The sequence below is a fragment of the Glycomyces sp. NPDC050141 genome, assembly GCF_055586545.1.
Map to the genome: position 1 here is coordinate 1 of NZ_JBVJHZ010000002.1, position 56,052 is coordinate 56,052.

52 protein-coding genes, 3 tRNA genes and 1 pseudogene are annotated in these 56,052 nt (G+C 67.9%); 19 read left to right on the plus strand and 37 right to left on the minus strand.

What is annotated here, in order from left to right:
- Positions 1-168: 168 nt before the first annotated feature.
- The 5 genes from ACZ60M_RS01250 to ACZ60M_RS01270 form a co-directional block, all read right to left on the minus strand.
- Positions 169-981, minus strand: a complete 813-nt coding sequence (locus ACZ60M_RS01250) for a sugar phosphate isomerase/epimerase family protein (protein ID WP_465413496.1) — start codon at positions 979-981, stop codon at positions 169-171.
- Positions 978-2,114 (minus strand): dihydrodipicolinate synthase family protein, encoded by a 1,137-nt coding sequence (locus tag ACZ60M_RS01255; protein ID WP_465413846.1) that lies wholly within the window; start codon positions 2,112-2,114, stop codon positions 978-980. The genes ACZ60M_RS01250 and ACZ60M_RS01255 overlap by 4 nt, the downstream gene beginning before the upstream one ends.
- Positions 2,066-3,220 (minus strand): Gfo/Idh/MocA family protein, encoded by a 1,155-nt coding sequence (locus ACZ60M_RS01260; protein WP_465413498.1) that lies wholly within the window; start codon positions 3,218-3,220, stop codon positions 2,066-2,068. Before ACZ60M_RS01260 ends, ACZ60M_RS01255 begins: the two co-directional genes overlap by 49 nt.
- A gap of 195 nt (positions 3,221-3,415) precedes the next feature.
- Positions 3,416-3,781 carry a hypothetical protein gene (locus tag ACZ60M_RS01265; protein ID WP_465413848.1) on the minus strand — a complete coding sequence of 122 codons (366 nt, stop codon included), beginning with the start codon at positions 3,779-3,781 and terminating at the stop codon, positions 3,416-3,418.
- Positions 3,778-6,162 (minus strand): SseB family protein, encoded by a 2,385-nt coding sequence (locus tag ACZ60M_RS01270; protein ID WP_465413500.1) that lies wholly within the window; start codon positions 6,160-6,162, stop codon positions 3,778-3,780. The genes ACZ60M_RS01265 and ACZ60M_RS01270 overlap by 4 nt, the downstream gene beginning before the upstream one ends.
- Positions 6,163-6,361: 199 nt before the next feature.
- On the opposite strand from ACZ60M_RS01270, the gene ACZ60M_RS01275 reads away from it, so the two are divergent.
- The 8 genes from ACZ60M_RS01275 (at position 6,362) to ACZ60M_RS01310 (ending at position 12,582) form a co-directional block, all read left to right on the plus strand.
- Positions 6,362-7,540, plus strand: coding sequence for a S8 family serine peptidase (locus tag ACZ60M_RS01275; RefSeq protein WP_465413502.1), 1,179 nt, complete (start codon positions 6,362-6,364; stop codon positions 7,538-7,540).
- Positions 7,537-8,301, plus strand: a complete 765-nt coding sequence (gene nth / locus ACZ60M_RS01280) for an endonuclease III (protein WP_465413504.1) — start codon at positions 7,537-7,539, stop codon at positions 8,299-8,301. The genes ACZ60M_RS01275 and nth overlap by 4 nt, the downstream gene beginning before the upstream one ends.
- Positions 8,298-8,858, plus strand: a complete 561-nt coding sequence (locus ACZ60M_RS01285; protein ID WP_465413505.1) for a TlpA family protein disulfide reductase — start codon at positions 8,298-8,300, stop codon at positions 8,856-8,858. The genes nth and ACZ60M_RS01285 overlap by 4 nt, the downstream gene beginning before the upstream one ends.
- The gene (locus tag ACZ60M_RS01290) at positions 8,855-9,508 is read left to right on the plus strand and encodes an NUDIX hydrolase (RefSeq protein WP_465413507.1); all 654 of its coding nucleotides are present in this window, start codon (positions 8,855-8,857) and stop codon (positions 9,506-9,508) included. The genes ACZ60M_RS01285 and ACZ60M_RS01290 overlap by 4 nt, the downstream gene beginning before the upstream one ends.
- An 11-nt stretch (positions 9,509-9,519) precedes the next feature.
- Positions 9,520-10,716 carry a MarP family serine protease gene (locus ACZ60M_RS01295; RefSeq protein ID WP_465413509.1) on the plus strand — a complete coding sequence of 399 codons (1,197 nt, stop codon included), beginning with the start codon at positions 9,520-9,522 and terminating at the stop codon, positions 10,714-10,716.
- Positions 10,717-11,020: 304 nt separating this feature from the next.
- A complete protein-coding gene (locus tag ACZ60M_RS01300; RefSeq protein WP_030144656.1) occupies positions 11,021-11,698 on the plus strand; it encodes a Crp/Fnr family transcriptional regulator in 678 nt (225 codons plus the stop codon).
- Between the two features lie 162 nt (positions 11,699-11,860).
- Positions 11,861-12,142 carry a F0F1 ATP synthase subunit epsilon gene (locus ACZ60M_RS01305; protein WP_465413512.1) on the plus strand — a complete coding sequence of 94 codons (282 nt, stop codon included), beginning with the start codon at positions 11,861-11,863 and terminating at the stop codon, positions 12,140-12,142.
- Between the two features lie 2 nt (positions 12,143-12,144).
- Complete coding sequence (locus tag ACZ60M_RS01310; protein WP_465413514.1) at positions 12,145-12,582, plus strand: DUF2550 domain-containing protein; 438 nt, start codon at positions 12,145-12,147, stop codon at positions 12,580-12,582.
- Between the two features lie 46 nt (positions 12,583-12,628).
- On the opposite strand, the gene ACZ60M_RS01315 is transcribed toward ACZ60M_RS01310, so the two are convergent.
- The 5 genes from ACZ60M_RS01315 to ACZ60M_RS01335 all read right to left on the minus strand — a co-directional run bounded on the left by ACZ60M_RS01315 (position 12,629) and on the right by ACZ60M_RS01335 (position 17,051).
- On the minus strand, positions 12,629-14,137 hold the full coding sequence (locus ACZ60M_RS01315) for an alkaline phosphatase D family protein (protein ID WP_465413516.1): 1,509 nt from the start codon (positions 14,135-14,137) through the stop codon (positions 12,629-12,631).
- 180 nt (positions 14,138-14,317) lie between these two features.
- Complete coding sequence (locus ACZ60M_RS01320) at positions 14,318-14,518, minus strand: helix-turn-helix transcriptional regulator (protein WP_465413850.1); 201 nt, start codon at positions 14,516-14,518, stop codon at positions 14,318-14,320.
- 40 nt (positions 14,519-14,558) lie between these two features.
- Entirely contained in the window at positions 14,559-15,410 is an 852-nt protein-coding gene (locus ACZ60M_RS01325) for an ABC transporter permease (RefSeq protein WP_465413517.1), read from the minus strand.
- A complete protein-coding gene (locus ACZ60M_RS01330; protein ID WP_465413518.1) occupies positions 15,407-16,312 on the minus strand; it encodes an ABC transporter ATP-binding protein in 906 nt (301 codons plus the stop codon). The genes ACZ60M_RS01325 and ACZ60M_RS01330 overlap by 4 nt, the downstream gene beginning before the upstream one ends.
- Before the next feature lie 124 nt (positions 16,313-16,436).
- On the minus strand, positions 16,437-17,051 hold the full coding sequence (locus ACZ60M_RS01335; protein ID WP_465413520.1) for a cob(I)yrinic acid a,c-diamide adenosyltransferase: 615 nt from the start codon (positions 17,049-17,051) through the stop codon (positions 16,437-16,439).
- A 24-nt stretch (positions 17,052-17,075) separates the two neighbouring features.
- Between ACZ60M_RS01335 and ACZ60M_RS01340 the strand changes: the two are divergent.
- Positions 17,076-17,918 (plus strand): annotated as a pseudogene (locus tag ACZ60M_RS01340) (3-hydroxyacyl-CoA dehydrogenase family protein); the annotation flags it as partial.
- Positions 17,919-17,994: 76 nt separating this feature from the next.
- On the opposite strand, the gene ACZ60M_RS01345 reads toward ACZ60M_RS01340, so the two are convergent.
- The 7 genes from ACZ60M_RS01345 to ACZ60M_RS01375 form a co-directional block, all read right to left on the minus strand.
- Positions 17,995-18,414 (minus strand): MaoC/PaaZ C-terminal domain-containing protein, encoded by a 420-nt coding sequence (locus tag ACZ60M_RS01345; protein WP_465413522.1) that lies wholly within the window; start codon positions 18,412-18,414, stop codon positions 17,995-17,997.
- Positions 18,411-18,809: an FAS1-like dehydratase domain-containing protein gene (locus ACZ60M_RS01350; RefSeq protein WP_465413524.1), complete on the minus strand. Its 399-nt coding sequence runs from the start codon at positions 18,807-18,809 to the stop codon at positions 18,411-18,413. Before ACZ60M_RS01350 ends, ACZ60M_RS01345 begins: the two co-directional genes overlap by 4 nt.
- A gap of 17 nt (positions 18,810-18,826) precedes the next feature.
- On the minus strand, positions 18,827-18,994 hold the full coding sequence (rpmG, locus tag ACZ60M_RS01355) for a 50S ribosomal protein L33 (protein WP_270110586.1): 168 nt from the start codon (positions 18,992-18,994) through the stop codon (positions 18,827-18,829).
- 102 nt (positions 18,995-19,096) lie between these two features.
- Positions 19,097-19,168: transfer RNA gene (locus tag ACZ60M_RS01360), tRNA-Met, on the minus strand.
- A 74-nt stretch (positions 19,169-19,242) separates the two neighbouring features.
- A tRNA-Thr gene (locus ACZ60M_RS01365) sits at positions 19,243-19,315 on the minus strand.
- Positions 19,316-19,413: 98 nt separating this feature from the next.
- Positions 19,414-21,945: a putative bifunctional diguanylate cyclase/phosphodiesterase gene (locus tag ACZ60M_RS01370; RefSeq protein WP_465413526.1), complete on the minus strand. Its 2,532-nt coding sequence runs from the start codon at positions 21,943-21,945 to the stop codon at positions 19,414-19,416.
- A 30-nt stretch (positions 21,946-21,975) separates the two neighbouring features.
- Positions 21,976-22,161, minus strand: a complete 186-nt coding sequence (locus ACZ60M_RS01375) for a hypothetical protein (RefSeq protein WP_465413528.1) — start codon at positions 22,159-22,161, stop codon at positions 21,976-21,978.
- A gap of 273 nt (positions 22,162-22,434) precedes the next feature.
- Between ACZ60M_RS01375 and ACZ60M_RS01380 the strand changes: the two genes are divergently transcribed.
- Positions 22,435-23,424 carry a biliverdin-producing heme oxygenase gene (locus tag ACZ60M_RS01380; protein ID WP_465413530.1) on the plus strand — a complete coding sequence of 330 codons (990 nt, stop codon included), beginning with the start codon at positions 22,435-22,437 and terminating at the stop codon, positions 23,422-23,424.
- Between the two features lie 174 nt (positions 23,425-23,598).
- Entirely contained in the window at positions 23,599-24,369 is a 771-nt protein-coding gene (locus ACZ60M_RS01385) for a M23 family metallopeptidase (protein ID WP_465413532.1), read from the plus strand.
- Here the strand turns inward: ACZ60M_RS01385 and pcrA are convergent.
- The 4 genes from pcrA to ACZ60M_RS01405 all read right to left on the minus strand — a co-directional run bounded on the left by pcrA (position 24,366) and on the right by ACZ60M_RS01405 (position 29,851).
- Entirely contained in the window at positions 24,366-26,594 is a 2,229-nt protein-coding gene (pcrA, locus tag ACZ60M_RS01390) for a DNA helicase PcrA (protein WP_465413534.1), read from the minus strand. The two genes, ACZ60M_RS01385 and pcrA, sit on opposite strands and share 4 nt — an antisense overlap.
- A gap of 54 nt (positions 26,595-26,648) precedes the next feature.
- Positions 26,649-26,918: a chorismate mutase gene (locus ACZ60M_RS01395; protein WP_465413536.1), complete on the minus strand. Its 270-nt coding sequence runs from the start codon at positions 26,916-26,918 to the stop codon at positions 26,649-26,651.
- 246 nt (positions 26,919-27,164) lie between these two features.
- Complete coding sequence (locus ACZ60M_RS01400; RefSeq protein WP_465413538.1) at positions 27,165-28,313, minus strand: thioester domain-containing protein; 1,149 nt, start codon at positions 28,311-28,313, stop codon at positions 27,165-27,167.
- Positions 28,314-28,741: 428 nt separating this feature from the next.
- Positions 28,742-29,851 (minus strand): Cys-Gln thioester bond-forming surface protein, encoded by a 1,110-nt coding sequence (locus ACZ60M_RS01405; RefSeq protein WP_465413540.1) that lies wholly within the window; start codon positions 29,849-29,851, stop codon positions 28,742-28,744.
- Between the two features lie 215 nt (positions 29,852-30,066).
- Here ACZ60M_RS01405 and ACZ60M_RS01410 point away from each other — a divergent pair, with 215 nt between their 5' ends.
- Entirely contained in the window at positions 30,067-31,317 is a 1,251-nt protein-coding gene (locus tag ACZ60M_RS01410; RefSeq protein WP_465413542.1) for a phosphatidylserine decarboxylase, read from the plus strand.
- Here ACZ60M_RS01410 and ACZ60M_RS01415 read toward each other — a convergent pair.
- On the minus strand, positions 31,314-32,231 hold the full coding sequence (locus tag ACZ60M_RS01415; RefSeq protein ID WP_465413544.1) for an NUDIX hydrolase: 918 nt from the start codon (positions 32,229-32,231) through the stop codon (positions 31,314-31,316). The two genes, ACZ60M_RS01410 and ACZ60M_RS01415, sit on opposite strands and share 4 nt — an antisense overlap.
- Positions 32,232-32,262: 31 nt before the next feature.
- Positions 32,263-33,807, minus strand: coding sequence for a glutamine-hydrolyzing GMP synthase (gene guaA, locus ACZ60M_RS01420; protein ID WP_465413546.1), 1,545 nt, complete (start codon positions 33,805-33,807; stop codon positions 32,263-32,265).
- Between the two features lie 57 nt (positions 33,808-33,864).
- On the opposite strand from guaA, the gene ACZ60M_RS01425 reads away from it, so the two are divergent.
- On the plus strand, positions 33,865-35,940 hold the full coding sequence (locus ACZ60M_RS01425) for an FUSC family protein (RefSeq protein ID WP_465413548.1): 2,076 nt from the start codon (positions 33,865-33,867) through the stop codon (positions 35,938-35,940).
- Here ACZ60M_RS01425 and ACZ60M_RS01430 read toward each other — a convergent pair.
- The 9 genes from ACZ60M_RS01430 to ACZ60M_RS01470 all read right to left on the minus strand — a co-directional run bounded on the left by ACZ60M_RS01430 (position 35,937) and on the right by ACZ60M_RS01470 (position 42,982).
- The gene (locus tag ACZ60M_RS01430) at positions 35,937-36,233 is read right to left on the minus strand and encodes a hypothetical protein (RefSeq protein WP_465413549.1); all 297 of its coding nucleotides are present in this window, start codon (positions 36,231-36,233) and stop codon (positions 35,937-35,939) included. The genes ACZ60M_RS01425 and ACZ60M_RS01430 overlap by 4 nt on opposite strands.
- 4 nt (positions 36,234-36,237) lie before the next feature.
- Entirely contained in the window at positions 36,238-37,023 is a 786-nt protein-coding gene (locus ACZ60M_RS01435; protein ID WP_465413551.1) for a Bax inhibitor-1/YccA family protein, read from the minus strand.
- Positions 37,024-37,181: 158 nt separating this feature from the next.
- Entirely contained in the window at positions 37,182-38,906 is a 1,725-nt protein-coding gene (locus ACZ60M_RS01440) for a bifunctional metallophosphatase/5'-nucleotidase (protein ID WP_465413553.1), read from the minus strand.
- A gap of 137 nt (positions 38,907-39,043) precedes the next feature.
- Positions 39,044-39,595 carry a GAF domain-containing protein gene (locus ACZ60M_RS01445; protein ID WP_465413555.1) on the minus strand — a complete coding sequence of 184 codons (552 nt, stop codon included), beginning with the start codon at positions 39,593-39,595 and terminating at the stop codon, positions 39,044-39,046.
- A complete protein-coding gene (locus ACZ60M_RS01450) occupies positions 39,592-40,203 on the minus strand; it encodes a GTP-binding protein (RefSeq protein WP_465413557.1) in 612 nt (203 codons plus the stop codon). Before ACZ60M_RS01450 ends, ACZ60M_RS01445 begins: the two co-directional genes overlap by 4 nt.
- Entirely contained in the window at positions 40,181-40,552 is a 372-nt protein-coding gene (locus ACZ60M_RS01455) for a DUF742 domain-containing protein (protein ID WP_465413559.1), read from the minus strand. The genes ACZ60M_RS01450 and ACZ60M_RS01455 overlap by 23 nt, the downstream gene beginning before the upstream one ends.
- Complete coding sequence (locus ACZ60M_RS01460; RefSeq protein WP_465413561.1) at positions 40,552-40,971, minus strand: roadblock/LC7 domain-containing protein; 420 nt, start codon at positions 40,969-40,971, stop codon at positions 40,552-40,554. Before ACZ60M_RS01460 ends, ACZ60M_RS01455 begins: the two co-directional genes overlap by 1 nt.
- Positions 40,971-42,668, minus strand: coding sequence for a sensor histidine kinase (locus tag ACZ60M_RS01465; protein WP_465413563.1), 1,698 nt, complete (start codon positions 42,666-42,668; stop codon positions 40,971-40,973). Before ACZ60M_RS01465 ends, ACZ60M_RS01460 begins: the two co-directional genes overlap by 1 nt.
- Positions 42,669-42,899: 231 nt before the next feature.
- Positions 42,900-42,982 (minus strand) — tRNA-Leu (locus ACZ60M_RS01470).
- A 403-nt stretch (positions 42,983-43,385) separates the two neighbouring features.
- Between ACZ60M_RS01470 and ACZ60M_RS01475 the strand changes: the two genes are divergently transcribed.
- The 3 genes from ACZ60M_RS01475 (at position 43,386) to ACZ60M_RS01485 (ending at position 46,035) form a co-directional block, all read left to right on the plus strand.
- The gene (locus ACZ60M_RS01475) at positions 43,386-44,399 is read left to right on the plus strand and encodes a DUF222 domain-containing protein (protein WP_465413564.1); all 1,014 of its coding nucleotides are present in this window, start codon (positions 43,386-43,388) and stop codon (positions 44,397-44,399) included.
- 452 nt (positions 44,400-44,851) lie between these two features.
- Positions 44,852-45,340, plus strand: coding sequence for a hypothetical protein (locus ACZ60M_RS01480; RefSeq protein ID WP_465413566.1), 489 nt, complete (start codon positions 44,852-44,854; stop codon positions 45,338-45,340).
- 2 nt (positions 45,341-45,342) lie between these two features.
- Positions 45,343-46,035, plus strand: coding sequence for a hypothetical protein (locus tag ACZ60M_RS01485; protein WP_465413568.1), 693 nt, complete (start codon positions 45,343-45,345; stop codon positions 46,033-46,035).
- Between the two features lie 282 nt (positions 46,036-46,317).
- Here the strand turns inward: ACZ60M_RS01485 and ACZ60M_RS01490 are convergent, their stop codons facing one another.
- From ACZ60M_RS01490 to ACZ60M_RS01510, 5 genes are all read right to left on the minus strand, one after another.
- Positions 46,318-48,444: a hypothetical protein gene (locus tag ACZ60M_RS01490; protein WP_465413570.1), complete on the minus strand. Its 2,127-nt coding sequence runs from the start codon at positions 48,442-48,444 to the stop codon at positions 46,318-46,320.
- A gap of 164 nt (positions 48,445-48,608) precedes the next feature.
- On the minus strand, positions 48,609-50,534 hold the full coding sequence (locus ACZ60M_RS01495) for a hypothetical protein (protein ID WP_465413571.1): 1,926 nt from the start codon (positions 50,532-50,534) through the stop codon (positions 48,609-48,611).
- Complete coding sequence (locus ACZ60M_RS01500) at positions 50,531-51,073, minus strand: hypothetical protein (protein WP_465413573.1); 543 nt, start codon at positions 51,071-51,073, stop codon at positions 50,531-50,533. The genes ACZ60M_RS01495 and ACZ60M_RS01500 overlap by 4 nt, the downstream gene beginning before the upstream one ends.
- A gap of 394 nt (positions 51,074-51,467) precedes the next feature.
- On the minus strand, positions 51,468-52,013 hold the full coding sequence (locus ACZ60M_RS01505; RefSeq protein WP_465413575.1) for a flavoprotein: 546 nt from the start codon (positions 52,011-52,013) through the stop codon (positions 51,468-51,470).
- On the minus strand, positions 52,010-53,218 hold the full coding sequence (locus ACZ60M_RS01510) for a helix-turn-helix domain-containing protein (protein WP_465413577.1): 1,209 nt from the start codon (positions 53,216-53,218) through the stop codon (positions 52,010-52,012). Before ACZ60M_RS01510 ends, ACZ60M_RS01505 begins: the two co-directional genes overlap by 4 nt.
- Positions 53,219-53,390: 172 nt before the next feature.
- Between ACZ60M_RS01510 and ACZ60M_RS01515 the strand changes: the two genes are divergently transcribed.
- The 3 genes from ACZ60M_RS01515 to ACZ60M_RS01525 all read left to right on the plus strand — a co-directional run bounded on the left by ACZ60M_RS01515 (position 53,391) and on the right by ACZ60M_RS01525 (position 55,789).
- Complete coding sequence (locus ACZ60M_RS01515; RefSeq protein WP_465413579.1) at positions 53,391-53,918, plus strand: hypothetical protein; 528 nt, start codon at positions 53,391-53,393, stop codon at positions 53,916-53,918.
- Complete coding sequence (locus ACZ60M_RS01520) at positions 53,915-54,145, plus strand: hypothetical protein (RefSeq protein ID WP_465413580.1); 231 nt, start codon at positions 53,915-53,917, stop codon at positions 54,143-54,145. The genes ACZ60M_RS01515 and ACZ60M_RS01520 overlap by 4 nt, the downstream gene beginning before the upstream one ends.
- Before the next feature lie 741 nt (positions 54,146-54,886).
- Positions 54,887-55,789 (plus strand): replication-relaxation family protein, encoded by a 903-nt coding sequence (locus tag ACZ60M_RS01525; RefSeq protein ID WP_465413582.1) that lies wholly within the window; start codon positions 54,887-54,889, stop codon positions 55,787-55,789.
- Positions 55,790-56,052 lie beyond the last annotated feature (263 nt).

A 56,052-nucleotide genomic window follows, 5' to 3' on the forward strand; every position in this document is an offset into this window, starting at 1 on the left:
ATCCGCAAACGGAAAAAGGAGAGGGGGGTGGCGCGGCTGGAGGACGCGACGGCGGGGGGGGGACCGGAGTGCTTGACCCCTGCCGGTCCCGCCCCCGCGGCATTCCAGGGGGCTCGTCCGCGGGCGCTCCGGCATTGCCCAACCGCTGCCGGTGCGCCCGCGGCGCTCCTATGTCAGGACGCGCTCGAAAGCGGCCCTGGTCTCCTCGAAGACCTCCGCGCCCGGGCGGGCCCAGAGCGCGTCGTTGAACAGCTCCACCTCGATCGGGCCATCGAAGCCGGTGGCGTCGACCGCTTCGAGGTAGCGGCGCATGTCGATGCAGCCGTCGCCCAGCTGCCCGCGTCCGGTGAGGACGCCCGCGGGGAGCGGGGTGATCCAGTCGGCGAGCTGGAAGGACGCGATGCGGCCTTCGGCTCCGGCTCGCTTGATGCCTTGCCAGACTTCGGGATCCCACCAGATGTGGTACGTGTCGACCACGACGCCTACGGCCTCAGGGGAAAACGGCGCCGCGAGATTGAGGGCTTCGTTGAGGGTCGTCACGACGCACCTGTCACTTGCGAACATCGGGTGCAGCGGTTCGATCGCGAGCGTGACGCCCTGCTCGAGGGCGTACGGCGCCAGTTCGGCCAGGGCCGTCTTGACGCCCTCCCTCGCGCTGTCGATGGTGCCGCCCGGCTGGATCGGGCCCGAGACGAGGACGAGCGTCGGGGCGCCGACCGCGGCGGCCTCGTCGATGGCCTTCCGGTTCTCGGCCAGTGCTTCCTCGGTCGGGTCGGTGAAGAAGCCCGCCCTGCAGAGGCTGGTGACGCTGACGCCGGCCTCCTTGACCAACTTGGCGGTTGCTTCGACGCCCATCTCCTGCACCGGTTCGCGCCACAGGCCGATCCCGGAGCCGGTGCGCGCGCAGGCCTCCACGGCCTCGCGCTGGTCCCAGAACTTCGCGGTCGCGTGGTTGAACGAGAAGCGGTCGAGGATGCTCATGCGAGGGTCCGCTTCGGTTGGCCCGCTACCTTCAGCAGGGCGTTGAACCGGTCCATGGCGAGCACCTCGTCCGGGAAGAGGTTCACTTCCAGGGCCAGGTCGACGATCTCGCTGAAGTGCTTGATGGAGCGGGCGGATTCGAGGCCGCCGACCATCTTGAAGTGGTCCTGGTGGCCCGAGAGCCACGCGAGGAACACGACGCCGGTCTTGTAGTTGAAGGTCGGGGCTTCGAAGACCTTGCGGGCCAAGGGGACCGTCGGGTCGAGGATGGCGTGGAAACCGGCGACGTCGTTCTCGTCCAGGCGCTGCACGGCTTTCGCGGCGAGCGGCGCGAGCGGGTCGAAGATGCCGAGGAGCGCGTCGGAGTGGCCCTGCTCGTCACCGGCGATGAGGCGCGGGTAGTTGAAGTCGTCGCCGGTGTAGCAGCGGACGCCCGCAGGGAGCCTGCGGCGCACGGCGATCTCGGCTTCGGCGTCGAGCAGGCTCATCTTGATGCCGTCGATCTTGGCCGCGTTCTCCGTGATGATCTCGATGAACGTGTCCGCGGCGGCGTCGAGGTCCGAAGAGCCCCAGTAGCCTTCGAGGCTCGGGTCGAACATCGGGCCGAGCCAGTGGAGGATGGCCTTGCCGCTGACTTCGCCGAGGAGTTCGGCGTACAGGGCCTTGTAGTCGTCGGCGCTCTTCGCGCTGGCGGCCAGGGCCCTGGAGCACATGAGGATCGTGCCCGCTCCGGCGTCTTCGACGACCGCGAGCTGCTCGAGGTAGGTCGCGCGGATCTCGTCCATTGTGGTCGGTACGGCGCCGAGCTGGTCGGTGCCGACCCCGCACGCGAGGAGGTCGTCGGCGCCCGCGGCTTCGGCGGAGCGGCGGATGAGCTGCTTGGTGGCGTCCCAGTCGAGGCCCATGCCGCGCTGGGCGGTGTCCATGGCGTCGGCGATGCCGAGGCCGAGGTCCCACAGGTGCCTGCGGTAGGCGATCGTGGCGTCCCAGTCGACGGCGGCGGGGCGGCCGGGGCCGTTGTCCGCCAGCGGGTCCGCGACGACGTGGGCCGCGGAGTAGATGACGCGTGAGGTGAACTTGCGGGTCACAGGACCAGGTCCTCCAGCTCGATGCGGCGGCCTTCGCGGGCGGATTTGTACCCGGCTTCGGCCAGCTGGACGCCGCGGGCGGCGGCGAGGAAGTCGTGGTGCCACGGCTCGTCGTCGACGACGTGGCGCAGGAACTCCTCCCACTGGATCTTGAAGCCGTTGTCGAAGACCTCGTTGTCCGGGACTTCGTGCCACTGCTGGCGGAAGGGGATCGGCTGGTCGATGTCGGGGTTCCACACGGGCTTGGGGGTGTGGACGCGGTGCTGGGCGCGGGCTTTGCGGAGGCCCGCGATGGCGGAGCCCTCGGTGCCGTCGACGTGGAACTCGACGAGTTCTTCGCGGTCGACGCGGGTGGCCCAGGAGGAGTTCATCTGGACGACGGTGCCGTCTTCGAGTTCGAAGAGGGCGTACGCGGCGTCGTCGGCGGTGGCGGCGTAGGCCTTGCCGTGCTCGTCGAAGCGCTCGGGGATGTGGGTGACGACGTGCGCGGAGACGGACTTGACCTTGGCGAACGTCTCTTCGAACACGTAGGACCAGTGGGGGAACATGTCGAGGACCATGCCGCCGCCGTCTTCGGCGCGGTAGTTCCAGGAGGGGCGCTGGGCTTCCTGCCAGTCGCCTTCGAAGACCCAGTAGCCGAACTCGCCGCGCACGGAGAGGACGCGGCCGAAGAAGCCGGAGTCGACCAGGCGCTTGAGTTTGCGCAGGCCGGGGAGGTACAGCTTGTCGGCGACGGCGCCGTTCTTGACGCCGGCGTCGCGGGCGGCGCGGGCGAGGGCCAGGGCGTCGTCGAGGTTGGTGGCGATGGGCTTCTCGGTGTACACGTGCTTGCCGGCCTTGATGGCCGCGTTGACGGCGGCGAGGCGGTGCTGGGTGGTGAGGGCGTCGAAGTAGACGTCGATCTTGTCGTCGCCGAGGGCCTCGTCCAGGCTGGTCGTGTACTTGTCGAGGCCGTGGCGGCCGGCGATCTCGGCGAGCTTGTCGGCGCTGCGGCCGACGAGGGTGAGCTCGGGCCAGATCACGCTGCCGTCGGCGCGCTCCACGCCGCCCTGCTCGCGGATGGCGAGGAGTGAGCGCACGAGGTGCTGCCGGTAGCCCATGCGCCCGGTCACCCCGTTGAGGGCGATGCCGACGGTGATTCTCTCTGCCATAGGGATGTGCTCCAGACCTTGCCGAACATGGCGTGGGAAGCGTTCGCAGAACAGAATAGGCAAACGCTTTCTTATTTTCTTGAACTATACCCCAAACGACACCCGGGTGAAAGCGGTCTCCTGACAGTTTTCCCAGAACGGCCGCGCAGGTACGGGAAAAGCCCCGGCCGCTCGGCCGGGGCTCTCCTCGAAGTCCTAGAGGTACTGCTCGCTGATGTCGGCGACCTCTTCGGCGGGCGCCCAGATCTGGTACACGCCGTTGTCGTACGGCTCCAGCCCGAGCGAGCGGGCCACGTCGCTGCGGCCGCCGCGGTATTCGAGTCGCAGCCACTCCCCCGAAGCGCCGAGCACGAAGAACGGCTCGCCGCGCCAGGTCGCGATCGTGCGTACGTAGAAGAAGTCCTCGAGCTCGCCGATCGGCACGCCGCGCCGGAAGCGCCCGTCCGCGACCTCGACGAACCCGTCGCCGCCGGTGGGCGAGTACAGCCGCACGTGGGCGCCGTCGGGGCTGGAGTCGTATTCGGCGCCCTTCCAGCGGGCGATGTAGCCGTCGCGCATCAGGCGTCCTTCCATTCGCGGTCGCGGGTGTCGAGCACGTGCGCGGCCCGCTCCTCGGGGTTGGGACGCACCAGGTCGTAGTGCCCGTCGGCGTCGGCCCAGGCCTCGCCGAGTGCACTGTCGTATCCAGGAGCACTGTCGTAGCCGGGAGCGGCGTCGTAGCCGTACGCCTCGCCCATCGGGCCGCTCGGCGCGGGCCCGGCGGGCAGCGCCGGGGTAGCCGAGGCCTCGATGGCCGCGGGGCCGCCAAACGAGCCGTCGATCGGGGTCCACTCGCGGGTGTCGGCGTCGTAGAGCGCGATGTCGTGGACTTCGCCCCGCGAGTCGATCCGGTGGATCTTCGCGCCGTGCGGGAGCCGCACCGAGTCGACCTTGTGCTCGGGGATGCGCTCGTCGCCCTCGGAGGGCGCGAACCCGTCGCCGCGGAACGGGCCGGGCTCGACGACGGTGCCGCCGCGCGATTCGGCGGTCGCGTAGTCGTTGCCGCCCAAGGCCACCGGGTAGAGGTCGGTGCGGTAGCCGACCCAGCGCAGGACGTGCACCGAGTCGTCGGCGGGGCTGAACTCCTCGCTGGAGCGGATGAGCCCCAGCGCGAGGTACAGCTGCGCGGGCGTGCGCAGGTGGTCCACGGCCCCGGCGGGGTGCACGAAGCCGCCGACGCGGTCGTAGCCGCGTTCGAGGTAGAACGGCACCTGCTGGTGCGGGATGGTCTTCTGCCACAGGACGGGCTGGATCTTGTGCGACGGCGAGTTGGCGCGCGCGGCCGCGGCGTGGCGCTTCTCCATCTCGGTCGCGAACCGGAGCAGGTCCTTGGCCTCGGCCCATTTGATGAGCGGCTCGATCTCGGGGCCGCTCATGTTGGCGCCCACGGAGGTCCCGGGGTTGACGTACAGCGCGTAGTCCTGGGCGGGCCAGTGCTGGATGAGCCAGCCGAACGGGACGACCGTGTGCGCGGTTGCTTCACCGGCGCGTTCGGCCATGCGCTCGAGCGTGGTGTAGACGGTGATGCCGATGATGCCGTCGACGATGTCGCTGGACCAGCGGAACGCGGGGTCGCCGACGCGCAGGTGGGCGGCCTCGGGGTCGCCGATCGGGAGGATCACGCTGGCGCACAGGAGGGTCTGGAGGAACGCGGCGGTGTCGCCGGAGGTCGCGGCGGCGGCGAGCAGCGGCTCGGCCTCTTCGCCGCTGAGTTCGACCGGTTCGGCCTGGGCCTGCGCGCTGGGCTGCGGTTCGGACTCGGCGGGGCGGCGGCCGAAGGCGCTCGACATGGACGCGAAGGATTCGGCGGAGCGCTGCGGCTCGGAGCCGAAGGTGTCGTCGGCTCGGTACGCGTCGGGCTGGGGCGGGACGAACGCGGCGGCGTTCCCGAAGGATTCGCCTGCCGGGAACGGTTCGGGTGCGCCCGCGGGCGGCGCGGGGGCGCGGGTGGGCAGGGTCGACGGGTCGGGCTGCTGGTCGCGCAGCCAGTCGGGGGCGTCGGGCCATTCCTGCTGCTGGGGCTGGCTGGGCCACTGCGCGTCGGCGGGGAACGCCTGGGGCGCGGCGGGCGGCTGGGAGCCGAAGCCCTGCGGCTGCGAGCCGAATTCGCGCGGCTGGGAGCCGAACGAGCCGGGCTGGGACTGCTCGGGTTCGGGCGGCGGCTGGGACGCGAAGGAGTGCCCGTTGAACGGGTCGGCTTCGGGCGCTTCGGCGTCGCGCGGGGGCTGGCGCAGCGGGAGCCCGGCGGAGGTGGTGCCGCCGACGGTGGAGGCGGCCTGCTGGGCGGCGCCGTTCAGGTCGGAGGAGCGGCGCGGCGCGGGCGGGACTTCGGGGACCGGCGGGGCCGGGGGCATGAAGCTCTCGCGGCGGGGCTCCGGGGCGGGCGCCATCGGGTTCGCGAACGGGTCCGACTGGGCCTGCGGGAACGCGGGCGCGGACGAGAACGGGGACGATTGCGCGCCAGAGGAATAGGTGTCGCCGTACGGGTCGGCGGGCGCCGGTTCAGGTGCCGGGTCGGCCGGGACGGTGGTCATGCCCTGGGCGACTTGGGAGACGAACCAGGCCGGGAGGTACCCCTCGATAGGCAGGCCGGGGTTGACGGCGAGCCACCACTCCTCGTCGGGCCAGGCTTCGGCCAGCGCGGTGAAGGAGACGCGGCGGGAGGCGCCGGCGTTGTCGCGGAGGCAGGTTTGGAGTGCGGTTTCGGAGGTGAAGGCGAGGATGTGGGTGCGGTCGTCGGTGGTCCAGGTGGCCCAGGTGTCGGCGCCGGTCCCGTTGGAGTCCTCATAGGACAGTGGGAGGACGAGTTCGATCTGCGCCAGGGTGCGGAAGTATCCGTCCTGGTCTTCGGCTCGCAGCGCCTCTCGGAGGCGGTGCTCGATCTCGTTACTGGGTTCCCACATCGATCCCACTCAGCCCTTCCCCCCTACCGGTCTTGGATGGGGCGGTGCTCGTTGACGGTTTGCAGGCGTCGCCGAGGCGTGTCGAGGTAACGCGGCGTCCCCTCGCGATCGTCACCGTAACGCGAGGGGGTTGTCAAGTTTCCGTCAGTAGGGCGAGAATAACGAATTCATAAAGGAGAACGTGTGTCATTCCCACGCTGTGGGCCTGTCGCTGTGTAACGATCCGGTTCTCATGGGGGACCGCTTCGGACGCTTCGTTCTCGCCTGCGTGTGCTCGACGCTGTTGGCGCTCTTGCTCTCCGCGCACACGGGCCGTGCTTCTGCGCCTGCCGCGTGGCATCTGGCCGCGGTGGGGGCGCCGGAGGCGTGGCCGGTCAGTACGGGTGAGGGTGTGGTGGTGGCGGTGGTGGACTCGGGTGTGGACGCGGATCATCCGGCGCTTGCGGGGGCGGTGCTGCCGGGTCGCAGTTATGTGGATGTCGATCCGGGGGCGGAGCCGCGGCTGCTGGCGTTCGGGTCCGATCCGGGGCCGGTGTATGAGCGGGCGTTCGGTCAGGCTGATCCGGTGGGGCACGGGACTGCGGTCGCGGGGTTGATCGCGGGGCGGGAGGCGCATCATCTGGGGATCGCGCCGGGTGCGGAGATCTTGCCGGTGCGGGTGCTGGATGACGAGAACCGGTACCACGATTCGGCGATGGTGGGGGCGGCGGTGGAGTGGGCGGTGGACAACGGTGCGGACATCGTGAACCTGTCGCTGGGGGGTCACTATGATTCGCCGCCGTTCGCGGAGGCGATCGCGTATGCGGAGCGGCATGACGTGCTGATCGTGGCGTGTACGGGGAATCAGCATGCGGATGCGCCGGATGAGGACGTGTGGTTCCCGGCGCGGGTGTCGGATGTCCTCGCTGTCACCGGTTCGGACGAGCACGGCCACCGGTGGAGGACTGCAGTGACGGGTGAGGAGACGGATATTGCGGCGCCGGGTGCGAATCTGAATGCGCCGAAGCCGGGCGGGGGCTACAAGACGGTGACGGGGACGTCGTTCGCGTCGGCGGTGGTGTCGGGTGCGGCGGCGCTGGTGCGTTCGGCGCACCCGGAGTGGACTGCGGATCAGGTGCGGCGGGCGTTGACGGGTACGGCTGCTGCAGGCGATCCGGGTCTGGGTGAGGGGATCGTGGACGCGGCGGCCGCGGTCGACGCTGAGGTGCTGCCGCATGCTCCGGACCCGGCGGGGTCGGGGGTGTCGCCGGTGTGGAGTGCGGCGGCGACGGCTGCCGGTGGCGGCCTGCTGGGTGCGTCGGCGCTGCTCTTGCGCGGCGGGCGCGGTGCTCGCAGGGGCGGTCGGCTGTCGGGCCGTCCGCGTACCATGACGGGGTGACCGCCGCCGACGCCCGGAAGGGTAAAGAAAGCGAGCTGGCTAAGAAGCGCCGGGCCCGCGTCATCGACCGCCTGCTCGCCGCGGCCCATCCGGACGCGCATTGCGAGCTCGACTACGCGAACCCGCTCGAATTGGCGGTGGCGACGATCCTGTCGGCGCAGTGCACCGATGTTCGCGTGAACCTGACGACTCCGGCGCTGTTCGCGAAGTACCGTTCGGCGGCGGACTATGCGGAGGCGAACCCGGAGGAGGTCGAGGCGATCATCCGGCCGACGGGGTTCTACCGCAACAAGGCGAAGTCGATCATGGGCTTGGGGAAGGCGCTGGTCGAGCATCACGACGGGCGGCTCCCGGAGGACATGGAGTCCCTGGTGAAGCTCCCGGGGATCGGCCGGAAGACGGCGAACGTGATCCGCGGCAACGCGTTCGGCGTCCCGGGTATCACCGTCGACACGCACATGATCCGCATCACGAACCGGCTCGGCCTCGTGGACGGGAAAGACCCGGTGAAGCTGGAGTTCCAGCTGCAGAAGCTGATCGAGCACCGCGAGTGGACGATGTTCTCGCATCGGATCATCTTCCACGGCCGCCGCGTCTGCATCGCCCGGAAGCCGGCGTGCGGGGCGTGCACGCTCGCGGTGCACTGCCCGTCGTTCGGGGAGGGCCCGACGGACCCGGCCGAGGCCGCGAAGCTCCTCAAGGGCGACAACGTGGACGAGCTGATCCGGTTGGCCGGTATCGAGCACGCGGTGGGCGCGTGAGGCGACTGCTCACCGCTGCGGCGGCACTGTGCTTCTTGGCGGCCTGCACGAGCGAGTCGCCTTCACCAGGGGTCTCGGCTCCTGAAGCGGCCGAACCGACCTGGTCGGTCGCGTGCGCTTCGGGCACGGCCGAGGTCGAAGGGGTCGGCGACCTCGAACTCGACTGCCTCGGCGATGAGGCCGCTACCACCGTCGGCCCAAATGGGAAGCCGATGCTCGTGGTCCTGTGGGCGTCCTGGTGCGGGCCGTGTCAGGCCGAGGCCCCGGAGGTCGAGGCGTTCTACCAGGCGTACGGCGACCAGGTCGATGTCCTCGGGGTGGACACCGCGGACACGCGCGACATGGGCCGCTCGTTCGCGGAGGAGTTCGGCATGACCTTCCCTTCCGTGTTCGATCCCGATGAGGCCGTTCGTATCGGGCTCGGCGTGCCGGGCCTGCCCGGGGTCGCGTTCGTCAACCCCGACGGCACGGTCGCCGAACTCGTCGCCGAACCCGGCGTCACGACTGAGAGCCTCACCGAGACCGCCGAGTCCGCGTTCGGCCTGGAGCTGGCATGACCGAGACCCGACCCGACTGGTGGCCGCCGCTGCTCAAAGCCGCCGCGGACGCGAAGCCGCCCGTGATCGGCCGCGTCATCGCCGACCACCTCCTCCCCTACGAGGAGGACGACGCCCGCACCGCCTCGGTCCTGGTGCTGCTCAAGGACACTGACGAGGGCCCGTCGGTGCTGCTGCAGCAGCGGGCCGCCACGTTGCGCCACCACCCCGGGGAGGTCGCGTTCCCCGGCGGCGGGACCGAACCGGGCGACGCCGACGCCGCCGCGACCGCCCTGCGCGAAGCCGCCGAAGAACTCGCCGTCGACCCCGACTCGGTCCTGGTCGGCCGGTCCCTGCCGAAACTGTGGATTCCCGTGTCCGGCTTCGCGGTCACGCCCGTGCTCGCCCTGTGGACCCGCCCGCACCTGGTCGCCCCGCAGGCCGCCTCCGAAGTCGCCGCCGCACACCAGGTCCCGCTGCCGCTCCTGGCCGACCCGGCCTCCCGCGGCACCGTCCCGTTCCCTTCGGGCCGCAGCGGACCGGGCTTCCAGGTCGAAGGCGTGCCCTTGATTTGGGGGTTCACCGCCGGGGTACTGTCGTGGCTCCTGGACCTGGGCGGGTGGGCCCGCCCCTGGGACACCGGCCGGACGATGGAGCTCGAACGGCACTGAACGGAGGCGCCATGGAACCGGCCAGCGCGGGACTCCTCGTCGACGTCGTCATCGTGCTCCTGGCGCTCCTGTTCGCGATCAACGGCTACCGCGAGGGGTTCATCGCCTCCGCGACCACGTTCGTCGGGTTCCTCGGCGGCGCGATCCTCGGCATCCAGCTCGCCCCGTTCGCCGCCGACTTCTACTCCGAAGCGCTCGCGAAACTCATCGCGTCGCTGCTCGTCGTCTTCGCGCTCGCCCTCGGCGGCATGGCCCTCGCCACGTCGCTGGGGTACAAGCTCCGCAAGCGGCTGCGCCGCGACGGCACGAAGCGCCTCGACCACCTCGCCGGGCCGATCGTCTCGGTCGCCGCGGTCCTCCTCGTCACCTGGGTCGCGGCCGCGCCGCTCGCGAACTCCTCCATGCCCGCCGTCGCCTCCGCCGTCCGCAACTCCAGCCTCGTCTCCGGCATCGACGAGTACATGCCCGAAGCGGTCAAAGGCGTCTACGAGTCGATGCGCGAATCGCTCAACACCTCCGGGATGCCCGACGTGTTCTCCGGGCTCGACCCGACCGAGGCCCGCTCGGTCGAACCGCCCGACCCCGAGCTCGCCGCGTCCGGGGTCGTCACCGGCTCCGAGGGCTCCGTCCTGAAGGTCCACGGCACGGCGCCGTCCTGCGATCGCCAGATCGAGGGCTCCAGCTTCGTGTACGCCGACGGGCTCGTGGCCACCAACGCGCATGTCGTCGCCGGGACCGAGTACGTCCAGGTCGAATCCGACGGCGACATGTACGACGCGGAGGTCATCGTGTTCGAGCCCGAGAAGGACCTCGCGATCCTCTCGGTTCCCGACCTCGATGCTGCGCCCCTGCCGCTGCAGGCTGAGACCGCCGCGAGCGGCGAGGACGCGATCGTCCTCGGCTATCCGGGGGGCGGCCCGTACACCGCGACCGCCGCGCGCATCCGCGAAGCGCGCATCGTCACCGGCCCCGACATCTACGACGACGGCACCGTCACCCGCGAGGTGTACCAGCTGTACGCGCAGATCATCGGCGGCAACTCCGGCGGCCCCCTCCTCAACCCGGAAGGCGAGGTGATCGGAGTCATCTTCGCCGCCGCCGTCGACGACCCCGAGACCGGATACGCCCTGACCATGGACGAGTCCGCGCCGGTTCTCGAGGCCGGGCGCACCGCTTCGGGCCCCGTCGGCACCGGATCGTGCACGTGATCTGTGGGTTCCTGTGGGAATACGCCATTGCCTGATACTGGGCGTGGCGTCACATTGCAGGTAGGCTGTACCGGTCGCTGTCGACGCTTTCCGTTTACCGGAGACAAAACCCTGCTGAGACGGCGTGGTGAGTCTCTCGGGGTGACGCTCGGAACCGACGGAACGCATTCATTCGGATACGAATGTCGATTTCGGCGTCTACGTGCGCATGTGGATTTACGGGGGTCTCGCTCCCGCAATGCGGACAAGAGGCATAGACTCAGTACTTGCACTAGCGGTGCGTTGAAGAAAGGTGCGAACGGACATGGAAGATGTATTGGCCAGGGCCGCCCTGTTCAAGGGCGTAGACCCCGAAGCTGTCGAGTCGCTCATCAAAGAGATGGAGTACATCGACGTCAACAAGGGCCAGACCGTCTTCACCGAGAACGAGCCGGGTGACAGTCTGTACATCGTCATGTCCGGGAAGGTGAAGCTCGGCCGCCGCTCGGCCGACGGCCGCCAGAACCTGATCGCGGTCATGGGCCCGTCCGACATGGTCGGCGAGCTCGCGCTGTTCGACCCCGGTCCCCGCACCGCCACCGCCACCGCCTTGACCGACACCCGCCTGGCCCGCCTGTCCAAGACCGCCCTGCGGCCCTGGCTCGCGAACCGGCCCGAGATCGCCGAGCAGCTGCTCCGGGTGATAGCACGCCGGCTGCGTCGCACCAACGACTCGATGGCGGACCTCATCTTCACCGACGTCCCCGGGCGTGTCGCGAAGGCCCTGCTGCACATGGCGAGCCGCTTCGGCACCCGCGACGGCGGCGTCCTCCGCGTCACCCACGACCTCACGCAGGAAGAGCTCGCCCAGCTGGTCGGCGCCTCCCGCGAGACCGTGAACAAGGCCCTGGCCGACTTCGCCGGGCGCGGCTGGCTGCGCCTGGACGGCAAGAGCGTCATCATCATGGACCCCGAGCGGTTGGCTCGCCGGGCCCGCGTGTAACGCCCAAGGATGAACATGAGGCCCCCGGCGTCGCCGGGGGCCTTCTTGTTTCCACAGGTCCGGAGCGTGATCTCCCGATCACGCCCCTTGGCCGAGTCGACGTTCGCGCCGAACCCCGTCTAGACTTCCGGTAACCATCCCGGAGTCTGCTGAAGGAGCGTTGTGGCAGGGCAACTGAACGTCGAAGTCGTAGCAGTCGACTCGAAAGTGTGGTCCGGAACGGCCAAGGCCGTCTACGCGCGCACCACCGAAGGCGAACTGGGCATCCTCCCCGGGCACCAGCCGCTGCTGGGCGAACTGCGGATCGACAGCAACGTCCGCGTGCAGCCGGTCGACGGCGGCGAACTCGCCTGGCAGATCGAAGGCGGCTTCCTGTCGGTCACCACCGACGGGGTCACCATCCTCGCCGAGACCGCCGAAGCGGTCGCCCCCGCTTCGGCCTAGCCATGCTGAAGGCACTGCTCGTCGTCGCCGCACTGGCGGCGGCCGTCGCGGTGTTCCTCGTGCTCACGTACGTCCGCCGGTCCTTCCTGTCCCGCTCCGGCTCGGTGGCCATGGCCGCCCGGCTCTCCCGGCACATGGAAGGACGCGGCTGGGCCCCCGGCTTCGCCGTCTACGAACGCGGCACCCTCCGCTGGTACCGCATGTTCTCCCTCGCCTTCGGCCCCCGCTACTCCCTGCTGCGCCAAGACGTCCAGGTCTCCGAGCGCCGCAAACCCGCAGGGCCCGAAGCCCAGATCTTCCCCCCCGAAGTCGCGATCCTCCGCTGCAAGTCCTCCTCCGGCGAAGTCGAACTCGCGATGACCACCTCCGCGGTCACCGGGTTCCTCTCCTGGCTGGAAGCCGCCCCGCCCGGAGCCGAGTTCTACAGCGCCCGCGACTGACACGAAAACGCCTCCCCCGAGTCGATCGGAGGAGGCGTTCCTTCGTTCAAGCCGCCGGTTCGAGGGTCTTCGTGAACACCGTGCCGCCGTCGATGTCCTTGAGCGACACCGTGAGCATCTCCGTCTCCGCGTCGATCCCGACCTCCCCGAAGAACTGGTAGCCCACCAGCGGGGACGTGTTCGCCGCCGGAGGCGCCTGCACGAACACCGCCTCCGGACCGAACGTCGCATCCAGCTTGTTCGGACCGAACGCGCCCGCGTTCAACGGCCCCGACACGAACTCCCAGAACGGGTCGAAGTCCTGGAACACCGCCCGGTCCGGGCTGTAGTGGTGCGCCGCCGTGTAATGCACGTCAGCGGTCAGCCACACCATGTTCTTCACGCCCTCGCGCTTCGCGAACGACAAGAGCCCCGCGATCTCGCCCTCCCGGCCGCCAGGGGCGCCCCCGGTGCCGTTCGAGACGCCCTCCTGCGCGCCCGTGCCGTCCCCGACGACCAGGCCGATCGGCAGGTCCGCCGCGATCACCTTCCAAGTAGCGGTCGACCGGCGCAGCTCCCGCTGCAGCCACTCGAGCTGCTCCGCGCCCAGGATCTCCCCGGTCGGGCCGTCCGCGTCCGGGTTGGCGCTCTTGAACGTCCGCATGTCCAGCACGAACAGGTCCAGCAGCGGACCGTACGCGATCTTGCGGTAGATCCGGCCCGCGCCGTCGTGGGCGCCGAACCCGCCGGGCGTGAACTCCGCGAACGCCTGCCGCGCCCGCGCCGCCAGCACGTCCACGTTCTTCTCCGTGTACTGCGGCAGGTCCAGGATCTCCCCCGGGTACCAGTTGTTGACGACCTCGTGGTCGTCCCACTGGTTCACCATCGGCACCCGCGCCAGGTACGCGCGCAGGTTCTCGTCCAGCAGGTTGTATTTGAACTGGCCCCGGTACTCGGCCAGGGTCTCGGCGACCTTCAGCTTCTCGTCGACGAGCGTGTTCTTCCACGTCCGGCCGTCCGGCAGCGCCACCGTCTCCACGAGCGGGCCGTCGCTGTACACGAAGTCGCCCGAGCACAGGAAGAAGTCCGGTTCGGCGTCGGCCATCGCCTGGAAGATCCGGTACCCGCCGAAGTCCGGGTTGATGCCCCAGCCCTGACCGGCCAGGTCCCCCGACCACTGGAATCTGATGTCGGCCGGTTCGCATGCGGCCGTGGTGAACGAGCCTTCGAGGGCCTCCGACTCCCGCTCGCCCTCGGCGGTGATCCGGTAGTGGTAGGTCTTCCCGGCCCGCAGGCCCTTCAGCCGCACCTTCCCGGTGAAGTCCGTCGCCTCCGTCAGGGCGGGGCCGTGGATCTGCCTGGCGTGCTTGAAGTCCGGGCGGGTGGCGAGCTCCACGCGCATCTGGGAGCCCCGGTCCGCGCGCGTCCACAGGACCGCGCCCTGCGCGGACACGTCACCGGACTGCGCACCGTGGGTGAGCTGCGGGCGCGAAGCGGCATACGAGATCCCGGGAGTCCCGAGAAGGATCGCGCCGCCGGCCCCGGCGGCCAGCAGCCGCCGACGAGCAATCTGCACTGTCGTCTCCAAAAAACCGTGGGGGTGTTCGATTGACAGCCTCACCCTCCCAGCCGAGGACGGCCGCGAGGTGGCCCGCGGGTGAACAACAAGGCCCCGCTCCCCGGACCGGCTTGCGCCGTGGTGTTGCCGGGGAGCGGGGCGGAGGGAGGCCTCTTACGCGCCGAGGCGCGACTCAGCTCATGTTCCCGCGCCAAGGCGCGGGAATGGCTTGGTGGAGAAGACGATCTCGACGGGCACCTCGAAGTACTCCGCCAGTTTCAAAGCAAGGTAGAGGCTCGGACTGTACTCGCCGCGTTCGAGGTACCCGACGGTCTGGTAGTGGACCCCCAGCGCATCGGCGAGCTGCCGCCGCGACACGCCCCGCTCGGCGCGCAGCATCGCGATCCGGTTGTAGACCTCGTCCCCGGCCACGGCTCGATCACCAGTCCCTCTGCATGTCGGCGCGGCGCGCCGCCACCGCCGAACCCGATTCGCGCCGCGACATCCGCCGGAGCAGCCTGGGAGCCAACGCCATCGACGCCACAGCCCACAGCGCGAGCACGGCGAACATGGTAACCGTGCGCCAGTCGCCGCCGATCTCCACGGCCGCCATCGACTCCGGCAGCAGCGCGTGCCGCATCCCCAGGCCCATCCAGTACACCGGGAACGCCTGCCCGACCCCCTGCAGCCAGCCCGGCAGCGCCGTGATCGGGTAGAAGATCCCCGAGACCGCGATCAGACCCATGATCGGGAACATGACCAGGCCCATGTTGCGCGGGTTGTCCAGCAGCGCACCGATGACCGCGCCGATCGGCAGGGCCGCGGTGATCCCCATGAGCAGCACCGCGACGAAGATCAGCCACCGGTCGGGCGACCCGAACTCGAGGCCGTCGAACAGCGGCAGCCCCACCGCGAGCATCGCGGCCACGGTGATGCACAGGAACATCGCCGTCGACACCAGGTTCCCGACCAGGTACCCGGTCATGCCGCCCGGCATCGACTTCGCGCGCAGCAACGTCCCGTTCGTGCGGTCCATCGCCAGCGCGCCGACCATGGCGGTGATGCCGCCGAAGATGACGTTCATGCCGATGAGGCTCGGCATGTTCATGGAGCCCAGGGACACCGGGGCGCCTTCGAAGTCGGCTTTCTGCATGAAGACGAGGACGATCATGGCGATCCCGGTGGGGACGATGAAGCTCATCAGGTCGCCCGGTGAGGTCAGGGAGATCTTCGTCTGGATGAGGGCGCGCTTCCAGCCGGTGCGGTACTCGTGGAGGGTGTTGGTGCTCATCGGGTGACCTCCGTGAACGTCGAGACGGCCGTGTCGCTTTCGCCTGCTTCGAACTTCGCGACGAGTTCGAGGTAGGCGTCCTCGAGGCTGGCGCGGTGGACTTCGAGTTCGGTGACCGTGCCGCCGTCGGTGGCGAGGAGCTGGCGGACGAAGTCGGTGGCGTCCTCGGTGGCGTGGATCTGGAGCTTGCCGTCCTGGACCCATTTCACTTCGGCGGTGGTGGCGGCGGCGCGGGCGAGCTGGTCGGGCGAGCCGTCCGCGATGATGCGGCCGCCCGCGAGGATGAGGATGCGCTCGGCGAGTTTCTCGGCTTCGTCGAGGTCGTGGGTGGTGAGGAGGATCGTGGTGCCGTCGAGGTCGGTGAGGCGGTGGATGAGTTCGTGGAACTCGCGGCGGGCGTGGGGGTCGAAGCCGGTGGTGGGTTCGTCGAGGAAGAGGAGGGCGGGGCGGCCGATGATGCCGAGGGCGACGTCGAGGCGGCGGCGCTGGCCGCCGGAGAGGGTCTGGACGCGTTGGGCGGCTTGTGCGGTGAGGCCGACCATGTCGAGGAGTTCGGTGGCGCCCCAGGGTTCGGCGTAGGGCTTGTAGTACTCGGCGAAGTGGGCGACGATGTCGCGGACTTTCCATTTGCCGTTGTCGCGCCATTCCTGGAGGACGACGCCGAGGCGGGCGCGCCAGGCTTCGCTGCCGTTGGCGGGGTCGGTGCCGAGGACTTGGACGTCGCCGCCGGAGCGGCCGCGGAAGCCTTCGAGGATTTCGATGGTGGTGGTTTTTCCGGCGCCGTTGGGCCCGAGGAGCGCGGTGACGCCGCCGGGCTGGATTTCGAGGTCGAGCCCGGTGAGGACGTCCTTGTCGCCGTAGCGCATCCGCAGGTCGGATACGGCGATGGCGGGGTGTTCCATGTTCATCTCCGCAGTAGCAGTCCATTGATTGATAGCACTCATGCTACATCTTGGGGTAGGACTCTGCCAACCCGTATAACGACGAGGGCCGTCCACCTTCCGGTGGACGGCCCGGCCCTGCGCGCTACTCCTGTGAGGCCCCCGGCTTCCACAGCACGTCCCCGCCCGGGTTGGCACCCTCGGCGCCGCTTGCAAGCCGTCGATTTGCGCAGCGCGCCAGCACGAACAAGAGGTCCGAGAGCCGGTTCAGATAGGTCACCGGCACCGCGTGCGTCGTGTCCGGCTCGGCGTCCAGGAGCGCCCACACGTGCCGCTCGGCCCGCCGCGCCACCGTGCACGCCTGGTGCAGCAGCGCCGCACCGGGAGTGCCGCCGCGCAGGATGAAAGAGCGGAGCGCCTCGAGGTCGGCGTTGCACTCGTCGATCCAGCCCTCGAGCCGGGTCACATAGGACTCGTCGATCCGCAGCGGCGGATACTTCGGGTTCGGGGACACCGGCGTCGAGAGGTCCGCGCCGACGTCGAACAGGTCGTTCTGGACCGCGAGCAGGATCTCCCGCTCACGCTCCCCGATCTCCCCTGTGTGCAGCGCCAGCGCCGTCCCGATGACCGCGTTCGCCTCGTCCACGTCGCCGTATGCGGCGAGCCTGACATGCGTCTTGGGGACGCGCGAGAAGTCGGCGAGGCCGGTCGTGCCGTCGTCGCCGGTCTTCGTGTAGATCCTGGTGAGATTGACCGCCATGCACCGACCATATAGCCTCGCCCCATGGCAACAGTCACAGTAATCGGTTCGGGACTCATGGGCTCCGGGATCGCGCAGGTCACGAGCCTGGGCGGTTGGGACGTCACGTTGATCGACACAGACAAGGGCGCCCTCGAACGCGCGAAGGCGGCGATCCGCGGTTCACTCGACCGCTTCGTCGCCAAAGAGAAGGTGACGGCGGAGGACGCCGAAGCGGCGCAGTCGCGCATCACCGTCACCACCGACCTCGAAGCCGCCGCCGGGTCGCAGATCGCGGTCGAAGCGGTCTTCGAGCGCCTCGCGGTCAAGCAGGAGGTCTTCCGGAACCTCTCGGCGGTCTGCGCGCCCGAGACCATCCTCGCGACGAACACCTCGGCGATCCCGATCACGGAGATCGCCGCCGCCGCAACGCATCCCGAACGGGTCGTCGGCACCCACTTCTTCTCGCCCGTGCCGATGATGCAGCTGTGCGAGCTCGTGCGCGGCATCCACACCAGCGACGAGGCCCTCGAGGCGGCTCGGCGCTTCGCCGAGTCCGCCGGGAAGACCTGCGTGGTCGTCAACCGGGACGTCGCCGGGTTCGCGACCACGCGGCTCATCTGCGCGCTCGTGAACGAGGCCGCGCGGCTCGTCGAGGACGGCGTGATCTCCGCCGAGGACCTCGACACCGCGTGCCGGCTCGGCTTCGGCCACCCGATGGGCCCGCTCGCCACCGCCGACCTCACCGGGATCGACGTGATCACGCACGCGACCGAGAACATCTACGCGGACACGGCCGACCCGCAGTTCTTCCCGCCCGCGCTGCTGCGCCGCCTCGTCGCGGCAGGCGAGATCGGCCGCAAGTCCGGCAAGGGATTCTTCGGCTACTCGGAGTTATCCACAGGCCTGTGGACAGCGAAGAACGGCGCGGACCAGGAAGTCCGCGCCGTTTTCTACGTTGCTGCTACTTCGCGGCGAGGGTCGCGCGCGCCGGTGCGAGGACTTTCTCGCCCGCACTCGTGACGGTCATCGCCAGTTCGACCGAGGCCGCGTCGACCTTGCGGACCTTGCCTTCCACGACCACTTCGGCGCCGCCGTCGGCGGGCACGACCACGGGCTTCGCGAAGCGCGCCGAGAAGTCGGTGAGGGTCGCGTCGATCCCGGCGCCCGCCGCCCATTCGCGCACGGCGCGGGAGACGAGGCCCATCGTGTACATGCCGTGGGCGATCACGTCAGGGAGCCCGGCGGCCCTGGCCGCGGCTTCGTCCTGGTGGATCGGGTTCTGGTCCCCGGAGGCGTCCGCGTAGGCGACGAGGTCGGCCCGCGTGACTGCGAACGCCGCGGTGAACACGGCCTGGCCCGCTTCGAGTCCGGTGAAGGTCATGCCGGGTCTCCCGCCACGAACAGGGTGGTCCACACCTCGGCGGCCAGGCCCTCGGCGTCAGTGACGTCGGTGCGCAGCGCGAGGAGGTCGTTCCCGGCGACGGACTTGATCGACTCGATCGTCGAGGCGCACGACACGGCGGCGCCCGCCCGCAGCTCGCGGTGGTACGCGAAACGCTGCTCGCGGTGCAGGACGCGGCTCCAGTCGAGCCCGAAGTCGGGGTCGTCGATGAGCCGCTCCGCCGCGGGCAGCGTGAGCGATATAAGGAATGTAGGCGGAACCGATCCGTCGTCGTCCAGACCGAGGGCCTGGGCGAAACGGGTCACCGAGTCAGCGGTGATGACCACCGGATCAGTGGGCGGCAAAGACCGGCCTGCGTACGAAGTGTTGAGCATGTACTGCAGTGGAAGGACTAGCGGGTCTCTTTGTGAGTCCGGGAGACCTTGCACTTCGGGCAGTACTTCTTGAGCTCGAGCCGGTCGGGGTGGTTCCGACGGTTCTTCTTCGTGACGTAGTTGCGCTCTTTGCACTCCACGCACGCCATGGTGATCTTGGGGCGGACGTCAGTAGCCTTGGCCACGATGAGTGCCTTCCTCTAACGCGGCCTACCGGGATGGCGGGCCGTTCTTGAACAAAACAAAACGTCGGCCATCATATCTCAGTGACCGACGCTTGACAAAAGTAGCGATGGGCAGGATCGAACTGCCGACACAACGATTATGAGTCGTTTGCTCTACCACTGAGCTACACCGCCGTGCGCTCACTGCCACCAGATGGCTCTGTGTGAGCAGTACAGCACTTCTGAATACTAACCCCGAAGTGCTTCCGAGCCCCCTTACGGAATCGAACCGTAGACCTTCTCCTTACCATGGAGACGCTCTGCCGACTGAGCTAAGGGGGCGTTCGCGAGGCTTCCCTCGCGGCCTTGACAAGAGTACATGACGGGCCGCCCGGAACGAACACGGGGCCCGCCTTGCGGTGCGGGCCACAACAGCGCGCTCAGACCACCCGGAGGCGGGCCCTTCCAGCGCCCCCTGCCTGGTTGTCCAGCCACGCGGCGAACCGGTCGGCCGGCAGCGGGCGCGAGAAGTAGTAGCCCTGCCCGGCCTCGCAGTGGAGCTCGCGGAGCTGCTCGACGGTCTGGTGCGCCTCGATGCCCTCGGCGACCACGTCGATCGCGAAGTGCCGGGCCAGGCCCAGCACGGCCTCCACGATCGCGCGGTCGTCGGCGTCGGTGGCCATGCCCTGCACGAACCTGAGGTCGATCTTGATCTCCTGCACCGGCAGCCGCCGCAGGTACGCCAGCGAGGAGTACCCGGTGCCGAAGTCGTCCACGGACAGGCGCACGCCCATCTCGTGCAGCCGGTCGAGCGCGGGCGTGAGCCGCGGCTCGCCCGAGACCACGTCGTCCTCGGTGATCTCGAACGTCAGACGGTCCGCCGGGACCCCGTGCCGCTCCAGGAGCACCGCGACCTTGTCGGGGAAGTCCGCGTCCGCGAGCGTGCGCGGCGACAGGTTCACCGCCATCGGCAGCGGCCCGTCCTCTCCGGCCCACTCGGCCGAGCGACGCAGCGCCTCGTCCAGGACCGTCTCGGTGAGCTGCCCGAGCTGCCCGGTCGACCCGGCGATCGGGATGAACTCCTCCGGCGCGACGAGCCCGAACGTCGGGTGCGGCCAGCGCACCAGCGCTTCGGCGCCGAGGATCGCGCCGGGGTCGGTGAGGTCCCGGTCGAGGCGGACCTTCGGCTGGAAGTGCACTTCGAGCTGGCCGCGGTCCAGGGCCCGGCGCAGGTCGGCCGCGAGGCCGATGCGGCGCAGGCTCTCGGATTCGAGGCCGGAGTGGTAGAGCTGGACGCCGTCGGCGGCGTTCTTGGCCTGCCTGGTGGCGCCGTCGGCGCGTTTCAACAGCTCGTCGGCGTCGGCGGCGAAGTCGGGGTGGGTGACGACGCCGACGGCGGCGGAAAGGGAGACGGCGACGCCGCCGACCTCGAAGGGGCCCTGGACGGCGGCGCGCAGGCGCCGGGCGGTGTCGAGCGCTTCGTCGGTGGAGGCGAGGCGGGTCTGGAGGATGAACTCGTCGGAGTCGATGCGGCCGAGGAAGGACGCGGCGGGGGCGTGGTCCTTGAGGCGCTTGGCGAACTCGCTGAGGGCGGTGTCCCCGGCTTCGTGGCCGAGGGCGTCGTTGATCTCGTGGAGGGAGTCCACATCGAACATGAAGACGGCGACGACCTCGCCGGGGACGGTGATCGAGAGGGCCTCTTGGAGCGCGGCGAGGGAGCGGCGGCGGCTGGGGAGGCCGGTGAGCGGGTCGTGGTAGGCGTCGTAGCGGAGCTGGTCGAGGAGGCGCTCGTTCTGGACGGCGATGCCGACGTTCGCGGCGATGGTCTCCATGAGCTGGAGGTCGACGGGCACGAAGTGGGAGATCTCGCCGCCGATGCGGTCGGCGACGGACAGGCACCCGTACACCTCGTCGCCGGAGCGGAGCGGGACCATCATGGCGCCGCGCAGTCCGGCGGCTTCCAGGGCCGCTTTCTGTTCGCGGGAGCCGTTCTTGGGGCTGAGGAGGACGCCTTCGCCGGAGGCCATGACGGCCTGCTGGAGTTCGTCGGGGATGGGGTCGAGGTCGGTGAGGCCGGCGTCGTCGAGGGTGGAGGTGAGCCGGATCTCGGGGTACCGGCCGGATTTGGGGACCCAGACGGTCGCGGACTCGGCGGAGAGGATGTCGCGCAGGCGCCCGAGCATGGCGTCGATGAGGCGCTTGGAGCGCACCGAGTCGACGACGAGCTGGGTGAAGTCGTTGAGTTCGCGCAGGACGTGCCGCTGGCGGCGCAGGGCGGTGTAGCTGCGGGCGAGGTAGATGAACGCGGCGACGACGGCGGCGATGAGGACGCCGGTCCACAGGTTCGCGCCGAGGAGCACGAGGAAGAGGACGCCGACGCAGGCGGCGAGGACGGGGCCGACGAGGGTGAGGGAGAACCCGAGCCAGGCCTTCTTGACGCTGTCCCAGCCGGAGAGGAAGAACAGCATGAGGGAGATGAGGATCGTGGTGATGAGGCCGACGATGACGATGGCGGAGATGAGGACGAACCAGGTGCGGGGGTCGGCGGCGGCGCCGAGCTGCATGTACTGGACGTAGAAGACCGCGACCGCGGTGGAGGAGGTGGTCATGCCGACGTTGAACGTCGGTTTCATGAGCCCGATGTCCTCGCGGATGTACCGCCCGGCGTAGTAGAGGGTCGAGGCGAAGCACTTGGTGGCGACGACCCAGAACGGGGGCAGGAAGAACAGGGCGATGACGAGGGGGATGTCGGTGAGGTTGAAGGAGATCCGCATGCCGCGGGCCTCGTGCTGCACCAAAAGGCCCTGTGCGACGACGAAGGCGACGACGAACAGGGCTACTTGGACCACGGGGAAGTTCGCGGGCGGCCCGAGGAGGGCCAGCCCGCCGACGCCCATGGCGGTGACGACGCCGGTGACCACCCGAGGCATGACCTGGCGTAGTACCCGGTCGCGGCCTCGCGTCACCGTCATCGTGTTTGGACCTTTCGCTGGGCGAAGGCGCTAGCTGATGTCGCCCGAGCTCTGCGCGGACATGGAGATGTCGCCAGAGCTGTTCGGGTTCGCGGAGATGTCTCCGGAGCTGCCGCCCGCGCTGGCGGCAGTTGCGCTTCCGGCGATGATGCCGAGCGCGAGGAGCCCCGCGGCAAGCGCAGCGCCGAGCCGCTTGAAGAAGTTGACCGGTTTCACGAGGCCTCCCGTGAGGTGTGGGAATGTGCTGTCAAGGGGACCAGTAGAGCCCATGGTGCCACAGTCGGCTCTCCCTGGGGAAGGCTTGGGACCGTGATTCTCGTGCTCTTTCTGGTTCAGCCGTACGGGTGAGCACGGCTCACCCCATTCTCGCCGATGCCCGGAGGGGGGTCGTCCACGGGTCGGTCGTTCGCACGCCTGGTCGTGCTCGATCATGTAGGTTAGGCTCACCTTACACAAGAATATGATCGTTGTTCGATAAGGAATACGCACATGCCTGCAGACACCGCCGCTGCGAACGGACCGGCCGAAGCCGGGACGCCCCTCTTCTCGGCCCGGATCCGCGAAGCCTCCTGGTCGCGCCACCAAGGGCTCGACCCGTCGGCCGACGAGGCCGCCGAGAAGGCCCCGGGCGTGTTCGACATGCTCTTCGACGGCACGCTCAGTGTCGACGACTACACCCGCTGGCACGCCCAGCAGTACTTCGTCTACGAGGCGATCGAGGCCGCGGCCGCGCGCTTCGCCGACGACCCGGCCGCGGGGCCGTTCGTGTTCCCCGAGCTCGCCCGCGTCCCCGCGATCGAGGCCGACCTGAAGTTCCTCATGGGACCGAAGTGGCGCTCCGGGATCGAACCGCTCCCGGCGACGAAGGCCTACGTGGACCGCATCAACGAGGTCAGCGCCGACTGGCCCGGCGGCTACATCGCCCACGCGTACACCCGCTACCTCGGGGACCTCTCCGGCGGCCAGGCCTTCGGGAAGGCCGCGCGCCGCAACTACGGCTTCGAATCCGAAGGCGTGTCCTTCTACGAGTTCGCGGACATCAAGAGCCCCAAGGCGTTCAAGGACGAGTACCGGGCCCGCCTGGACGCGGTGGACCTGCCCGAGGCCGACAAGGCGCGCGTCATCGAGGAGATCCTCCTCGCGTACGACCACAACGGCGCGGTGCTCTCGGCGCTGGGTGAAGCCTTGGGGCGCAACCCGTTCGAGCCGAAGGTCATCGCCGCGATCTGCCACCACATGAACACCGACCACGTCGCGGACACGCTCGTGATCTGCCAGGGCGTCGGCGGCCAGCGCGGGGCCGAGACGGCCCGCATGACCGGGTTCGACGGCGACGGCGCCGATTTCGCGGCCGTGGTGGACGGCGCGGAGGTGCCGGTCCGGGTCGAGTGGGCCGGGGCCCTGTCGGAGCGGGCGGAGGTGCGGCCGGAGATCGTGCGGCTGTTCACCGAGTCGAAGTCGCAGCTTGAGAACGTCTGACCACTACCTTCCGGGAATGTCCTGATTGTCGCGACACGCCGGGCGGTGACGAATCTCGCCCGCCCGGTGTTCGCGGCGTTACCGTGTGGCGGTTGCCAAGCCCACGGCCGGCCCCCCGGGAACCTCTGGTTCCGAAGCGCCGCCGATGGGCACCGCCACTATCTCGGAGCTCGAATGTCCGATTCCGGACCGGTAGCCGCCTCCGCTATCAGGCGTCACGCCGCCCGGCCGCACCGCACGAGGGGCCAGCACCGCGCCTCGTGGGCCGCAGAACTCTCCCCGCTGCTGGCGGGGACGCAACGCAGGTACACCGCTGTCGTCGGCTCGGCCGTCGCCGGGGCCTCGATCGTCGCGATGGCGACGGGCGCGGGGTTCTCCTCCGGTGAGGAGGGTCCGGGTTCGTCGCGGGCGGTGGCCGATATCGCGGCGCTCGCCGCGGAGGCGAGCGTCCCTGAAGCCGAGGTCGGGTCGACTGGGGACGTTCCGCTGGGGACGGCGGCGGCCGATACGGCCGCGGTCGAGCGGACCTCGCCGGTGACCGGTCAGGCGGCGCAGATCGCGTGGACGCCGATGCTGGACGACATCACGATCACGTCCCTGTTCGGGCAGCGGTGGGGCCGCAACCACAACGGGGTCGACTTCGACGCCGAGACCGGGGACCCGGTGTACGCGGCGTATCCGGGGACCGTGACGCACGCGGGCTGGGAGACGGGGTTCGGGAACCTCGTGATCATCGACCACGGCGAGGGCGTCGAGACGTACTACGCGCACAACTCGGAGGTCCTCGTGAGCGAGGGCGACTGGGTGGACGCGGGCGGGCAGATCGCGAACGCGGGCAACACGGGCCGCTCGTTCGGCTCGCACGTCCACTTCGAAGTGCACGTGAACGGCGAGCCGGTCGAGCCGCTGAACTATCTCGCAGAAGCAGGGCTGGACCTGCGCTAGAGCTTGCTCACCGGTGCGAGCCTGAGGATCACCCATTTGGGTTCGCCGTCGCCGAAGTCGATGCGGGCCTGGGCCCTCGGGCCCGAGCCTTTCAGCTCGACGACGCGGCCGAGGCCCCACTTGTCGTGGGTGACCCTGTCCCCCACGTCGAGTGACGGGATGTCTGCGGCGCTGCGCATGACGATCGGGGACCCGAAGTTCGCGGTGGTCTTGGATTTGACGACGCGCGGCGGCGGGGCCGACTCGGACCATTCGATGAGGTCGCCGGGGATCTCGGCGAGGAACCGGCTGGCGGCGTAGTACTGCGGCTGCCCGAAGATGTTGCGGGTCCCGGCGCGGGTCAGGTGCAGGTGCTTGCGCGCCCGGGTGAGGCCCACGTAGGCGAGGCGCCGCTCCTCCTCCATGTCGCCGGGCTTGTTCATGGACCGCTCGTGCGGGAACAGGCCGTCGTCGAGGCCGGTGAGGAACACCGTGTCGAACTCCAGGCCCTTCGCGGTGTGGAGGGTCATGAGCGTGATGACGCCGCCTTCCTCCGCTTCGGGGTCGGGGATCGAGTCGGCGTCGGAGACGAGCGCGACGTGCTCCAGGAACGACGGGACGTCGGCGGTGAGGTCGGACTCGTCGGCTTCTGTGGTGCCGCGCATGACCGACTCGGTGAACTCGTGGGCGACGGCGACGAGCTCCTGCAGGTTCTCGATGCGGCCCTCGTCCTGCGGGTCCTTGGACTGCTCGAGGCCTTCGAGGTAGCCGGTGTCGCCGATGAGCTTGTCGAGCACCTCTTCGGGCGGCGCGGTCGCCGCGAGTTCGGTTGCCGCGTCCATGATCTCGCAGAACCGCTTGATGCCGGTGCGGGCGCGGCCGGAGACGCCGGGGGCCTCGTCGGCGCGGTGCAGCGCGGCCGGGAACGAGATCCGCAGGCGCGCGGCGAGCGCTTCGACCTCGGCCACGGCCCGGTCGCCGACGCCGCGCTTGGGGACGTTGACCACGCGCATCGCCGAGACCGTGTCGTCGGGGTTCGCGGTGAGCTTGAGGTACGCGAGCAGGTCGCGGACTTCCTTGCGCTCGTAGAAGCGCACGCCGCCGACCACTTTGTACGGGATGCCGCGGCGCACGAACACTTCTTCGAACGCGCGGGACTGGGCGTTGGTGCGGTAGAAGATCGCCGCGTCGCCGAAGCTGGTCTCCCCGGCGTCGACGAGCTCGTCGATCCGGTTGGCGACCCACGCGGCCTCGTCGTGCTCGTTGTCGCCGGTGTGCCCGAGGATCGCCGTGCCGGGGCCCTCGTCGCTCCACAGGCGCTTCTCGCGGCCGCGTTCGGTGTTGTTGCGGATGACCCCGTTGGCGGCGTCGAGGATCGTCTGCGTGGAGCGGTAGTTCTGCTCCAGGAGGATCGTCTTCGCGTCGGGGAAGTCCCGCTCGAACTCGATGATGTTGCGGATCGTGGCGCCGCGGAACGCGTAGATCGACTGGTCGGCGTCGCCGACGACGCACAGCTCGGCACGGTCTGGGCCGGTGCCGACGAGCTCGCGCACCAGCGTGTACTGGGCGTGGTTGGTGTCCTGGTACTCGTCGACCATGACGTGCCGGAACCGCAGCCGGTAGGACTTGGCGACCTCGGGGAACGCCTGGAACAGGTGCACCGTGGACCCGATGATGTCGTCGAAGTCGACGGCCTGGGCCAGGCGCAGCCGCTCGGTGTACTGCGCGTACACGTCCGCGACGAGCTTGCCGCGCGCGTCGTCGGCCTTGCCTGCGGCCTCTTCGGGCCCGATGAGCTCGTTCTTCAGCCGCGAGATCTCGGCGGCGAACCAGCGCGGCGACTGCTTCTTGGAGTCGAGGCCGAGGTCCTTCACGATCTGGGTGAGGAGCCTGCGGGCGTCGTCGGTGTCGTAGATCGTGAAGCTGGACTTCCAGCCGAGCCGGTGCGCTTCGCGGCGCAGGATGCGCAGGCACGCGGAGTGGAACGTGAGCACCCACATGGCGCGCGAGCGCGGGCCGACGAGCGCGTCGACGCGTTCGCGCATCTCCGCGGCGGCCTTGTTCGTGAAGGTGATCGCCAGGATCTCGCCGGGGTGGGCGCCGCGCTCGGCCAGGAGGTGGCCGATGCGGTGGGTGAGGACGCGGGTCTTGCCCGAGCCCGCGCCCGCGACGATGAGCAGCGGAGACCCGGCGTGCTCGACGGCTTGGCGTTGCGGTTCGTTGAGGCCGGTCAGAAGGTCGTTCATCACCGTCAATTATGCCGCGCCGGGTACGACACTCCTCCGGCGCGGCATCACTCTTTAGAGGGGTCCGCGGCCGGAGCGCAGGACCAGCATGGCGATCTGGATGCCGTCGTCGCCGAGGGCCGAACGGTACTTCTCGAGGATGGCGCGCTCGCGGTCCAGGACCAGGCGGGTGCCGCCGTTGGCCATGCGGATCTCGCCGACGCGCTTGGAGACCTCCGCGCGGCGCTGCCACAGGCGGATGATCTCGGCGTCGAGCTGGTCGATCTCGACGCGCAGCTCCTTGAGCTCGTCGGGGACGACTTCGGTTTCGGTGCTGGCGGTCATCAGGGCTTCTCCTTAGAGCGATTACTCATCTGACTCCGGGCGGTTGTGGGCCCTGGACGTGAAAAAAGCCCCGGGCTGTTCGCCCGGGGCCTGTAGGTCGGTGTGTCAGCGCGACGACCTACGGCTCGGACGGTTCCGGCCGTAGTAAAAGTAAAATCGCGCGCTCTGAGTCACGCGGCAAGTATGCCACACGCCCGCCGGTCTGACCAGCGGGCGTGTGGCGGTTATCGCAGTGTTCAGCTGCTGTTAGGCGTCCGAGCCCCAGTCCGCGCGGGCGGCGCGGCGGCGCATGAGCACCATCGCGACGACGCCGGCGAGCAGGACCGCGCCGCCGACGGAGGCGACGGTGGTCAGGCTGGAACCGGTGACGGGCAGCTGCGGCTTCGGCGACTCGCTGGTCGGCGGGACCTCGTCCACGACGATCTCGAACTCGACCTCGGCGCTGTACTCCTCGGAGTGCTCCTCGGCGAGGATGAGGCGCTGGCCTTCGATCTCCTCGTCCTCACCGTCGACCGGCACGAACGTGCGCCCGGCCGGGGTGGTCCAGGTGAACGTGTCGGTGACGAGCGTGACCGAGCTGGTCTTGGCCTCGTCGAACTTGACGTAGAAGACCTGGCCGTCGGAGAGGGAGGTGAGCTCCTCGCCGTTCTCGTCGACAATGGTCGCGCCCTCGGGCTGCGAGAAGGTGAGCTCGTCGATGTTGGTCGAGGCGGTGAGCGGACCGAAGGTGCTGCCCTCGGTCTTGGCCGCGGAGTCGTCGACGTCGAAGTAGGGCTCGAAGTCGGGCTCGTCGATCGGCTCGGAGTTCTCGATCAGGTAGTCCTGGATGGCGGTGACGGCGGTGTCGACGCCGGCCTCGCCTTCGGTGGCGTCGGCGCCGAGGGTCCAGCGGTCGGTAAGCGACCAGACCGCGGACTGAGTGCCGGCGTAGGCGACCTGGTCGGCGCTGAACGCGCCGAGGTCTTCACCCGAGACGCCGGCCGCTTCGATCAGCTCGGCGGCGTTGGAGCCGTTGTAGCCGTTGACGAGGACACCGAGGACCATCGGGAGGTCCTCGACCGGGACGTCCTCCCACGGGCGCTCGACGTGGAGGAATTCCTCCTTGAGGCCGACCTGGAGCTGGATGCAGAAGACGGTGCGGGTCTCGCCGTCGCCGAGGTCCAGGCCGAGCATGGTGGCCTCGGGGTCCTGGTCGACCTCGACCTCCTCGCCTTCCTCGTCCTCGATGATCGCCGTGCCGGAGAGGCGGATGCCGTCTTCGGTCACAACGTTGCCTTCGGCGGCGAGGATGCTCGGCACCTCTTCATCCTGGGCCTGCGCGGCGACGGCGCCGGTGAGGCCGAGCGCGATGCCCGCGGCAGCGGCCATCGTCCCTTTCAGGGCTTTGGTCATCATTGGTAGAAGTCCCTTTGCTTTTCCGAGGGATTGACGCGGTCTTGACGAGCTTGCGAGTCATAAATCGGTATGGACTCTTCTTGCGACACGTTAGCGGCTCACTGCCGGTTGCATTCGGCGGCAGGAATTCACCGAGCTGCGATTTGATTGCGGGGCAAGGGAAATGGCGCGGCCTGCGAGAGCCGCGCCACTATAACGATTCGGTATCGACCGTGCTTTTGACTTCGGACGGTGACGAGTGGATACCAGTGGGACGAGAGTGGCCGGGACCGGAGGGGATCGCTTCCTCCGGTCCCGGCCGCACCATGCGCCGGGCCTTGTGTCGAGCCGCGGAGCGCGCCCGGGTCCGGACCGTTCGACGTGGTCCGGAACGCTCCTGCAGCAGCGGGCGCTCGCCATCGGCAAGCGGGCGCCCGCATCCTTCAGGTCTAGTGGTCGCTTACCTTGCGGCGCTTGCCGAGCGCGATCACCGTGAGGCCGCCTACCAGGAGCGCCAGGCCCGCCGCGAAGGCGACGCTCAGGCTCGAACCGGTGGTCGGCAGCTGCGGCTTCGGGGCCTCGCTGGACTCGGGCGCGTCGAGGGCGAAGCGCCATTCGGCGGGGACCTCGCCTTCGCGCGGCTGCGCGAGGATCAGCTTCTGGGAGTCGCCCACGGTCATCGGGTTGACCGCGTCGCCCGAGAGCGCTTCATCGCTGGTGGCCAGGAAGACCCGGCCGACCGGCAGGTCGTACTGGGCGGTGCCCTTGACGGTGATCTCGTTCGTGCCTTCGTCGAGCACGATCCAGAACTGCCCGTTGTCGTTCAGGGACGTGACCTCGTCGCCGTCCGCGGTCTCCAGGCGGCCGCCCTCGGCGGCGAGCTCGACGGGACCGGCGTTGGAGCGGACCGTGTAGGGACCGAAGCGGCCGTCCTCGAACTTCGCGGACTCCTCGCCTTCGAGGTCCACAGTGAACCCGGACGGGTCGGGGACGCTGCCGGTCTCCTCGGTGAGGTGGTTGTAGACCGCGAGCACGGCCTCGTCCTCGCCGTTGTTGCCGCCCTTGACCGGGTTGTCCTCCAACAGGTGCCAGTCGTCGGTGAAGTGCCAGACGGCGGCCTGCGTGCCCGCGTACGCGACCTGCTCGAGCTTCTCGTCGTCCCAGTCGGGGTTCACTTCCGCGCCCGAGGCCTCGATGAGGTCGGCGGCGGCGACGTTCGGGTAGCCGCTGAACAGGACCCAGCGGACCTGCTCGAGGTTCGCGACCCCGGACTCCTCCCAGTCGCCCTCGGTGTACGGGCTCTCGGTGTCGAGCGGGGTGTGGATGTCGATGCAGTAGACGACGAGCGTCTCCTCGCCGCCGTGCGGCTGGAGGCCGAGCACGTTGGCCCACACGTCATAGCGCTCCTCGTCGAACTCCCCGCGCAGCTCCAGGCCGGGGGCGGTGACGACGTCGCCGGAGACCGGCTCAGGCTCCTCGGCGTGGGCCGGGGCGCCCGCGAACACTGCGAGGAGCGCGGCTGCGGCCGCCAGCGGCGTGCGGATCGTCTTGAGTCTCATCGTGGTTCGGTCCTCCTGGGAGCGGACTTGAGGTGTGAGGTCTTCTATGGAGGGGAACGAGAGGACCCTCGGTGACGGCGCGGCCACTCGACCGAACGATGTGCAGAACCCTCCGAAAGTACGAGCCCAAACCAGGACAAGGGTCGCGTCTCACCACCGCCGCAACACGCGAGCGCGGACCGGGCCCGTCGGCGCGGCGCTCTATAGTCGGAGGCATGCCGATCTCGAAAGCCGCCGCTCGCGGCATCACCGACGAATTCGCTCGCCGGAGGGGCCCCAAGACCGGTCTGGTCGTGGGCGCGGCCTGGGGGAACCCGGTGCTGACGGCCGCGCTCGAAGCGCTCATGCCCGCCGACCGGCTCACCGTCGTCTCCGATCCCGTCTCCATTGAGGACCTAGAGGCGTCGCTGGCGGCCGAGGGCTCCTGGACCGCCGGGAACGTCACCGCCGCCGCCGCGCTCACCGACGCCGAACCGGCCGAAGAGGTCATGCTCGCCTCCCCCGTCACCGTGGAGGCCGAGGAGTTCATCGCCGACATCGAGCTGCTGCGCGAGAAAGTGGTCCCCGGCGGGGTGCTCTCCTTCGCCGCGACACTCACTGCACCCGCGCGCGAGGAGATCGCCGAGCTGGTCGCCGAGTACGGCATCGGCACCGACCTCATCGTCCGGTCGCTCCCGCCCGTGCGCATCCACAAGCTCCGCATCGGCTCCGCCGCGAAACGCGAGGGCGAACCGCACGCGATCGCCCCCGCCGAAGACCTCGCCCCCGCCTGGCGCGCCTCCTCGGTCGCCGTCACCCCCCGCATGCACCTCGACTCGAACGGCGTCATCGCCGCCGGCATCCTCTTCGGGACCGCTTGGGCCGCAAAGAAGATCCGGCCCTCCTCGAAAGCGTGGGTCCTGCCCGCGCTCGCGGCCGTCCCCGTCGCCGCGTTCTTCCGCGACCCGCAGCGCGAAGCGGACCTGCGCGGCGAGGACGACGAACCCGAAGCGGTCCTGGCCGCCTCGGACGGACGCATCATGGGCGTCGAGACCGTCGTCGACGAGCGCTTCGGTGCCGCGACCGGCACCGCCGGTTCCGAGTGGCTGCGCATCAGCGCGTACCTCTCGGTCACCGACGTGCACATCAACCGCGCGCCCGTCGCCGGTGAAGTGGTCGACGTGTTCACCGAACGCGGCGGCTACTCGAAAGTGAGCGCACCCGAAGCCGAGCACAACGCCGCCTGCTACACCGTGGTCTCGACCCCGCGCGGCCGCGTCGTCGTCGCCCAGCGCACCGGCGCGCTCCTGCGCCGCATCGTCAACCGCACCAAACCCGGTGCGGCCCTTGCCAAGGGCGAACGGTACGGCCTGATCCGCTTCGGGTCCCGCACCGATGTGTACCTGCCCGCCGGGGCCGCCGAAGCCGCGGTCGCCCCCGGCGAGACGATCCGCGCCGGAGAGACCGTCGTAGCCCGATGGCGTTAGGCCTGAGCGGCCAGGTTCTTCAAGTCCACAACCTGGAGGGCGTCCTCGACGGCCGCCGACAGGGGCAGGTCGTCGAGCGCGTCCGCGTTCCACCAGCGGGACTCGCTCGTGGAACCGCCCGCGGCCTCGACCACCTGCGCGGCCGAAGGGTCGGGGACCGTCGCTGAATAGATCGCGCGCACGCCGTGCCAGTCGAGGGGGTACCCCTCGGGGCCGATCGCACGGCGGTGCCGGAACGACGTGACGTTGAGCAGGTCGCCGACGTTCGCCTCCTGGCCGGTCTCCTCGTAGATCTCCCGGGAGACCGCCGCCGTGGGCGACTCGCCGAAGTCGACGCCGCCGCCGGGCAGGTGCCAAGTGCCGCCGCCGGGGTAGCCCTCGGCGATGCGGGCGAGCAGGATGCGGCCGTCCCCGTCGGCGACGACCCCGTACGCGCCGAAGCGCTGGCCGCGCCTGCGGCGGCCCTTCTTGGCCTTCGCGGGCGGGACGGGGCGGGTCTCCTGGGGGGCCTTGTCGACGCGCCCGGCGAGCCGGTCGTCGGCGAGGTGGAGGCACGCGGAGACGAACGGCGAATGGGATTCGGCGGCCGCGCGGGCCGGTTCGACCCATTCAGCGGCGTCGCCCTCGAAGTCCCCGTCGGGGCCGCTGGTCACGGTGGCGGTGTAGATGATCGCGTTCGTGTGGACGCCCCGCCTGGCGACGGCGACGGCTTCGAGGGGCGCGCCGACGGCGACCTCGTAGCCGGTGTGCTCGCCGACGAGGCGGCCGGCGGCCCGCTTCGGGGGTTCGCCGTGGTCGATGACGCCGCCCGGCAGGTGCCAGGGGCCCGCTTCGCGTCCGCGGGTCCGCCTCGTCAGCAGGACCCGGCCGTTCTCGTCACGGACCTCCCCGTACGCAGCTATCCGGAATTGCATCCCTCAACTGTACGGCGTGATCAAAGAATGACTATTCCCATTCGATGGTGCCCGGGGGCTTGCTGGTCACATCGAGGACGACGCGGTTGACGTCGGCGACCTCGTTGGTGATGCGCGTGGAGATCTTCGCCAGCAGCTCGTAGGGCAGGCGGGACCAGTCGGCGGTCATCGCGTCCTCGGAGGAGACCGGGCGGAGCACGATCGGGTGCCCGTAGGTGCGGCCGTCGCCCTGGACGCCGACGGAGCGGACGTCGGCGAGGAGCACCACGGGGAACTGCCACACGGACCGGTCGAGACCGGCGGCGGTCAGCTCGGCGCGGGCGATCGCGTCCGCGGCCTTGAGCAGGTCGAGGCGGTCGCGGGTGATCTCGCCGACGATGCGGATGCCCAGGCCGGGGCCGGGGAACGGGTGGCGCCACACCATCGCCTCAGGCAGGCCCAGTTCGAGGCCGATCGCGCGGACCTCGTCCTTGAACAGGGTCCGCAGCGGCTCGATGAGCGCGAACTGCAGGTCGTCGGGGAGCCCGCCGACGTTGTGGTGGGACTTGATGTTCGCGGTGCCGGTGCCGCCGCCGGACTCGACGACGTCCGGGTACAGCGTGCCCTGGACGAGGAAGTCGATGCCCTGCTCTTCGGCGATCTCGCGGGCCGCGGCCTCGAAGGTGCGGATGAACTCGCGGCCGATGATCTTGCGCTTCTCCTCCGGGTCCGTGACGCCCTTCAGGGCGGTGAGGAACTGCTCGGAGACGTCCACGGCGCGCACGTCGATACCGGTGAGCTGCGCGTAGTCCTTCTCGACCTGCTCGGCCTCGCCAGCGCGGAGCAGCCCGTGGTCGACGAACACGCACGTGAGCTGGTCGCCGATCGCGCGGTGCACGAGGGCGGCCGCGACCGAGGAGTCGACGCCGCCGGAGAGCGCGCACAGGACGCGCTTGTCGCCGACCTGCTCGCGGATGGCCTGGACCTGCTCGTCGATGATCGCCGAGTTCGTCCAGTTCGGCTTGATCCCGGCGATGTCGTGCAGGAAGTGGCGGATGACGGCCTGGCCGTGCGGGGTGTGGGCCACCTCGGGGTGGTACTGGACGCCCGCGAGGCGCGCCTCCAGGTTCTCGAACGCCGCGACGGGGGCGCCGTTCGTGCGGGCGACGACCTCGAACCCGGCGGGGGCCTCGGTCACGGAGTCGCCGTGGCTCATCCACACCGACTGGTGGTCGGGGAGGCCGTCGAGGAGCTTCGACGCGCACAGCACGTCGAGCTCGGTGCCGCCGTACTCGGAGAGCCCGGTCTTGGCGACGGTGCCGCCGAGGGCGCTGGCCATGGCCTGGAAGCCGTAGCAGATCCCGAGGACGGGCACGCCGGCCTCGAAGAGGGCGCGGTCCACCTGCGGGGCGCCTTCGGCGTACACGCTCGAAGGACCGCCCGAGAGGATGATCGCGGCCGGCTCCTTGGCGAGCATGTCGCTCGCGGGCATCGAGGAGGGCACGATCTCCGAGTAGACGTTGGCTTCGCGTACGCGGCGCGCGATGAGCTGCGCGTATTGGGCCCCGAAGTCGACCACCAGCACCGTTTGTCGCATGCCACCAGCGTAACCGGTAGCCCGCCTCACACGAGAAGGCGCGGCTACGCTCATGACGTGCTCAACCCTGGGGTCCGCGAATCGTTCCGCCGGGTCGGCCAGGACCTGCGGTCATGGACCCCCGGCGAGGCCGTGCCGGTCCTCGCCGTGCGCGCCGCGTTCGGCATCGCCGTCGCCATGAGCGCCGTCGCGTTCCTGGCCCACCCGACCTGGGGTCAAGCAGCGATCATGGGCGCCTGGCTGGGCGGCGTCGCCATGCTCACGCCCGGCACCCGCACCGGACCGGCGCTGCCGCTCCTGGTCGGCGCGGCCGGGGCCCTCGGGGTCGTGCTCGGCTCGATCGAGCACCCGGTGGTCCTCGTCGCGGGCGCGGCCGCGTACGCGTTCACGCTCACGTTCATCGGCTCGGTGACGCACGTCGCGGGCGTCACCTTCACCGTGTCCGGCATCATGTTCTTCCTCGCCGACCACCTCACCGCGGGCACGAGCGTCCTCCTCGCCGCGCTCGCCGTCGCCGCGGGCGGCGCCGTCCAAGCACTGACTGCGCTCCTGCCCCCGTACTTCCGGTGGGCCGAGGACCGGCGCACCCTCGCCGACGCCTGGCTGGCCCTCGCCGCCGAAGCGGACGCGCTCGCCGCCGACCCTGACGCGCCGTTCCGCACCGCGCCGCTCTTCGAGGCCGCGCAGGAACTCGACCGCCGCCGCGCCCTGCCCGCCGCGATCCGCGAAGGCCGCCGCCAGCTGTACGCCGTGTCCACCGCGATCGGCCGCACCGCCTCCGCGCGCGCCCGCGCCGACGCCCAGGACCGCGACACCGTCGAGTTCTACTCCGAGGCCCTCGAGCTCGCCGCCCGGCTCCTGGGCCACTTCGCGGAGCAGATCACCTCCCGCACCCCGGTGAAACTCGACTGGGACGCCCTCCTCGACGGCCTCTCCCAGAACCCCATGGCGACCTCCACGGGCACGATGCCCACCGAGATCGGCGGGCTCCTGCGCACCCTCCACGAGACCGGCGGGTTCGCCGAGCGCATCACCGCGGGCTCCGGCGACGTCGTCGCCGACCCCGCGCTCGCACACGCCACCTCCACCGCCCGCGAGGCACTGGGGCAGCTCCGGGCCCGCCTGCACCGGCACGACCCGGTGGTCCACCACGCACTGCGCCGCGCGGGCGTGATCGCCCTGGCCATGACGATCGGCCTCGCGTGGCCGACCGGCCACGGCTACTGGATTCCGCTCACCGCGTGGCTCGTCTTGCAGGCGGACTTCGCGGGGACGCTCACGCGCGGCGTCACGCGCGCCGTCGGGACCACCGGCGGCGTCGTCCTCGCCTCGCTGCTGGGGATGCTGCTGCCGCAGGACCAGTTGTGGCTCAGCCTGACCGTGCTCGCGTACGCGCTCATCGCGTACCTGACGCGGCCGGTGTCGATGCTCGTGTTCGCCGCCGCCGTCTCGGGTTTCACGGTGTTCCAGATCGACCTGTCGGGCGAGAGCCCGGTAGCGGCCGCGTTCGACCGGGGCCTGTGCACGTTGGTGGGCGCGGCGCTCGCGATCGGCTTCTACACGCTCGTCCCGACGTGGCAGACCCGCCGCCTCGGCGACCTCCTCGGGGACCTCGTGGACGCCTACCGCGACTACGCGCGGCTCTCACTGGACCGGCAGGCGCACCCGGCCGACTACGACCGGAAGGTCATGCACGCCGCGATCGACCGCATCCGGGCCCGCCGCGCGGCGCTGACCAGCGCGGCCGACCAGGCGAAGGCCGAACCGGTCACCGGGCCCGGCCCGTTGTCGGCGGACGCGCTGGGCGCGGAGGCGGCACTGTCAAGGGCCGGAAGGGCTCTGGTGGCGGTGAACGCGACACTCGGCCGCGACGAGAAAGCGAAGGGCCTGGCAGGGGTCGACGCGTTCGCGGACTCCCTCGACACGGCGTACCTGCGGCTGGCGGCGCTCGCGCGGGGCGAGGCTCCGCCGCGCGGCATCGACCTCAGTGAAGCCCTGCACCGCCTCGACCTGCGGCTGGCCGCAGTGGACGACCGCGACACGAGGACGCGCCGCAGCGTCCTTCGCTGGGAGTCGGACAACCTCGTCGAAGCGCTCGACGACGCGGCGCTGCTGATGGCGGACTGGAACTAGAAGAGGACCGAGCGGGCCGCTTGAATGGCCGCTTCGGCTTGCGCGCGTTGCGTTTCGGTCAGTTCAGCTTCGAGGAGGTCGAGGCCGATGACCTGGAGCTGGTCCGGGAGGTTCATGTCGCTGGGAAGACGCGGGACCGCGCGGTGCGGTCGGCCCTCGGCGTCCGCGGTGAGGTCGGCGAGAACCTGCACAAGGGCGTGCATCGCATCAGCTTGAGAAGACCAGCGAGCGGGCGACCAGTAGCGCGTGCCTTCGACGACACGCCCGATCGCCCGCTCGAGTTCAGTGCTCAAATGCCTAGTCGCCCTGGAAGTAGGAGAGCAGACGCAGCAGGTTCCAGTACAGGAAGATGAGGCCCGCGGTGAGGCCGAAGGCCCCCGCCCACGCGTACTTCTTCGGGGCGCCGTGCGCCGCGGAGTACTCGATCATGTCGAAGTCGAGGATGAACGAGAACGCGGCCCACAGGGTGATGCCGATCGCGATGATCCACTGCAGGGCCGAGACCGACTCGCCGGGACCGGCGAACAGGCCCAGGTCGACGCTGAACAGGCCCGCGACGAGGTTGACCATCGAGAGGGCGAAGATGCCGATACCGGCGCCGACGATGACCTTGGTGAACATCGGCGAGTTCTTGAGGATGCGGAACTTGAACAGCGCCAGCATCGCACCGAACACGAGGATCGTGGCGAGCAGCGCGTTCACGACGATGCCGGGCCACTGGTTCTCGAACACCGCGGAGACGCCGCCGAGGAGGAGGCCCTGGCCGATCGCGTACGCGAAGGCCACGAACGGGTTGGTGACCGGCTTGAACATCGAGAAGATCATGATGCCGAGGCCGACGACCGCGCCGATGCTGCCGAGCATCATGGCGGTGCCGACCGCGTCAGCGTCGGCGTTGGCGATGCCGTCGGCGACCATCGAGTAGGTGAGGATCGCGGCCACGAAGGTCGCGCCCACGAGAGCGACGGTGCGCACGATGACGTCGTCGATCTTCATGGTCTCGGCCTGCGGCGCCTGGGTCATCTGCCCGTAAGGCCCGTACGCGGCACCCATGTGCTGCTCGTTGTACTGGGTCTTCACCATGTTGCGAAGGGATGAGTTCCTGCTTTGCATTGCCATGACCTGCGGTCCGTCCTCCGGTGGAAATTCAAGGGTGTCTTCGAGCCTATCCGGTCATAGCTCGAAACACGACACAGCGGCGGAGCATTCCCCGCTCCGCCGCTGTGAATGTACTCAGGAAGCTACTGAACGACAGTGACTCGGCCCAATTCGGGTGCCTCAAGCGGCGTCCCGGCCGTGCCGAACTCGGTGATGTAGTCCTCGAAGGCGTCCACATCGAGCTCGCCGAACAGCTTGTTGGTGCCGCCCGCGAACGCGGTGAACGAGTCGCCGCCTTCAGCGAGGAACGAGTTCGTCGTGACCCGGTAGGTCTGGTCGGCGACGATCGCCTGGCCGTTCAGCATGAGCGAGTCGGCCACGATCTGGTCGGTGCCCGTGCGCGTCTTGTCCCATGTGTACGTGAAGCCCTCGGAGACCTGCAGGAACAGGGTCGTCGAGCGGCCGCCCGCGATCGGCAGCTGCTGCTGCAGCGCCTGGAGGATCTGCGCGCCGGTCATGTCGAGCGTGACCACGTAGTTGTTGAACGGCTGCACGTCGAAGACCTCGCGGTAGGAGACCTCGCCGGTGACCCCTTCGGTGTAGAGGAGGTCGTCGCGGACGCCGCCGGGGTTGAGGAACGCGATCTCGGCGCCGCCGGTGTCGGCGCTGGCCGTGTTCCACAGCTGCGCGTCGGCGATGAGGCTGCCGAGCGGGAACTCCTCGGCGCGGGTGGCGCCGCGCTTGATGTCCTCGGCGAGGTAGCCGACGACGCGGCCGCCGGCCTCTTCGGCGGCGGGGCCGTACTCGGCGATGATGTCGGACTGGTCCTCGTCGGCCTCGACGTCACGGGTGACGACGGTGTTCGAGCCGGTGACGGAGGAGCGCACGATGTCCTTGGTGCGGCGGTCGTACGTGGCGTCGATCTGGGTGAACACGCGGCCGTAGGAGGACGCGGAGGTCACCATGCGCGGGTTCCCGGCCGGGTCGGGCACGGAGCACACGTACTCCTGGTGGGTGTGGCCGGTGACGAGGATGTCGACGAGCGGGGTCATGGTCTCGGCGATGTCCACGATGGGGCCGGACATGCCGACGCCGGAGCCGTCGAGGGACTCGCAGTCGTGGCCGGTGTCCTCGGCGACGGGCACGCCGCCCTCGTGGAGGAGGACCACGATCGAGTTGACGCCCTTGCGCTTGAGCTCCTGCGCGTACTTGTTGGCGGTCTCGACCTCGTCGAGGAACTGGAGGCCCTCGATGCCGGACTTGGAGACGATGTCGCCGGTGCCCTCGAGGGTCATGCCGATGAAGCCGACCTTGACGCCGCGGCCGAAGTCCTTGACCCAGTACGGGTCGAGCACCGTCTTGCCGGTGGCCTCGTCGACGACGTTCGCGCCGAGGTACGGGAAGTCCGCGCCCTCGAAGTCCTCGTCGCCTTCGATGATGCGGTTGAGCTCGTCGAACCCGGCGTCGAACTCGTGGTTGCCGACCGAGGAGACCTCGACGCCCATCTCGTTGAGCGCTTCGATGGTCGGCTCGTCGTCGAAGATCGCCGACATGAACGGGCTCGCGCCGATGAGGTCGCCAGCGGCCACAGTGGTCGAGTAGCGCTCGCCTTCGCGGGCCTGCTCGAGGTGGGTGGCGAGGTACTCGGCGCCGCCCGCGGGGACGTTCACGCCGTCCACCGGGTACGTGTCACCCGCGGTGGCCTCGACGTGGCCGTGGAAGTCGTTGATGGCGAGGAGCTGCAGGTCGATCTCGCGGCCGTGGTTCTGCTGGCCGGCGTTGGCCGACCACGCGCCGACGGCGAGCGTGGTCGCGGCGAGCGCGGCTGCGGCGCCCGCCGCCGCGAGGCGCTTGTGTCTGGGCTTCATTGCTCTCCATGGGGCTTGACGGGGCTCAGGGGAAGACGAGGGCGCAATCGCCCGATCGTGATCCAATCATGGGACGATTGCGCCCGGGTCAACTGAACATAACGGCTTCACAAAGCCGAGGTCAAGGCCAGGGGGGTCTAACGCGGCTTGCGCTCCTCGATGCGCTGCATGACGCGCGCCGCGACCGCCTTCATCGCGTCCACGTCGTCCTGCGTCCACTCGTGCGTCTTGTTGTCGATCACCCACACCGTGCCGATCGTGTGCCCGTCGCTGTCGACCAGCGGCGCGCCCATGTACGCGCGGATGCCCAGCGCGTCCACGACCGGGTTCGTCGCGAACCGCGAGTAGTCCAGGACGTTGTTGAGCGCCATGGCCTTCTCGCGCGCCACCACGTGCACGCAGTACCCGGCCTCCGCCGGCATCTCGCGCCCGATCTCCGGGTCCTTGCCGTCCACGGACTCCGTGCCGGGGCCCGCGATGCCCGGGAAGAACTGGTGCTGGCCCTCGCCGACGAAGTTCACCCCCGACCAGGTCGCGCCCGTCAGCTCCAGCAGCTCCTTCGCCACGTCGTCGTACTCCGGGTCGGCCTCCGGCAGCGCGCCCCAGTACTGCAGCTTCGCGGCCCGCTTCGAACCGTCCGGGTCGCTGGGGGTGATGGTGAGGCGGAACTCGTGCTCCAGATCGGTCATTGCTGTACTCCTTGTCTGACGACCGTGGTGGCGGTCGAGATGAGGTGCTGCGTCAGGGTGACCAGCACCAGGGTGGCGGAACGGGGATCGCGGGCGTCGCACGAGACGATCGGGACGTGCGGTGCGAGGTCCAGGGCGTCACGCACCTCCTCGGGGTCGTAGTGGAACGCGTCGTCGAACACGTTGACCGCCACGACGAACGGGGTCCCCCGCCGCTCGAAGAAGTCGAGCGCGTTGAAGCAGTCGCCCAGGCGGCGCGTGTCCGCCATGACCACCGCCCCGAACGCCCCGTCCGACAGCTCGTCCCACATGAACCAGAACCGGTCCTGCCCGGGCGTGCCGAACAGGTACAGGATGTGGTCCGAGTCCAGGGTGATCCGCCCGAAGTCGAGCGCGACGGTCGTGGTCGTCTTCGCGCCCACGCCCGTCAGGTCGTCCACGCCGATCGACGCCGTCGTGATCGTCTCCTCGGTGCTCAGGGGCTCGATCTCCGAGACCGCACCGACGAACGTGGTCTTGCCGACCCCGAAACCGCCCGCGACGAGGAGTTTGATCGCGGTCGGGACGGGTTGTGCGGGCGCCCTGTCAGAGTCGCCGTTGTAGGCCATTGAGGAGTGCCTCCAGAAGGTTCAGGTCCGTGGGGTCGAGGGCGGCCTCGGGAGCGTGCGCGGTCACCGCGCCGTACTCGACGAGGTCCGAGAGCAGCACCTTGACGACCATCGCGGGCAGGCGCAGGTGCGCGGCGATCTCCGCGACCGACACCGGTTCATGGCAGAGCAGGAGCACCGCGGCCTGCTCCGCCTCCAACTGCGAGGCGCGCATCCGGCCCGTCGACTTCACCAGCGACAGAAGGTCGAAATCGGACGTCGGATTCGTACGGCCGCCGCTCACCGTGTACGGCCGGACCAGCGGCCCGGCGGCGTCGTCGAGCAAGCGGTCCTCCTCGAAGCGGGACATCAGCTCTGGGCGGCGTAGGCCTGGCGCATCGGCGTCTCCAGATGCGGCCGCACGCTCTTGACGAGCACCGACATCTCGTACCCGACCGTCCCCGGATCGGCCTCCCGGTCCGTGGTCACCGCAAGGACCGCCCCGAAACCCGCCGTCGACACGAACAGGAACGTGTCGTCGAGCTCCGCGATCACCTGCCGGACCGGGCCGTTCGACCCGAACTGCGCCCCCGCGCTGCGCGCCAGCGAGAACATCCCCGACGCGATCGCCGACAACTGGTCCGCCTGGTCGACGCTGAGCCCGTGGTGCGCCTTCTTCATGCCGTCCGAGGACAGCAGCAGCGCGCTGCGGGCGTGCGGGACCTTCTTGACCAGGCTCGCCAGCAGCCAGCTCAGATCCGATGCCGCCGCGACCTCTTCGCCTGCCATCAGGCCTCCTCATTCTTCGGCTGGACTGGGTGTTCCGATGTGGGGACCGGAAGTTCGGCGGCGCGGTGCTGGCCCTGCTGGAAGGCCTTCATCAGGCCGGGGTCGTGGCCTGCTTCGGGAGCGCGCTGGCCCGTGCGGGGGGTGGTGTCGCGGAGCTGCGGGGCGAGGTGGGACTGCTTGCGGCGCTTGGGGAGGTCGGGGCGGTCGCCGCGGGGGTCGTCGATGGCGGGCATCTCGGCGGTGGCCTGGAGGTCGGACTTCACCGGGTTCACGCGGGGGGCGGGGATCGCGCCGGAGTGGTGGCCGGTGCCCGCGGTGGGGAGGGCGCGCATCTGGACGGCGGGCAGCTGCGGGGGTACCGGGGCCGGGGGGAGGACCGCGGGCGCCGGGGGGAGCGCCGCGGGTTCGACGGGCGCCGGGGGGAGCGCGGGCAGTTCGTCCATCTTGGGGACGTCGCCGAGCAGGTCCTCGGGGATGATGAGGACCGCTTGCGTGCCGCCGTAGATGTTGCCCTGAAGCTGCACGGTCAGATGGTGCTGGTGCGCAATGGAAGCGACCACGTACAGGCCGATCCGGCCGTCCTCCAGGAGCGCGGCCAGGTCGGTGCCCTCGGGGTCGGCGAGCATCCGGTTGAACTTGTCGCGCTCGCCCTGGTCCACGCCGAGTCCCCGGTCCTCGACCTCAACGGCCAGGCCGGTGCGGACCCGCGAGACGCGCATGAGCACGGTGGTGTTCGGGTCGGAGAACACCGTCGCGTTCTCGACCAGTTCGGCCACAAGGTGAATGAGGTCGGCCACCGCGTGGCCCTGCACGGTGCCCTTGATCGGCAGCACCAGCTTCACCCGGGCATACTGATCCACTTCGGACACTGCGGAGCGCAGGATCTCGTAGACGTTGATCGGACGGCTCCACTGCCGGTGCGGCGTGGCGCCGCCGAGGACCGCGAGGTTCTCCGCGTGGCGGCGGATGCGCGTCGCCAGGTGGTCGACCAGGAAGAGGCCCTTCAGCAGATCGGGGTCCTCGACCTGCTTCTCCAGGTGGTCGAGCTCGATGATCTCCTTGTGCACCAGCGGCTGGATGCGCCGGGCGAGGCTCACGAAGATGCCGACCTTGGCCTGCGCGTTGAGGACTGCGGGCGTCGGCGGCGGCGACACGGGCCGCTGCGGCGGGGGTGCGGCGACGCGCGGCGGGGGCACTGCCGGGATGCCGCGCGCGACGATCGCCTCTGCGGCGGAACGCAAGTGGCGGGTCTCGTCCGCGAGCTGGCTGATCGCTTCATCGGTGGTCGCGGCGATCTCGCCGCCCGAGGGGAGCGGCACGGACCAGCGCTGCTCGACGGGCCTGGAGCGCTGCAGGTCGTCGAGGGCCTGCCACACCTTGTAGTGGGTCTCCACAGTAGAACGTCGCACGGACCCGATCCGGCGGCCGAGGTCGGCGTCGATCTTGGTGGCGGACATCAGGGTCAGGTAGCCGACGATGAGCAGCAGCACCGACGCGGAGACGTAGACCACGGGCGCCAGGTCGGACTGGCCCTGGGAGACGAAGACCGCGACGCCCGCGCCCGCGAGCACGGCGGCGCAGAAGGGCAGCAGGCCCAGGCGCAGCAGGCGGGCCTTGAGGTCGGGCCCGGCGGGGTCCGGAGCTCGGGGCGCTTCGGGCTGATAAGTCTGGGTTGTGGTCCGAGATGTTTCGGGCATCGCCATCCTTACGACACAGGCCTATCGACACCGTGAAATAGGAAAGATTCAGAATTATTGCAGCGCAACGGGGATCTGGGGAACCAAAGCGGGCTGGCTCGACAGAATGGTACCAATGCTCAGGTATTGGATAGCACGGCTTCCCACGAACAGTCAACAGTCCCAACCCGAACGGGCCATCAGACCGGCGGACCGGGCGCCCCACCAGCCGCCCGCCCGCGTCGCCGCCCGTGCCCGAGACGGGATTTGAACCCGCAAGTCTCACGACGGCCGGTTTTAAGCCGACTGTGTCTACCAGATTCCACCACTCGGGCCCGTGTACTGCCACGCTAGCGGGAATCCGGAGGCGATGGTCCCCCTAGTTGCGCGCACAGCGGCCCTCACCTGAGGGAACAGCGAAGTGTCGTGATCCCGACACTTCATGGTCCGTTTGCCTTGGTGCACAAGCGGCACCGACCGGTGGGAGTGCTTCCATTGTCCCACTTCGACTCTCGGTCGTCAGTACACAAGGCTCAAGCGGGCGGCGACAAAGAGGCAGGAAGATCCCTGTGCAGCGCTTGGGCTTTCCGGTCCGTTGGCGTTGGCGGTGAATCTTTCTCACCTCTACTCTGGACTCATATTCACTCTTTAGAGTGACGACACCAGTACAAATACCTGCAATAATTGATACATAGCAACAAGTCGAACAACCGGATAACTCCCCAGGGGGTGAGCAGGATGAATGGCACAGACAGAAACTCGACGGCAGCCGCCCTGCGCCCCCGCATCGACTCCCTCACTTCCCAGCTCTGCGCAGTCGAGGCAAACCTCCTGCAAGCAGTGATCGCCTACACCTCTCAAGGGCTCCACAAGGAATGCGACGGCTTCTCCGGCATTCGGGACTGGATCAAGGAGTCCTTCAATCTCAACGAGGCCTGCGCCGGCCAGATCGCCTCTATCGCCCGCCTCGCCCCGAAGTTCAAGCACCTCACCGAGGCCGCCCTCGCCGGGACCGCCCGCATCGACGCCATCGCCTACGCCATGCGCCGCATCGAACGAGAAGGCCTGGCCGTCCATTCCCGGCTGCCCTACCCCGCCCCGGTCGAGTCCCCTTATGGCGCAACGCTTTGCGGCACTCCCGAGGAGCTGATCCGGGAGTACTGCATCCACTCGACCCGCTCCGAGCTCGCCGAGCACCTGGACCGCATCTGCGCCGAACTCTTCGACCAGCAGTCCCTGCTCGATGAACTGAGCCAGCAGTCCCTGGCCTGGCTGGAAGTCAACCAGCGCCCAGACGGCATGTGGGACATCGAAGGCCTCCTCACCGACGACACCGGGAAGCTCATCAGCAATGCCCTGAAGACCGCCGTTCCCCCTCCCCGCCAGGACGAGGCCGACGAAGACGGTCTGCTCCCCCGGGTCTCCGGCCGCAATGCCGAAGCCCTGCACCAGATGGCAGCGGCCTACGGCACCTCCCCCGATGCCCCCAAGCGGCACGGCCACACCGCCACCCTGAACCTCACCTGCGATGTCGAGACCCTCCGCGGCGACAAGACCGGGCGGCTCCCCAAGCTCGACGGCAAGACCGTCTCCGTCGCCAAGGCCCGCCTCCTCGCCTGCGAAGCCGGGGTCATCCCCTCGGTCTTCGACTACAGCACCGGCGAAGCGATCGAACTGGGCCGAGCCAAGCGCCTCCCCAACACGGCCCTCCGCCACAAACTCGAGCTCGAACAACCCGAAGGTTGCCCGTAGGAGACGGTTTCACCAATACGTTTCCGCAGGTAAATAAGGTTACCATGCGTCAGATTATGGATCTGCATCGCTGATCAGACTATCTTTCGCCTACCTGGGCCAAATAGTACGCAACGTATGGCAGGTTGTGAGACCGCCCGCTTCCTGAATCGACTTTCACCGGAGCCCTAGCTGGTACGTGGGGCCGCCGGGATGCCGTTATGGGCCAGTGCAGCGGCATGGTCCATCCGGCGGTGGTCGGCGCAAGAAACGATCCCAACGCAAACCAATGGTCGATCTTCATGCACGATCCGAAGCTGGGATCTCCGATCTTGAGGATCGTCGCCGCGCTGCAACACGGGTGCGGTAGCGAAGGACTCGAGGATGGCGCGGGCAGTGCAGTTCCCCGGAATCCCGGTGCACACACGTGATAGCCAGGTCTACGCTGCGGTGCTCGGGTAGGATGGGCCTCGATGTCCGTTCCGGAAACTCCCGCTAGGCGCCCCGGCACAGGGACTAACGCCAATGTTGGCCCTCCCTGGTTCAAGACCGACGGCGACCCGTTGCGTGCCCTCGGGGCCGGCAAGGTCACCCACCCAGACGAGTGGCAGAAGGGGCTTGAAGAAGCAGAACAAAGTGGAGTTCGCATCTTTCACCGGCCCGGGAGCCTGACGTATGCCCCTGGGCTGAAGGCTGGTGAACCCGGCCAGCTGAGTGTTGATCCGGATGCCTCCATCTCCGCCTTGTGGCACGAGCTCAGCCACATGAGAGACGATCGAGATGCTGGCTGGCTCGGATTCACCGCCGCCATGCAGGATCGTGAGTGGGTGTGGGAAAGTGAGGCCCGCGCATATAACGTTGAGATCGCTTACGCGAAAAGCCTCGGACGTGACGACCTCGCCGCAGAGCTAAGAGATTTGATGAGTGCCCGCGCACGGGAAATCTTTGGATTGGGGGAGTGAAAATGTTTGAGGAGAATAAAACTTTCGCTCCAAAGGATACTGAAGAACTCCTAGAGCTGGCAAACGATCCAACCAAGTCCGTTTTCGATAGAGGCCTCTCGATCCTTGAGATCGGAAGAAGGGCAAGTTTCGATCATTCACTAGTGCCCATTCTATTTTCATGGGTTGCTAATCCAGACTTCAGGAAAACTTCTTGGATGGGACACGTAACTCTTGCGTGGGCTGCCGCAATCTCGATCGGGTATTCTCAGAAGGATCCTCGCATTCGAACGGAGCTAGTGAACGCCCTCAATGAATGGGATCCGACGGAATTGAAGATGCTCCTTGCCTGGACCTCTGAAGAGCCTTGGCTAAGGGACGTTGTTTCAATCTCTGACACAGATACAGGCTCTAAACTTACGGAACTCAGCCAAATTGGCAGCCGCCAAGAGCTGAGGTTGAGAGTCGTCCGATTTGATCCCTCCAGCCCTTCGGATCTCGACTTCTGGCGTGTGGCAAATGACTCAAAAATGGAACTTCTCATTCTACGAGACTGGTCTAGATCAAATTATTTGACACCAGTCGAATCGATAGCACGCAAGCACGGGTGCTTTCCTGACACCAGCAATGGTCAGGTAGAATCAATCTTTCTGGCCGAGCTTCCAGACGGAAGGAAGTTTCTCATGTGGGAACCGGGGCCGGATCGAGTTACTTAACTCAATCGGCGTTCAGTTGGGTTCAAACGATCCTGCACATAGCGATACAGAATCCTGCTGAATGCAAGTAGAATTCTTCGCCCGATTCCAGGATGATAGTCAAGACCTGAGAGTCTGAATGCATTGCACCGCGAAGGCGGCCGACGACTGCAGCAAGTGCAGTGCGAAAGCCTGCGGATGGGCCCAAGTGTTGAAGTAGGAGGCGCCTCCTTTCTTCCGTGGAAACCTGGGATTTCGCTATGCTTCTGTGGCCGTCAACCAAAACCGCTGACCTCAGATAATTCACTTCATCCGTGAGGGGGAGACACGGTTGCCGGGGACCTCGATCATCACCACGTGTCGTGGCTCGAGGCCTTCCCCAGTGGTCACTGTCGCGTGCGAAACCAGGCTACTTAGATGGTCTGGAGCAGACTTGTGCCGCTCCGATGAGAGTCTCAACACCATCAGGAACGAGACCTGCGCATCAGCTCCGTTATAAGCGGTTGTTTGTTGGATGTAGGCACGCTTTTCAATCAGAGGGACCCTAGTTCCGTCGACTTTCAGCTCTATGTAGAGACGGAAAGGCCCGTAGTGGCATCGCAGGTCAACTCTTCCACCAACTAGATTGACGATTTCAAACTCTACGTAAGCTGCAATATCCTGTCCCTCGAGCCAACCGAGCAGATCTTCCTGGAAAACCTTCTCGAGGACGCTCGGCTGGAATAGGTACGGGCGGCGGTACTCCTCCATGTGATATCGAGAATATTGGAATCTCAGGAGCAGCTCCAGTAGGTGGTCAAGCTCTTGCTTGACGTCGCCTTGATAGTCGCTGCAGGGAAGGAGGTTGAGCTTCGTTCTCCGCACTGCTGCAGTTACGACTTGCGGCTGGATGACGTGATGAACTTCAAGTCTGTCGCTCAGTGCACGGTCGATCTCCCGAAGGTGTTCGGCGTCCACGGCGGCCGCTATCTGTGTCCTAGCCTCGTCAGATACGACCAGTTCGTCGAGGTGGGGCGGTAGCTGCTTTGGCTTCGCCCCTTCGGCTTTTCCCGCTGGAGCATCTAGTCTGATTTCGGCTTTGGCTGCATTGAGGATTTCAACCGTGACAGGCAATAGTGTGGCTGCGCGCTCTTGTTCGGGCGAAGGGTCCCCTGATGCGCGCTCCTCGAGATGTTGCGCATGGTCTTCGAGATGACGAAGCAGGCCGGCCTTGGTCGCAAAGCTTTGGACGATGGAGGGCTGCAGAATCATCTGAATGCCCCGTAGGTCCTCTGGACGGGCGAGGAAATCACCCGCTCGAGAGGCGGTGTAAATCTCCACTACGTCATCAAGGATCACAGCCGCTGCGTAGAGAGAGGGCCGTTCAAGTTGACCCTGGAGGAACTCGAGATCTGCCGCGAGCCGTGTCCACCCTTGCAGGCGGTAGGTCTTGGCATGTGTGGCCCAGTGGTTTAGGCCGAAAGCGCCAACCTCGTAATATTGAAGGTATTCTCGCAGATTGTCCACTGCCGACGCTTCAATCGACCAGGTTTTCGAGCTTGCGCTGACGCCTTGTAGCAGTTGCGTCAACAGGTTGAGCAGCGCGTCGAGCACCGCAGCATCCAGCATCGCGTCATCGGCTGTAGCGGGCTCCAGTTCGACCCGGGCCATCTCAAGGTGCTGCAGAGTGCCGGAGAGGTCTGGGGCTCGAAGTCCGCGCAAGAGCTCAATGTTCGCCTTGGCCCATGCGGCGTCGATGATGATCGCTTCGGTCTGCTCGAGCAGCCAATCGTCAGCTTCGACCGGCTCAGCGCCGTCGCGAGGGGCAATTGCTCCAGAGAGCACGTCGATTGTCTCGATGAGGTCGTCTTCAAGGTCCCAGAGATCGTGTGCGGCCGCGACTGCGCGGATCATCGCCTGCGCGTACCGACGTGAGAGCGGCTGCTTCACACTCTCGAACAAGGTCAATAGTTTGTATTTTGATCCCTGACCGCTGAGTGTCAGCCGCAGTACCGCCTCCAAGGCGTCCGCTCGACGCTGAGCGGTGATCATGCTGAGTGCTGGGGTGGCGGGGGGAGGCTGTGCTTCGGGCCAGAGCGCTGTGGCCAGCTTCTTCCCCGCCAAGGCGACTAGCTCCGGGCTGGAGCAGAGATGGTCGAGCACATCACCGAAAACGCCTGGGTCCGACGTAGCGACGGCAGCAGCGATCAAGGCTTCGGCAGCCTCCAAGACCTGGTCTGTTTCGAACTCTCGCTCCGCGACTTGGCGACAAACAAGAGCTGTCAACGGCACCAGGAGAGGGTTGTCGACCAGCGCCGCGGTGTTCGTGGTAACTGACTCCCATCCCCCCACATCCTCGATGAGGTCATCGGACGGTCCGTGGGTAGACATCCGCCGGAGGACAAGGAAAAGACGCTCGCGGAAGGCTACAAGACCCTCTTCACTCACCATCGTGGTGCGCCCTCCTTCCTAGGCTCGATACGGGTGCCTTCTGTCCGATTCTGATAAGTCTGGGTGTTGTCCTACCACACGGGGTCATCCCCTTCTGCAACGATCACATGGTCATCCGACAAGATCTTCTTGACGACCCCTCCGTATCTCGTGGCAACAAAAATCTACATCCCTGCGCCCGCTGCCAAGTCCCGTAGCGCAGTGAGGATGACCTCAAGGTCCTCCTCTGGAAGTTCCTCCGCTGCTGGGGAGTCAATGAAGAGCAGACCAGGGTGGCGGCCGACGCCTGACTCGGCACCGTGCCTGATGAGTGCGATGGTCGTGGCAAGTTTCAGCCGGAGCTTCTCGCCGTCCGTGACCTTCCCGTAGGACGTTTCGACCCCGCCACGGACAACCTTCACTGCGCCCCCTCCACTCAGCATGGCTGCATCTAGGTTCATGAAGCCGAAGCTCTGCGCGAGGTTGGTGATCCCGCTGGAGATCTCCTCCAGCCGTGGGTCCTGGTCGGCCTTCAGCCATTTCGCGAGGATCGAGTTGGCGGCGTTGATCACGGCAACTGTCTTGGGGTCGGGGCCTTCCTTGATCTCAGTCAGGGGTTTGGAGCCCCACGCCTCCATCGCTCCTTCGGCGCGGGCGAGTTCGAGCTCGACAGCGTAACGACGCGTCGCCACCTCGACTTCGTCTCGGCGCGCTTGAATATCGGCGGCTGCCGCGTCACGGCGGCTCACCACCTGACGTAGGGCTGCCTCGCGTTCCTTGACGGTCTGCTGTGCATCTACCAAGGCGATTTCCAGCGCCTCAATGGGGTCGACCACTGGTTCGCCCGGATCACCCTCATCGGTGTCCAGTCCGGCGACGAGGCGGTCCCTGATGACAGCAGGAGCTGACGCGGCAATGACGATGTTGTGCTGGAGAGCTTCCAGGTCGAGGTCTTGCGTGCATACCGAGCAGGCGTGTTGGTCGGGCTCGGCCTGCTTTCTGGCCGGCGTCACTTCAGCCGCACATCGAGGGCACACGGTAGGTTGCATGCGCCCGAAGAACCGCTGCGCAAGAAGGTCTTCGACACTTTGGTGCCTCCGCCGACGCTCGGCCCTCAGTTCATCGCGCACTTGCGCCGCCGCCGCCTTCGCCCGGTTGAGGCGCAGCTCTGCCTCGTACGCTGCGGTGGTGAGCTCATGCACGCTCGATGCTGCTTCGAAAAGTGTGGAAAGGGCGGGGTCCTCGGAGGTAAAGCCGTCGAGGTGAGCTCGTGCTGCTGAAACTCGCTCCTGTGCTTCTGCGTGCTCCTCTGACAAGACCGCTTGGTCAGTCTCCTTCTGGCCCTGCGTCTGTTCAAGCTGATAGTCCAGGCCACGGGCGGCGGTCGCAGCTTGCGCCATGGCTGCCGCCCACGGCGTACCTGAAAACGACTGCAGCAGCCGGGCCGCGAGCACTCGTTCATTACCGATGACTGGGTCGAGCTTGTTGGGATGGATGGTGAGGGAGCTCATGAATGCTGGCCATTGATGAGTGTATTGATCATCATTGGTCCACATGGTGATCGCATCGAGCCGCAGACGCTCGAGCATTAGGACGCCCATCAGGTCTTCGAAGCTCTGATCAGAATCGAAGGTCCCCAGCACCGTTCGGCGGGCGCCTTCTTGAACTGGAACGGAGACGCAGACTTCGCCGGTCGGCGTGTTCTCATTATCGGTGAACGCCACTTCGAAAGGGACTTGGTCGATTAGGAAGTTGACTGTCACGCGCTCGATCCAGGACCGCACGACGTCTTGAAGGTGGCATCGACCGGTGAGCCCCCATCTGATCATCTGCTGCACTGAGGTCTTGCCGCGGAGATTTCGTCCGCTGCTGATGCCGAGGACGCCTCCCGTGGTTTTCCAATCGAAATCGATCGGTTCAGGTCTCGGCAAGTCCGAGGTCACCTTGGTTCCAACAAAACGGAGGCGCTCGATCCGCAACTGCACCGGTATGCCTGCGGAAGCGCCCGTCGGGATGCTGTGCTGCTCCAAGATCGCTGCGACCTCGCTGAGCGGCACCTCACCGACCTTCTTCTTGACAGCCTCTGCGACTGCCTCTACCAAAGCGCTCACGGTGTCGACCCTCCCGCACTCATCAGACTGTCGAGACGCTTCCGGGCCCGCGGAGCGATGGTCCCAATATTCGTCCCGAGTTCCGTCCCCGCGTACTCCGCTTGCTCATATTGACGCTGTTTCAGGCGGCTTCCGAGATCGTCACCGGCCACCAGATGAACGAGCTTGACCTGTTTGCTGTACCACGACAGCGGAGCCTCCCTGGCAAGATCGGCCGCGGCAGCCATTCCGGCACTAGTCAGATAGAACTGCGACCGCACCGCGTGCGAAAACGTGCCGGTCTTCCTCAATATGGCGAGGCCATAAGTCTCCAGCAGCGAAAACGCGTCGTCGAGTGCCTCGTAGGCGCCGTAGTGCCATTTCGGCATGGGATACCAGCGCAGGTCTGGCTCGGTACCCTCAAGGAGTTCCTGCGCAACCTCAAGCATGTCCGGCGTCAGGGATCCCTGCTCTACCTTGGTTACGATCTCGTCAGCAAGATAGTCGGGGTTTCGAAGCCAAAAGTCCAGGGCCTGTACTCGCAATTCCGCCCGAATCACCCTGACCGTCTCAGGAGGATCTCCATCCCCAACTGTCTCACCGCACTCGGCGAGAATGGCTAGTAGACGGACTGCGTGCTGGGTGCGGGTCGCAGGCGGACGCTCTGCTCGTTCGGGCCTTGTCATCGATTCCGTATCCAAGTCGGACCGCCTGCTCCTGGTTCTTCTACTACAGAGACTCTAAACAGATCTCGGGGCTGTTGGAAACCCCCATACGGCTTATGTAGAACTCCGGTTGAGCCGGGCCGACGGAGGCTCGGGAGTAAGAACCGAAAGCTGCCGCGTCACTCGCCTGACGCCATCAGCCGCACTTCCATGCCATGACGTTGGCCGCAGACGGCCCTGGCCCTCCGAAGCAGTTCGTGCGTCGCTCCCTGCTTGGTTCAAACTCGGGTCAGTACCCACCTCTTCGCTCGACGGAGGCGAGCTCGGCAGCTCTTGCCATTGCTTGGTCCCACGGGAACTGTTCGGCGATGAAACCTCCGCGGTGGGGCCCGTGGTCGGGCATCTCCAGGAACTTCACGCCGTCCTCGATCAGCGCCGCGATAGCACGCTTGTAGGGTGTCCGCCCAGTGAGTGCTGAGTTCGCGAAGGGCACGATCAGAGTCGGGACGCCGAGGCCGATGTGTTCGGAGGCGACGTCGAGCGCGTAGGTGTCGGCAATACCAGCGGCGAGTTTGCAGATGGTGTTCGCGGTGGCCGGAGCGACTACAACAACGCCGGCATCGGGGCGATCGCGGCGAGGTGTCCCGGGCTTGCGGTGCTCGGTGGTCACCGGGTGTCCTGAGACGGCTTCGAGTGCGTCGAGGTCGGCGAATGCAGCCCCGCTTGGGGTGGCGATGACGTGGCAGTCCCAGCCTGAGGAACGGGCGGCCTTGACAAAGTCGACGGCGTGCATGGCGGGTCCGGCGCCGCAGATGATGAGGTAGACGACGTTCACGCTTTGACTCCGATCCGTTCGCACAGGCCTCGCAGTTGCGGGTCGATCGCGTTCTCTTTGGTGCGACGCACGACGATCCGCAGGACCTCGCGGGCGAGGGGGTTGAAGCGGATCCGCTGTGGGGCGACGTTCTCGGCGGAGGCGATCATGCGGATGGCGGCCCGGTCGGAGTCGCGCGATCCAATCCGGGCACAGGCCCGGGCGGCGTCGAGGTAGAACGAGGCTTGCCGGGTGGGGGCGTCGATTGCTCGGGGAGTGGTGGTGTTTGCGATGGCGAGGGCTCGGCGGGGGTCGCGGTCGACTTCCATGGCGACCATCCAGAACGCGAGGTTGGTGGGCCCGAACCAGCCGAGTTCTTGGCCGCAGTCGCCGGTGCGGGTGGCGAGGTCTTCAGCTTCGGCCAGGTGTGTCTCGGCTTCGGACTCGCGCTTGAGCCCAAATAGCGTCATTGCTGAGGTCAGGTGCAGTTGGCCAGCGACGGCCATGGTCCGTTGGTCGGCCAAGCCGCCGTCGAGCATGCGGAGGCCGGCAGTGGCGAACTTGTGGCCGCGTTCCATGCTGCCGCAGCTCAGCGCCGCGTGAGCTCGCGTGAAGGCGGCGATGCCTTTGAGGCTGAGATCGTCGAGTTCGGCGGCGGCGTCGCGGGCGCGCTCACCAGCGAGGTAGGTGTCGGCGCGTTGCCCGGTGGAGCGCATGACGTTCATGGTGCGGTGCGCAGCCTGGACCGTCAGTGCCCGGGTGCGGGTCACGGTGGCCGTGTCGGTGCCCGTGACGGCGGTGGCGTGCAGGCGCCGCAGGAACGGCGCGAGCCGCGCGGCGGTCCCGGTGAAGTCACCTCGCCGGTAAAGCTCCTCAAGCAGGTCGGCCTCGGCGTCGAGGTAGTCCAGGCTCGCGGGGTCGGCGGTGGCCTCGTCCTCCAGGGCAGTTTCGATGAGGGCCGCGAGAATGTCGTGGACGTCGTCGACAAGCCCAACGCCGTCGCTCGTGAGAGAGACGTAGCCGTCTCCAATCAGGTCCATGACCGAGCAGCGCAAGACCATACTCATCGCCGCGAGGATCTGGAGGTTGTCGGCACCGCGGAGACCGTTCTCGATCCGGCTCCAGGTGCTCGCGCTCATGTCGGCGAGTTCGGCGGCTCGGCGGATGCTGAGTCCGCGCAGTTTCCGCCGGGTCATGATGCGTTCGCCGATGGGTTCGGTCGTCATGAACTGCTCCATACCTACAGGGTCCGCCTCAGCGTACAAGTGCCGTTGCCACATGGCAACGCCCTGTGCGAGGTCCTCCATAGCCTGGGGTAGCGGATCGGACACCGTTCGATCCGGGCGGCCCGACCGGGTGATTTCTGGCGGGTCGACGCCAGCAAGGAGGGAGCTGCAAGTGACTAGACCGAGCGTCGGCATCGCCAGGGTCCCAGCGCAAGAGGATCCGGGGCACCACATGGTGCCCGACCGGATGCGGTACGTGGAGCGGTGGGACCTCGCGGGCACTGAGCTGTATGTGGACGACGAAGTCGGCGACGGGCAGCTGACCTCTACCGGTAGGGGCTTCCCGGTGATGGCGCTCATCGGCCATGCTGGCGGCGTTCTCCACAACGTCATTTGGCAGACATCAGCGGGCGCCTGGACTGCCACCGAGCGACTCCAAATCAAGGCGAAACTGGCCGAGGCACTCGCGAACCGGGATCAGTTCAACCTCGGTGGAATGCGGTTCCGACCGCATGTCACCGCTGATCCGTCAAGCGGTCAAACGATGGTCTATGTCTACCGGACCGATCTGTACCCGGAAGTACTCGTCGCTGTGTCAGGGCCAGCCGGGCTCGTACTGACGCCTGAACATCGGTACCTCGACGTCGCGACCCTGGACCACGCCACCAAGGAGTGTCTTGCCGGACGGGGCGCGCCATGATCATCGGGCAGTTTGCATGGCGCGGTTGGGAGATCGAAGCCGACGTTATGACGAGTCCGCTTGTCGGCGAGGTCATCTGGTTGAACCGTACCGGTCTCACACGCACCGGCATGGGAATCTTCCGATACGGGCAGCTCGAACTGACCGTCTTCGCACCTGCCGACGACCTCGCACCGCTTGAGCTCCGGCACGCGTTCGACCAGTTCCGGGCTGGGGCGCTGAAATGACCGGCCGTCTGCTCGCCCTCATCCTCGGTGCCCAGACACCAGCATGGGATGTTCCGCCACCGCCGGACTACCCACGGCGGCCCCTCGGCTGGTACCTCGAACGCGCCCAAGAGGCACTGGCCGAGCGTGAGCAGCACGGCCCCTTGCCGCTCGATGCGCACTGGCACGTTGGTCGAGAAGCGCAGGGATTATCGACGAAGCGCCACGCAACAACTGACTTCCCTTCCCGAAGGACCGCCGCGCGCCAGTGACAGAGCGGCGGTCCCTCCCCTTGGGGCCGCCGCGCAAGGTGGCGCGCGGCGGCCCTCCTACTTCCGCCACCGCGAAGATGCACGAGGCCTCAGCCCCTTGCGGCCGGGCAGAGCAGAGTTGCGGGCCCAGCCCGGTCGAGTTCCGCTCGAGGTACTGACAGCAGTCAGGTTCGACGTGCGGGTTTGTGACAGGTCGGGAGGCGGTCACAAGCTGTCACAGACTGTCACAGGGTCTTGCGGGAGCCGTTTTTCCGAGCAACACTCGGCGACCACGGCAGCTCGTGGACCGTTCGCAGCGTTCGCGCTGCAGAGGGTCTGAGCCGGTCGTTGTCAGAGAGTTCGCACAGGTGATTGGAGTTGTTGCGCTGGATTGTTGCTTGCTTGAAGCGGGAGTACCGCGGGGTCTCGTAGGAGCGCCCGCGGCTCGGTGTGCTCTCAGTGGGTTGCGCTGATGGGGTCGTGGCGCACTCCGTCTGAACCGGCGGAGTCGGTGCGAGAGCTGGCGCACCGGCTGACCGACCGAGACCGGCAAATTATCGCGGATCTGGCCCGGTTCAAGCTGTTCACGCTCGAACAGCTCCAGCGGCTGTATTTCGATTCGTACTCCTCGACGCGTGACCGGATCGCCTCGCTGACGGAGATGCGCGTCCTGCAGCGGTTCCGGCCGCACACACGCGAGGCCTACCGGTACCTGTTGGGCTGGCACGGGCTACGAATCGATCATGCTGGCCGAGTCGAAGACTACGAACGCGACCCATATGGCCCCTTTCTCGGGGAGAAGAAGTCCAAGCCCGGCCGAATCCCGAGCAAGGCGTTCGCCGAGACCTACGCCGACCGGATCATCGCCTCAGCCCACCGCCGCCATCTGGAGGGAGTCAACGACTTCTACACCCGCTTGGCCGCCGCCTGCCGAAACGCGGAATCTATCGACTTGACACGCTGGTACACCGAGGCCGAAGCCAACGACCGAGGCCCGATGTACGACATGCGCCCCCACGGCGCGTTCGACCTCGAATCCCCGCATGGCGAGGCGGCGTTCTACCTCGAGTTCGACACCGGCACCGAGCCGCTGACCCGACTCGTTGCCAAGGCCCGGTACTTCGGAGATAAAGCCAATCGAGAGCTGGAACGCGGCCGGGGGCGAGCAGAGACGGCGCGGCATTCCCAAACCCCCTCAGTAAGTAGCGGCCCGTCCTGGTTCATGCTCATCGAGATGACGAAGTCCGGTCGCGAAGACAACTTCCACCAGCGGCTCGCCTGGTCAGGGGAGAGCCTCCCGGTCGCGACTACCCTCGTCGACCGCGCCGCGAACCCGCTAGGACCGGTTTGGCGACTTTGTGGCGCACAGGCTGGGGTCCTGCGCTGCCTCGACGGACTCCACGTCCTGCACTAACCTGGCCACCTGCACTCAACTCGGCATCGTGACCGGGTGACAGTTTCCGCGACTGCACCCGCTGCGAAGCCCGTGAGGGGCCCCGAGTCCGGGAAGCGCATGCCGTGACCGGAGTTTCCCCAGGTCAGTGCGAATAGAGCGCAGGTCTTGTGACACCCCTACTTCTATAGTTTTCTGTACTCCAGAACATCTTTAACGGCGTTTCCGGCGAACATACTCGCCACCCAATCCCGTCGATCCCCGTTCGTCGTCGGCTTCACCCT

Coding starts and splice junctions, on each gene's coding strand:
- ACZ60M_RS01490 (WP_465413570.1), bottom strand. CDS start 48,444: ATGGTGAGTGAAGAGGGTCTTGTAGCCTTCCGCGAGCGTCTTTTCCTT.
- ACZ60M_RS01460 (WP_465413561.1), bottom strand. CDS start 40,971: ATGGCAGGCGAAGAGGTCGCGGCGGCATCGGATCTGAGCTGGCTGCTG.
- ACZ60M_RS01485 (WP_465413568.1), top strand. CDS start 45,343: ATGTTTGAGGAGAATAAAACTTTCGCTCCAAAGGATACTGAAGAACTC.
- ACZ60M_RS01445 (WP_465413555.1), bottom strand. CDS start 39,595: ATGACCGATCTGGAGCACGAGTTCCGCCTCACCATCACCCCCAGCGAC.
- ACZ60M_RS01450 (WP_465413557.1), bottom strand. CDS start 40,203: ATGGCCTACAACGGCGACTCTGACAGGGCGCCCGCACAACCCGTCCCG.
- ACZ60M_RS01440 (WP_465413553.1), bottom strand. CDS start 38,906: ATGAAGCCCAGACACAAGCGCCTCGCGGCGGCGGGCGCCGCAGCCGCG.
- ACZ60M_RS01410 (WP_465413542.1), top strand. CDS start 30,067: ATGCCGATCTCGAAAGCCGCCGCTCGCGGCATCACCGACGAATTCGCT.
- ACZ60M_RS01380 (WP_465413530.1), top strand. CDS start 22,435: ATGCCTGCAGACACCGCCGCTGCGAACGGACCGGCCGAAGCCGGGACG.
- ACZ60M_RS01405 (WP_465413540.1), bottom strand. CDS start 29,851: ATGAGACTCAAGACGATCCGCACGCCGCTGGCGGCCGCAGCCGCGCTC.
- ACZ60M_RS01415 (WP_465413544.1), bottom strand. CDS start 32,231: ATGCAATTCCGGATAGCTGCGTACGGGGAGGTCCGTGACGAGAACGGC.
- ACZ60M_RS01345 (WP_465413522.1), bottom strand. CDS start 18,414: ATGACCTTCACCGGACTCGAAGCGGGCCAGGCCGTGTTCACCGCGGCG.
- ACZ60M_RS01385 (WP_465413532.1), top strand. CDS start 23,599: ATGTCCGATTCCGGACCGGTAGCCGCCTCCGCTATCAGGCGTCACGCC.
- guaA (WP_465413546.1), bottom strand. CDS start 33,807: ATGCGACAAACGGTGCTGGTGGTCGACTTCGGGGCCCAATACGCGCAG.
- ACZ60M_RS01465 (WP_465413563.1), bottom strand. CDS start 42,668: ATGCCCGAAACATCTCGGACCACAACCCAGACTTATCAGCCCGAAGCG.
- ACZ60M_RS01520 (WP_465413580.1), top strand. CDS start 53,915: ATGATCATCGGGCAGTTTGCATGGCGCGGTTGGGAGATCGAAGCCGAC.
- ACZ60M_RS01300 (WP_030144656.1), top strand. CDS start 11,021: ATGGAAGATGTATTGGCCAGGGCCGCCCTGTTCAAGGGCGTAGACCCC.
- ACZ60M_RS01510 (WP_465413577.1), bottom strand. CDS start 53,218: ATGACGACCGAACCCATCGGCGAACGCATCATGACCCGGCGGAAACTG.
- ACZ60M_RS01370 (WP_465413526.1), bottom strand. CDS start 21,945: ATGACGGTGACGCGAGGCCGCGACCGGGTACTACGCCAGGTCATGCCT.
- ACZ60M_RS01435 (WP_465413551.1), bottom strand. CDS start 37,023: ATGGTGAAGACCCAGTACAACGAGCAGCACATGGGTGCCGCGTACGGG.
- ACZ60M_RS01325 (WP_465413517.1), bottom strand. CDS start 15,410: ATGAGCACCAACACCCTCCACGAGTACCGCACCGGCTGGAAGCGCGCC.
- ACZ60M_RS01400 (WP_465413538.1), bottom strand. CDS start 28,313: ATGATGACCAAAGCCCTGAAAGGGACGATGGCCGCTGCCGCGGGCATC.
- ACZ60M_RS01330 (WP_465413518.1), bottom strand. CDS start 16,312: ATGGAACACCCCGCCATCGCCGTATCCGACCTGCGGATGCGCTACGGC.
- ACZ60M_RS01455 (WP_465413559.1), bottom strand. CDS start 40,552: ATGTCCCGCTTCGAGGAGGACCGCTTGCTCGACGACGCCGCCGGGCCG.
- ACZ60M_RS01310 (WP_465413514.1), top strand. CDS start 12,145: ATGCTGAAGGCACTGCTCGTCGTCGCCGCACTGGCGGCGGCCGTCGCG.
- ACZ60M_RS01335 (WP_465413520.1), bottom strand. CDS start 17,051: ATGGCGGTCAATCTCACCAGGATCTACACGAAGACCGGCGACGACGGC.
- ACZ60M_RS01475 (WP_465413564.1), top strand. CDS start 43,386: ATGAATGGCACAGACAGAAACTCGACGGCAGCCGCCCTGCGCCCCCGC.
- ACZ60M_RS01320 (WP_465413850.1), bottom strand. CDS start 14,518: ATGCTGCGCGCCGAGCGGGGCGTGTCGCGGCGGCAGCTCGCCGATGCG.
- pcrA (WP_465413534.1), bottom strand. CDS start 26,594: ATGAACGACCTTCTGACCGGCCTCAACGAACCGCAACGCCAAGCCGTC.
- ACZ60M_RS01395 (WP_465413536.1), bottom strand. CDS start 26,918: ATGACCGCCAGCACCGAAACCGAAGTCGTCCCCGACGAGCTCAAGGAG.
- ACZ60M_RS01270 (WP_465413500.1), bottom strand. CDS start 6,162: ATGTGGGAACCCAGTAACGAGATCGAGCACCGCCTCCGAGAGGCGCTG.
- ACZ60M_RS01480 (WP_465413566.1), top strand. CDS start 44,852: ATGTCCGTTCCGGAAACTCCCGCTAGGCGCCCCGGCACAGGGACTAAC.
- ACZ60M_RS01295 (WP_465413509.1), top strand. CDS start 9,520: ATGGAACCGGCCAGCGCGGGACTCCTCGTCGACGTCGTCATCGTGCTC.
- ACZ60M_RS01260 (WP_465413498.1), bottom strand. CDS start 3,220: ATGGCAGAGAGAATCACCGTCGGCATCGCCCTCAACGGGGTGACCGGG.
- ACZ60M_RS01250 (WP_465413496.1), bottom strand. CDS start 981: ATGAGCATCCTCGACCGCTTCTCGTTCAACCACGCGACCGCGAAGTTC.
- ACZ60M_RS01350 (WP_465413524.1), bottom strand. CDS start 18,809: ATGCTCAACACTTCGTACGCAGGCCGGTCTTTGCCGCCCACTGATCCG.
- ACZ60M_RS01290 (WP_465413507.1), top strand. CDS start 8,855: ATGACCGAGACCCGACCCGACTGGTGGCCGCCGCTGCTCAAAGCCGCC.